The organism is Marinobacter sp. (assembly GCF_048269445.1).
In the GTDB taxonomy this organism is placed as follows: domain Bacteria; phylum Pseudomonadota; class Gammaproteobacteria; order Pseudomonadales; family Oleiphilaceae; genus Marinobacter.
Window position 1 is genome coordinate 56,317 of record NZ_JBLXIQ010000009.1, and the last position, 55,946, is coordinate 112,262.

55 protein-coding genes (2 of these 55 only partly in view) are annotated in these 55,946 nt (G+C 59.0%); 15 read left to right on the forward strand and 40 right to left on the reverse strand.

The features are described 5' to 3' along the window. Window positions 1–136, reverse strand: the start of a protein-coding gene (locus tag ACN0XM_RS17370; RefSeq protein WP_417568198.1) for an alpha/beta hydrolase. It extends 764 nt beyond the left edge of the window; 136 of the gene's 900 nt are visible here — the first part of the coding sequence; the start codon lies at window positions 134–136; its stop codon lies beyond the left edge, outside the window. 111 nt (window positions 137–247) lie between these two features. Between ACN0XM_RS17370 and ACN0XM_RS17375 the strand changes: the two genes are divergently transcribed. The 4 genes from ACN0XM_RS17375 (at window position 248) to ACN0XM_RS17390 (ending at window position 3,196) form a co-directional block, all read left to right on the forward strand. Further along, window positions 248–1,252, forward strand: coding sequence for a GlxA family transcriptional regulator (locus ACN0XM_RS17375; RefSeq protein ID WP_417568199.1), 1,005 nt, complete (start codon window positions 248–250; stop codon window positions 1,250–1,252). 93 nt (window positions 1,253–1,345) lie between these two features. Further along, window positions 1,346–1,969 (forward strand): MarC family protein, encoded by a 624-nt coding sequence (locus ACN0XM_RS17380; protein ID WP_417568200.1) that lies wholly within the window; start codon window positions 1,346–1,348, stop codon window positions 1,967–1,969. Between the two features lie 35 nt (window positions 1,970–2,004). After that, window positions 2,005–2,589, forward strand: coding sequence for a gamma-glutamylcyclotransferase (locus ACN0XM_RS17385; RefSeq protein ID WP_417568201.1), 585 nt, complete (start codon window positions 2,005–2,007; stop codon window positions 2,587–2,589). Between the two features lie 151 nt (window positions 2,590–2,740). Next, entirely contained in the window at window positions 2,741–3,196 is a 456-nt protein-coding gene (locus ACN0XM_RS17390) for a hypothetical protein (RefSeq protein ID WP_417568202.1), read from the forward strand. On the opposite strand, the gene ACN0XM_RS17395 is transcribed toward ACN0XM_RS17390, so the two are convergent. After that, window positions 3,153–4,103 (reverse strand): DMT family transporter, encoded by a 951-nt coding sequence (locus ACN0XM_RS17395; protein WP_417568203.1) that lies wholly within the window; start codon window positions 4,101–4,103, stop codon window positions 3,153–3,155. The genes ACN0XM_RS17390 and ACN0XM_RS17395 overlap by 44 nt on opposite strands. Window positions 4,104–4,412: 309 nt before the next feature. Between ACN0XM_RS17395 and ACN0XM_RS17400 the strand changes: the two genes are divergently transcribed. Further along, the gene (locus ACN0XM_RS17400; RefSeq protein WP_417568204.1) at window positions 4,413–5,360 is read left to right on the forward strand and encodes a LysR family transcriptional regulator; all 948 of its coding nucleotides are present in this window, start codon (window positions 4,413–4,415) and stop codon (window positions 5,358–5,360) included. Here the strand turns inward: ACN0XM_RS17400 and ACN0XM_RS17405 are convergent. The 9 genes from ACN0XM_RS17405 to ACN0XM_RS17445 all read right to left on the reverse strand — a co-directional run bounded on the left by ACN0XM_RS17405 (window position 5,357) and on the right by ACN0XM_RS17445 (window position 13,675). Continuing rightward, window positions 5,357–6,295, reverse strand: a complete 939-nt coding sequence (locus ACN0XM_RS17405; RefSeq protein WP_417568205.1) for an ornithine cyclodeaminase family protein — start codon at window positions 6,293–6,295, stop codon at window positions 5,357–5,359. The genes ACN0XM_RS17400 and ACN0XM_RS17405 overlap by 4 nt on opposite strands. A 5-nt stretch (window positions 6,296–6,300) precedes the next feature. Beyond that, window positions 6,301–7,221: a branched-chain amino acid ABC transporter permease gene (locus ACN0XM_RS17410; RefSeq protein WP_417568206.1), complete on the reverse strand. Its 921-nt coding sequence runs from the start codon at window positions 7,219–7,221 to the stop codon at window positions 6,301–6,303. 5 nt (window positions 7,222–7,226) lie between these two features. Further along, window positions 7,227–8,123 (reverse strand): branched-chain amino acid ABC transporter permease, encoded by an 897-nt coding sequence (locus ACN0XM_RS17415; RefSeq protein WP_099618397.1) that lies wholly within the window; start codon window positions 8,121–8,123, stop codon window positions 7,227–7,229. A gap of 38 nt (window positions 8,124–8,161) precedes the next feature. After that, a complete protein-coding gene (locus tag ACN0XM_RS17420; RefSeq protein WP_417568207.1) occupies window positions 8,162–9,379 on the reverse strand; it encodes an ABC transporter substrate-binding protein in 1,218 nt (405 codons plus the stop codon). Window positions 9,380–9,460: 81 nt separating this feature from the next. Then, window positions 9,461–10,180 (reverse strand): ABC transporter ATP-binding protein, encoded by a 720-nt coding sequence (locus tag ACN0XM_RS17425; protein ID WP_417568208.1) that lies wholly within the window; start codon window positions 10,178–10,180, stop codon window positions 9,461–9,463. Then, on the reverse strand, window positions 10,170–10,958 hold the full coding sequence (locus tag ACN0XM_RS17430; protein ID WP_417568209.1) for an ABC transporter ATP-binding protein: 789 nt from the start codon (window positions 10,956–10,958) through the stop codon (window positions 10,170–10,172). Before ACN0XM_RS17430 ends, ACN0XM_RS17425 begins: the two co-directional genes overlap by 11 nt. A 193-nt stretch (window positions 10,959–11,151) precedes the next feature. Next, the gene (locus ACN0XM_RS17435; RefSeq protein ID WP_417568210.1) at window positions 11,152–11,922 is read right to left on the reverse strand and encodes an ABC transporter permease; all 771 of its coding nucleotides are present in this window, start codon (window positions 11,920–11,922) and stop codon (window positions 11,152–11,154) included. Between the two features lie 2 nt (window positions 11,923–11,924). Further along, window positions 11,925–12,908: an ABC transporter substrate-binding protein gene (locus ACN0XM_RS17440; RefSeq protein ID WP_417568211.1), complete on the reverse strand. Its 984-nt coding sequence runs from the start codon at window positions 12,906–12,908 to the stop codon at window positions 11,925–11,927. Continuing rightward, entirely contained in the window at window positions 12,905–13,675 is a 771-nt protein-coding gene (locus ACN0XM_RS17445; protein WP_417568212.1) for an ABC transporter ATP-binding protein, read from the reverse strand. Before ACN0XM_RS17445 ends, ACN0XM_RS17440 begins: the two co-directional genes overlap by 4 nt. A gap of 193 nt (window positions 13,676–13,868) precedes the next feature. On the opposite strand from ACN0XM_RS17445, the gene ACN0XM_RS17450 reads away from it, so the two are divergent. After that, a complete protein-coding gene (locus ACN0XM_RS17450; protein ID WP_417568213.1) occupies window positions 13,869–14,174 on the forward strand; it encodes a hypothetical protein in 306 nt (101 codons plus the stop codon). A gap of 40 nt (window positions 14,175–14,214) precedes the next feature. Here the strand turns inward: ACN0XM_RS17450 and ACN0XM_RS17455 are convergent, their stop codons facing one another. Continuing rightward, window positions 14,215–16,716: an acyl-CoA dehydrogenase gene (locus ACN0XM_RS17455; RefSeq protein WP_417568214.1), complete on the reverse strand. Its 2,502-nt coding sequence runs from the start codon at window positions 16,714–16,716 to the stop codon at window positions 14,215–14,217. A gap of 222 nt (window positions 16,717–16,938) precedes the next feature. Here ACN0XM_RS17455 and ACN0XM_RS17460 point away from each other — a divergent pair, with 222 nt between their 5' ends. Then, window positions 16,939–18,582: a methyl-accepting chemotaxis protein gene (locus ACN0XM_RS17460; protein ID WP_417568215.1), complete on the forward strand. Its 1,644-nt coding sequence runs from the start codon at window positions 16,939–16,941 to the stop codon at window positions 18,580–18,582. Here the strand turns inward: ACN0XM_RS17460 and ACN0XM_RS17465 are convergent. Both ACN0XM_RS17465 and ACN0XM_RS17470 read right to left on the reverse strand, forming a co-directional pair. Continuing rightward, entirely contained in the window at window positions 18,572–19,462 is an 891-nt protein-coding gene (locus tag ACN0XM_RS17465; RefSeq protein WP_417568216.1) for a prenyltransferase, read from the reverse strand. The two genes, ACN0XM_RS17460 and ACN0XM_RS17465, sit on opposite strands and share 11 nt — an antisense overlap. Window positions 19,463–19,498: 36 nt before the next feature. Continuing rightward, complete coding sequence (locus tag ACN0XM_RS17470; protein WP_417568217.1) at window positions 19,499–20,386, reverse strand: AEC family transporter; 888 nt, start codon at window positions 20,384–20,386, stop codon at window positions 19,499–19,501. A 210-nt stretch (window positions 20,387–20,596) separates the two neighbouring features. Here ACN0XM_RS17470 and ACN0XM_RS17475 point away from each other — a divergent pair, with 210 nt between their 5' ends. Next, the gene (locus ACN0XM_RS17475; RefSeq protein WP_417568218.1) at window positions 20,597–21,796 is read left to right on the forward strand and encodes a MalY/PatB family protein; all 1,200 of its coding nucleotides are present in this window, start codon (window positions 20,597–20,599) and stop codon (window positions 21,794–21,796) included. A gap of 78 nt (window positions 21,797–21,874) precedes the next feature. Here the strand turns inward: ACN0XM_RS17475 and ACN0XM_RS17480 are convergent, their stop codons facing one another. Then, the gene (locus ACN0XM_RS17480) at window positions 21,875–22,819 is read right to left on the reverse strand and encodes a DMT family transporter (RefSeq protein ID WP_417568219.1); all 945 of its coding nucleotides are present in this window, start codon (window positions 22,817–22,819) and stop codon (window positions 21,875–21,877) included. A 48-nt stretch (window positions 22,820–22,867) separates the two neighbouring features. Further along, a complete protein-coding gene (locus ACN0XM_RS17485) occupies window positions 22,868–24,106 on the reverse strand; it encodes a succinylglutamate desuccinylase/aspartoacylase family protein (RefSeq protein WP_417568220.1) in 1,239 nt (412 codons plus the stop codon). A gap of 193 nt (window positions 24,107–24,299) precedes the next feature. On the opposite strand from ACN0XM_RS17485, the gene ACN0XM_RS17490 reads away from it, so the two are divergent. Beyond that, window positions 24,300–24,458 carry a YqaE/Pmp3 family membrane protein gene (locus tag ACN0XM_RS17490; RefSeq protein ID WP_144777495.1) on the forward strand — a complete coding sequence of 53 codons (159 nt, stop codon included), beginning with the start codon at window positions 24,300–24,302 and terminating at the stop codon, window positions 24,456–24,458. 4 nt (window positions 24,459–24,462) lie between these two features. On the opposite strand, the gene ACN0XM_RS17495 is transcribed toward ACN0XM_RS17490, so the two are convergent. Next, window positions 24,463–26,100 (reverse strand): MBL fold metallo-hydrolase, encoded by a 1,638-nt coding sequence (locus ACN0XM_RS17495; RefSeq protein WP_417568221.1) that lies wholly within the window; start codon window positions 26,098–26,100, stop codon window positions 24,463–24,465. 158 nt (window positions 26,101–26,258) lie between these two features. Between ACN0XM_RS17495 and ACN0XM_RS17500 the strand changes: the two genes are divergently transcribed. After that, the gene (locus ACN0XM_RS17500; protein ID WP_417568222.1) at window positions 26,259–26,684 is read left to right on the forward strand and encodes a thioesterase family protein; all 426 of its coding nucleotides are present in this window, start codon (window positions 26,259–26,261) and stop codon (window positions 26,682–26,684) included. On the opposite strand, the gene ACN0XM_RS17505 is transcribed toward ACN0XM_RS17500, so the two are convergent. The 4 genes from ACN0XM_RS17505 to ACN0XM_RS17520 form a co-directional block, all read right to left on the reverse strand. Next, window positions 26,670–28,007, reverse strand: a complete 1,338-nt coding sequence (locus ACN0XM_RS17505; protein WP_417568223.1) for an MATE family efflux transporter — start codon at window positions 28,005–28,007, stop codon at window positions 26,670–26,672. The two genes, ACN0XM_RS17500 and ACN0XM_RS17505, sit on opposite strands and share 15 nt — an antisense overlap. A gap of 150 nt (window positions 28,008–28,157) precedes the next feature. Continuing rightward, the gene (gene tpx, locus ACN0XM_RS17510) at window positions 28,158–28,655 is read right to left on the reverse strand and encodes a thiol peroxidase (protein ID WP_417568224.1); all 498 of its coding nucleotides are present in this window, start codon (window positions 28,653–28,655) and stop codon (window positions 28,158–28,160) included. Window positions 28,656–28,892: 237 nt separating this feature from the next. Next, the gene (locus ACN0XM_RS17515) at window positions 28,893–30,113 is read right to left on the reverse strand and encodes a Bcr/CflA family multidrug efflux MFS transporter (RefSeq protein WP_417568225.1); all 1,221 of its coding nucleotides are present in this window, start codon (window positions 30,111–30,113) and stop codon (window positions 28,893–28,895) included. Between the two features lie 235 nt (window positions 30,114–30,348). Continuing rightward, complete coding sequence (locus tag ACN0XM_RS17520) at window positions 30,349–31,260, reverse strand: LysR family transcriptional regulator (protein ID WP_417568226.1); 912 nt, start codon at window positions 31,258–31,260, stop codon at window positions 30,349–30,351. Between the two features lie 150 nt (window positions 31,261–31,410). On the opposite strand from ACN0XM_RS17520, the gene ACN0XM_RS17525 reads away from it, so the two are divergent. Further along, entirely contained in the window at window positions 31,411–32,082 is a 672-nt protein-coding gene (locus ACN0XM_RS17525) for a haloacid dehalogenase type II (protein WP_417568227.1), read from the forward strand. Between the two features lie 149 nt (window positions 32,083–32,231). Here ACN0XM_RS17525 and ACN0XM_RS17530 read toward each other — a convergent pair whose 3' ends face one another. Continuing rightward, window positions 32,232–33,383, reverse strand: a complete 1,152-nt coding sequence (locus ACN0XM_RS17530) for an alpha/beta fold hydrolase (RefSeq protein WP_417568296.1) — start codon at window positions 33,381–33,383, stop codon at window positions 32,232–32,234. Window positions 33,384–33,732: 349 nt separating this feature from the next. On the opposite strand from ACN0XM_RS17530, the gene ACN0XM_RS17535 reads away from it, so the two are divergent. After that, on the forward strand, window positions 33,733–34,626 hold the full coding sequence (locus ACN0XM_RS17535) for an acyltransferase (RefSeq protein WP_417568228.1): 894 nt from the start codon (window positions 33,733–33,735) through the stop codon (window positions 34,624–34,626). 156 nt (window positions 34,627–34,782) lie between these two features. Here the strand turns inward: ACN0XM_RS17535 and ACN0XM_RS17540 are convergent, their stop codons facing one another. Further along, a complete protein-coding gene (locus ACN0XM_RS17540) occupies window positions 34,783–36,768 on the reverse strand; it encodes a ribonuclease R family protein (RefSeq protein ID WP_417568229.1) in 1,986 nt (661 codons plus the stop codon). An 84-nt stretch (window positions 36,769–36,852) separates the two neighbouring features. Beyond that, window positions 36,853–37,527, reverse strand: coding sequence for a Fe2+-dependent dioxygenase (locus tag ACN0XM_RS17545; RefSeq protein WP_417568230.1), 675 nt, complete (start codon window positions 37,525–37,527; stop codon window positions 36,853–36,855). Between the two features lie 130 nt (window positions 37,528–37,657). Here ACN0XM_RS17545 and ACN0XM_RS17550 point away from each other — a divergent pair, with 130 nt between their 5' ends. Then, the gene (locus tag ACN0XM_RS17550; RefSeq protein WP_417568231.1) at window positions 37,658–38,683 is read left to right on the forward strand and encodes a hypothetical protein; all 1,026 of its coding nucleotides are present in this window, start codon (window positions 37,658–37,660) and stop codon (window positions 38,681–38,683) included. A gap of 43 nt (window positions 38,684–38,726) precedes the next feature. Here the strand turns inward: ACN0XM_RS17550 and ACN0XM_RS17555 are convergent, their stop codons facing one another. The 9 genes from ACN0XM_RS17555 to folE all read right to left on the reverse strand — a co-directional run bounded on the left by ACN0XM_RS17555 (window position 38,727) and on the right by folE (window position 48,177). After that, window positions 38,727–39,176 (reverse strand): DUF411 domain-containing protein, encoded by a 450-nt coding sequence (locus ACN0XM_RS17555; protein WP_417568232.1) that lies wholly within the window; start codon window positions 39,174–39,176, stop codon window positions 38,727–38,729. Window positions 39,177–39,302: 126 nt separating this feature from the next. Then, the gene (locus ACN0XM_RS17560; RefSeq protein ID WP_417568233.1) at window positions 39,303–41,933 is read right to left on the reverse strand and encodes a heavy metal translocating P-type ATPase; all 2,631 of its coding nucleotides are present in this window, start codon (window positions 41,931–41,933) and stop codon (window positions 39,303–39,305) included. Window positions 41,934–41,936: 3 nt separating this feature from the next. Next, entirely contained in the window at window positions 41,937–42,383 is a 447-nt protein-coding gene (locus ACN0XM_RS17565; protein ID WP_417568234.1) for a MerR family transcriptional regulator, read from the reverse strand. Window positions 42,384–42,646: 263 nt separating this feature from the next. Further along, window positions 42,647–42,961 carry a hypothetical protein gene (locus ACN0XM_RS17570; protein ID WP_417568235.1) on the reverse strand — a complete coding sequence of 105 codons (315 nt, stop codon included), beginning with the start codon at window positions 42,959–42,961 and terminating at the stop codon, window positions 42,647–42,649. A gap of 51 nt (window positions 42,962–43,012) precedes the next feature. Further along, window positions 43,013–45,280 (reverse strand): putative bifunctional diguanylate cyclase/phosphodiesterase, encoded by a 2,268-nt coding sequence (locus ACN0XM_RS17575; protein ID WP_417568236.1) that lies wholly within the window; start codon window positions 45,278–45,280, stop codon window positions 43,013–43,015. Between the two features lie 43 nt (window positions 45,281–45,323). Next, window positions 45,324–46,583 carry an HD-GYP domain-containing protein gene (locus tag ACN0XM_RS17580; protein ID WP_417568237.1) on the reverse strand — a complete coding sequence of 420 codons (1,260 nt, stop codon included), beginning with the start codon at window positions 46,581–46,583 and terminating at the stop codon, window positions 45,324–45,326. A gap of 163 nt (window positions 46,584–46,746) precedes the next feature. Further along, window positions 46,747–47,184 carry a CoA-binding protein gene (locus ACN0XM_RS17585; protein WP_417568238.1) on the reverse strand — a complete coding sequence of 146 codons (438 nt, stop codon included), beginning with the start codon at window positions 47,182–47,184 and terminating at the stop codon, window positions 46,747–46,749. A 23-nt stretch (window positions 47,185–47,207) separates the two neighbouring features. Further along, complete coding sequence (gene folX, locus ACN0XM_RS17590; RefSeq protein ID WP_417568239.1) at window positions 47,208–47,582, reverse strand: dihydroneopterin triphosphate 2'-epimerase; 375 nt, start codon at window positions 47,580–47,582, stop codon at window positions 47,208–47,210. A 25-nt stretch (window positions 47,583–47,607) separates the two neighbouring features. Beyond that, window positions 47,608–48,177, reverse strand: coding sequence for a GTP cyclohydrolase I FolE (gene folE, locus ACN0XM_RS17595; protein WP_417568240.1), 570 nt, complete (start codon window positions 48,175–48,177; stop codon window positions 47,608–47,610). A gap of 196 nt (window positions 48,178–48,373) precedes the next feature. Between folE and ACN0XM_RS17600 the strand changes: the two genes are divergently transcribed. Beyond that, window positions 48,374–49,291, forward strand: a complete 918-nt coding sequence (locus ACN0XM_RS17600) for an alpha/beta fold hydrolase (protein ID WP_417568241.1) — start codon at window positions 48,374–48,376, stop codon at window positions 49,289–49,291. A 22-nt stretch (window positions 49,292–49,313) separates the two neighbouring features. On the opposite strand, the gene ACN0XM_RS17605 is transcribed toward ACN0XM_RS17600, so the two are convergent. Further along, window positions 49,314–50,387 (reverse strand): GGDEF domain-containing protein, encoded by a 1,074-nt coding sequence (locus tag ACN0XM_RS17605; RefSeq protein ID WP_417568242.1) that lies wholly within the window; start codon window positions 50,385–50,387, stop codon window positions 49,314–49,316. A gap of 196 nt (window positions 50,388–50,583) precedes the next feature. Here ACN0XM_RS17605 and ACN0XM_RS17610 point away from each other — a divergent pair, with 196 nt between their 5' ends. Continuing rightward, a complete protein-coding gene (locus ACN0XM_RS17610) occupies window positions 50,584–51,666 on the forward strand; it encodes a patatin-like phospholipase family protein (protein WP_417568243.1) in 1,083 nt (360 codons plus the stop codon). A gap of 157 nt (window positions 51,667–51,823) precedes the next feature. On the opposite strand, the gene ACN0XM_RS17615 is transcribed toward ACN0XM_RS17610, so the two are convergent. The 6 genes from ACN0XM_RS17615 to ACN0XM_RS17640 form a co-directional block, all read right to left on the reverse strand. Further along, the gene (locus tag ACN0XM_RS17615; RefSeq protein WP_417568244.1) at window positions 51,824–52,843 is read right to left on the reverse strand and encodes a PAS domain-containing protein; all 1,020 of its coding nucleotides are present in this window, start codon (window positions 52,841–52,843) and stop codon (window positions 51,824–51,826) included. A 94-nt stretch (window positions 52,844–52,937) separates the two neighbouring features. Further along, on the reverse strand, window positions 52,938–53,750 hold the full coding sequence (locus ACN0XM_RS17620; protein WP_417568297.1) for a metal ABC transporter permease: 813 nt from the start codon (window positions 53,748–53,750) through the stop codon (window positions 52,938–52,940). After that, window positions 53,737–54,525: a zinc ABC transporter ATP-binding protein ZnuC gene (znuC, locus tag ACN0XM_RS17625; protein ID WP_417568245.1), complete on the reverse strand. Its 789-nt coding sequence runs from the start codon at window positions 54,523–54,525 to the stop codon at window positions 53,737–53,739. The genes ACN0XM_RS17620 and znuC overlap by 14 nt, the downstream gene beginning before the upstream one ends. After that, window positions 54,518–55,009: a Fur family transcriptional regulator gene (locus ACN0XM_RS17630; protein ID WP_417568246.1), complete on the reverse strand. Its 492-nt coding sequence runs from the start codon at window positions 55,007–55,009 to the stop codon at window positions 54,518–54,520. Before ACN0XM_RS17630 ends, znuC begins: the two co-directional genes overlap by 8 nt. Window positions 55,010–55,091: 82 nt before the next feature. Then, on the reverse strand, window positions 55,092–55,553 hold the full coding sequence (locus ACN0XM_RS17635) for a chemotaxis protein CheW (RefSeq protein WP_417568247.1): 462 nt from the start codon (window positions 55,551–55,553) through the stop codon (window positions 55,092–55,094). 11 nt (window positions 55,554–55,564) lie between these two features. Further along, window positions 55,565–55,946 carry the 3' portion of a chemotaxis protein CheB gene (locus tag ACN0XM_RS17640; RefSeq protein WP_417568248.1) on the reverse strand. 671 nt of this gene lie beyond the right edge of the window, so the window shows 382 of its 1,053 coding nt (coding positions 672–1,053); the start codon falls outside the window, past its right edge — the gene reads right to left on this strand; it ends in the stop codon at window positions 55,565–55,567.

The window sequence follows — 55,946 nt, forward strand, 5'->3', positions numbered from 1 at the left end:
GCCCGGCTTTTTTGGGCGCCAACCGCCCATACAGTTGCAGTGCCAGCCGGGTGGCGGAGAGGCCCAGGTTCGCGGGTGCCCTTGCCTGGCTGGTATGGCGGAAAGTCTCTGATTGAGTGTTCAGTTGTGAAGTCATGGGGAAAATCCTTCTTCGTACTGTGGTGGATGACAGCTTCAGGTTAGGGCTTGCGGGTTACCAGTAGGAGTGTCATATTTGACATATAAAGTGCGAAAAGGGCCATTCACCATGATCAATATTGCAATCGTTGCCTTGCCCAATTGCCACGCATCCGGCGTGCACGGTGTGATGGATTTTTTTACCGTGGCCAATTACTGCGCCCGTGTGCCAGGAGTCCGGACCGAGCCCTTATTCGACTGTCAGGTCGTGACAGTGGATAACGAATCAGTCCGTGGTTACAGCGGTGCCCTCGTCACACCGACGGTGCGCCGTGAAGACTTTCAGCCCGACCTGATTGTGGTGGGCTCCTCGGTAGAGGCTGCAGTGAGCGCTGAGCTGTTGGAGCGCACCCTGGCGCCCTCCATTCCGTTACACAGCTGGCTGCGAGAGGCATTCGGGGAGGGCGTTGTGCTGGCCAGTGTGTGCACGGGCAGCTTCGTGCTGGCGGAGGCCGGCTTGCTGGATGATCAGGTGGCCACCACGCACTGGCGTGCAGCGCCGCTGTTCCGGAGCCGCTACCCGGACATCCGTCTGGAGGAGGACCAGTTGCTGGTGGATAACGGCCAGATTATCTGTGCGGGTGGCGCGACGGCGTTTGTGGATTTGTGCCTCTACCTGGTGGAACGCTTCGCCTCACCGTCGGTCGCACTGGCCTGCAGCAAGATGCTGGTTCTGGATGGTCGCCGGGTGGAACAGACACCTTACATGGCGTTCTACAGCCGCAAGGCCCACCAGGACGACGCCATCCGCAAGGCGCAGACCTGGCTAGAGCAGCATTACCCCGAGCCGGTCAGCATTGATAATGTCGCCGACGTGGCCGGCCTGGGCACGCGAACGTTCAAGCGGCGGTTCAAGGAGGCGACCGGAGAGACGCCGATCGGCTATCTGCAGCATCTGAGGATTGAAGCCGCCAAACACAAACTGGAGTCAAGCCGCGATCAGACGGCGCGGATCATCTGGAGCGTGGGTTACGAGGATGCCAGTTCCTTCCGACGTTTGTTCAAGCGAACGGTGGGCTGCACCATGGAACAGTATCGCAAGCGCTTCAGCTATGTAACGCCCATGGCAGTGTGAACGGACAGCGTTTCATACGTTCACTCCCTTACGGCAATAAACGTTGTAGCAAGCTATGCTTACCGGCTTTCTTTGAACCCTGGAATGCCCCGAATGCTTGAGACGTTTTTCTCTACCTTTATCAGTAGCACTATTCGCTTTCTGTTCCTGCTGGCGCCCTTTTTCGTGGTGACCATGTTCCTGGCACTGACCCGGGGATTGCCAGCACCCGAAAAGTCGTCGATCATCCGCCGCGCCTGCGTCTCGGCCTTTGTTCTGGGCGTGATTCTGTTCTTTGCCGGTCCGCTGCTGTTCAGCGCCATTGGTATCACCCTCAACTCCTTCCGGATAGGTGCCGGCAGTTTGCTGTTCCTGACCGCCATCAGTCTGGTCACCAGTGGCACCCGCAATCACGCCACCGGCTTGCCGGACGAGGACCGTGATGACATTGCGGTGGTACCCCTGGCGATTCCGGTAATGATTGGCCCGGCGACCATAGGTGCGATTCTGGTGTACGGGGCGGAGCTGAAAACCGTGGCCGAAGTGACCGGCGGGCTTCTTGGGCTGGTGTCCGGGTTATTGATCCTGGCAGTGCTGCTGCACCTATCAGGCTACCTTGAAAAGGTGCTCGGCAAGACCGGACTCAACATTCTTTCAAAAATCAGTGGCCTGATTCTCTCCGCCATGGCCGCCGAAATTGTGCTGACGGGTATTGCGGGATTCATCGCCTCTACCTAGAGTATTGCGGGTTGTTTTTCCGCTGAGGGTCCGTTATGCCTGCCAACACCATTGAGCACAATCGCAACCGGTACAATTTCTCCGGTGTCGAGTCGATCTGGCTGTTTGGTTACGGCTCGCTGATCTACAAGGTGGATTTCCCGGTCATCGAGGAACGTCCAGCCTCGATTTGTGGCTGGGAGCGCCGGTTCTGGCAGGGTTCCCACGATCACCGCGGCACCCCGGACGCCCCTGGCCGGGTAGTGACTCTGGTGGAAAAGCCCGGCGCTGTCTGCAAGGGCATGGCGTTCCGGGTGTCGCCTAATGTGTTCGAGCACCTGGATGTGCGGGAAAAGAATGGCTACGTGCGCTTCAGCACTGCCCTCACGTTTGAGAATGGCAGCCATGCCGAGGGGCTGGTTTATATTGCCACCGAAGACAATGAAGCCTTCCTGGGTCACGCGCCGGATGCGGATATCGCCCGCCAGATTGCTTCAGCAACCGGTCCCAGCGGCCCCAATTCGGAATATCTTCTGAGGCTGGCGGAATCACTGCGCGCCCTTGGTGCCGATTGTCCCCACACCTTTGCTATTGAGTCTCACCTGCGCTCTGCCGGGGAAAACGACACTTCCAGCGGCTAAAACGTCAAGGAGACAGGGCTTTGCGTAAAGATCCTGCAAAGCCGGCTCCGCGGCGCTGACTTTCTCTCCCGGTTCGATAATCTGGGTTCAGAGGCATCCGGCAGTGGGTCCGGATGCGGGATCTGTCTCTGAAAGAGACGGGAGAATCATCATGAAGCGATTAGTGATTGGAAGCCTTGTAGCGGCGTTCCTGATGGTGTCCGCTCCGGCGATGGCGGATAACGACAACGGCCGCGGTTCGGGCTGGCAAAAGCACCATGAACGGGGCCAGGCCATGCCGCCGGGCCACCAGAAAAAATTCCTGCAGGCGCACTATCGCAGTGACCATTACGATCGCCACCACGACAAGCGCAAGCACCAGAAATGGGACCGTAAACATCACAGCCGCGAGGAGCGCCATCACTATTATGGCAAGAAGCACAAGCGTGATGTTTACCGTGACAGATATGACAGGTATGACAGGTACAACAGGTACAACAGGTATGACCGGCACGATTCCGGCCATTACCGCATCAAACTGGGCTACGGTGACGGACTGCCGCCAGAGGCCCGAATTGGCAGGATCATTCACGACACTCACGTGCTGGTCGAATCTTCCCGCCGCTGAGTGAGGCGCTGCGGCTTTGCAGGTGGCCGGTCTCGGGGGCCGGATTGAAACCCCGGGCCGGTGATCTGCGTCGCTGCTGCAAGCCGATCAGCAGCAGCGGCACCACAATCATCAGGCTGCCTGCCAGGAACCAGAGGTCTGGCACTTCTCCAAACCAGATCCAGCCAATGCCCACGGCCCAGATGAGCCCGGTGTATTCGGCGCTGGTGACCTGGTTGGCATCCACCTGGCGATAGGCGAGCAGTACGGTGATGTTGTAGCCCAGTATGAACAGGGCGGAACCCATGGCGCTGATGAGCATACCGGAATCCCATGGGGCGTTTTCCCACCAGGCCAGGGCGCCCGCCGCTGGCAAAATGAGCAGGTAGTTCAGGAACAGTTTGTGGACGGTGGTTTGCTGTGTCGGCAGCTGGCGGACCATCACGGCGTTGATGGCCAGGGCAAACGCGGCCGCCAGCGCGGCGACGGCGGCCCAGTTGAACTCGACCGGCCGGAGGATCAGTACGATGCCGGCAAAGCCGCTGAATACGGCAGTGACACTCAGAGGGGTCAGTTTCTCCCGGAACAGAAAAACGGAGAGCACCATGACGAGTATGGGGGCGGCGTAGAAGACGGCGTTGGCGGTTGCCAGGGGCAGGTTGCCCAGGGCAATGACCATGCAGAGGATGCCCGCCAGGTGGATGTGGGCCCGGAAGGCGTGTATTTTCAGGCCGGCGAAGAGGTGCTTCCGGTTCAGTTGTCCTGCCATGGGCAGGAGCAAGGCCAGCGTGATCAGGCAGCGCAGGAAGGCAAACTGGAACACGGGCGCGCCGGGCTCGAGGAGTTTGATGAATACGTCAGAGATCAAGGCCATGGCGTTGCCGATGATCAGCAGCAGAATGGCACTGTTTACGGTTTTTCCTGACATATCTTTCCCCTTTTAACCTTCAAGTTCTGGTGCAAGAGCAAATCGGGTGGCCCCCTCCGAAAACCGCTGCAAGTACGTCCATGTACGCTTGCTCTCCGCCCCTCAGCGCTAAATGCTCCTGCGTCGCGCTGAGGGTCCTGGGCAGGCCATCCTTGGCCAGCCCGTGAAGAGCTCTCGCTCTTCACCCTTGGCTCCGAGCATTTTCGGAGGGAGCCACCCGATCTGCTCCCGTAACGTGGAAGGAAGTCTAAGGGCTTGCTAATATCCGATAAAATGATCTTTATTTTATAGGTATTAGAAAATTAGATAATGAAACTGCCACCCCTGAAAGCCCTGCCCGTATTCGAAGCCGTTGCCCGTCTCAACAGCTTTTCACTCGCTGCCGATGAGCTGGCGGTGAGCCAGAGTGCGGTGAGTCACCAGATCAAGCAGTTGGAAACCTATCTGGGGGAGCAGCTGTTCTGGCGTAGCGGACGGACGCTTTCTTTGACCGGTGAGGGTCGGCAGTACCTGGATGCGGTGAGTTCGGCGCTGCTGCAGATTGAACGGGCCAGTGAGCAGTTGCTGGGGCATGAGGAATCGCGGTTGCGGTTGTCGGTGTTCAGTTCCTTTGCGGTGCGCTGGCTGGTGCCGAGGTTGCCGGATCTGCAGCGGTTGCATCCGCAGCTGGATCTGGCGCTGGAAATGAGTAGTGAGAATCCGGTGCTGTCGGATCGGGTGGCGGACTGTTTTATCACCATTCACCGGAATTCGCCGGCGTACAGCTATGAGTTGCTGTATGTGGAGCGGCTGTTTCCGGTCTGCAGTCAGGATTACTGGCAAAAAATCCGGCGCGAAGTTGGGCGTGAGGGGGCGGATGGCGATGATGCACCGCTGACGCCGGATGAAGTGGCGCGGTTTCCGTTGTTGTCGACTCATAGTATTTTCGAGAAACCGGCCGGCGATTGGGAGGTGTGGTACAAGGCGGTGGACCGGCCCATTCCCGAGGGCGCCCGGGTACAGCATTTCAGTCACATGCTGCTGGCTCTTGAGGCGGCGAGATTCCATCAGGGCATCGCACTCACCAACGACTACATGCTGAGCACCCGTAAGGATTCGGAGGATTTTGTGCGGTTGCCCTGCCATCCGGTGATGACCGGGGACCAGTTCTACTTTGCCTGGAAAACCAGTCGGCGTCAGGAGCGGGCTATTCAGTTGATGCGGCGCTGGCTGGTGAGTCAGGCCATTGAGGGCGGGCTTCGGGGTGAGGCGGACTAGCTGCCTTCAAGCGCTTCCCAGACTTCAATCGCGGCGGCCAGGTCTTCCAGTGAGGCACCGACGGATTTGAACAGGGTGATGGCCTGATCGTCTGTACGCCCGGATTTCTCGCCCCGCAGGAGTTCCGCCAGCTCGGCCCGCAGGTCGGCCTTGGCGAAGGCGCCTTCGTCGATGGCTTGCAGGATGTCACCGGCCTCGCCCATGGCACCGGCATAGGTATCGACAAAGACCTCGCTGCGGGTCAGGCACCGGCTGTCGGTTTCCCGCATGGATGGCCGGAATGCCCCCACCAGATCCAGATGGCTGCCAGGTCGCAGCCACTCACCCCGGATCAGCGGTTCGGTCGACAGGGTTGCGCAGCTGATGATGTCTGCTTGGGGCACTGCGGTTTCCAGATCCGTCACCGCCTCGCAGTCGAACCGGTCCCGGAATTTGTCGGCCAGGGCTTCGGCCTTGTCCGGATTTCGGCCCCAGACTCGTACCGTGCGGATCGGGCGAACGGCCGCGTGAGCCTCGATCAGCATCGGTGCCAGTTTGCCGGTGCCGACCACCAGTAACGAATCGGCGTCCTGCCGGGCCAGTTCCCGGGCTGCCAGGGCAGACGCCGCGGCGGTCCGCCGGCTGGTCAGGGCGCTGCCGTCGATACAGGCGAGCGGAGTGCCGTGCTGGCCCTCACAAAGAATATACAGGCCCGAGATGGCGGGCAGGCCGGCATTGGCGTTCTGGGGAAACACGTTGACCATTTTCATGCCAATGTACCCGACCTCTTCCCAGGCCGGCATCAGGAGCATGGTGGCCTCACCGTCCGGGCGGTGCATGGCGTGATGGTGCCGTGGCGGTGCTTCGACGCCCTCGCGAAACGTGGTGGCGAGACGTTCAATCAGTGCCGGCCAAGCCAATGCGCCGGCCACCTCCTGGGCAGAAATAACACGCATAAACCTTAACCCTGTTTGCGACTGGCCAGTCGCTGGATTTCACCGATGATGCCACGTCGGAAGACCATGACGCAGACCACGAAGATAGTGCCGAGGATGACCTGGACCCAGGAGCCAAAGGCGGACAGCTCATGGCTGAGGGCACCCACCGTGATGGCACCCACCACCGGGCCGAAGACGGTGCCCAGTCCGCCCACCAGGGTCATCAGGATGACCTCGCCGGACGTTTGCCAGTGGGCGTTGGTCAGTGCAGCAAACTGGAAAATGATGGCCTTGGTGGCGCCGGCCAGCCCGGCCAGGGTGGCGGATATCACGAAGGCCAGCAGTTTGAAGTGATCCACATCGTAGCCCAGGGACAGAGCACGGGATTCATTTTCCCGGATCGCCTGCAGCACCTCGCCGAACGGCGAATGGATGGTGCGGTAGATGATGCCGAAGCCGACCAGGAAGATGGCAAACACGAAGTAGTACATGGCGAGGGAGTTGTTCAGGTCAATCAGGCCGAACAGGTGCCCCCGGGGAATGCCTTGCAGGCCGTTCTCGCCGCCGGTGAAGGGCATCTGCAGGGCCAGGAAGTAGATGATCTGAGCCAGCGCCAGGGTCACCATGGCGAAGTAAATGCCCTGGCGGCGTATGGCCAGGAATCCGAAGGCCGCGCCGAGCAACATGGCAAACCCCGCGCCAGCGAGTATTCCGAGCAGCGGGGTAAATCCCCATTCCTTGGTGACGTAACCGGTAATGTAGGCGGCGCCGCCAAAGAACGCGGCATGGCCGAACGAGAGCAGGCCGGCATAGCCCAGCAACAGGTTGAAGGCACAGGCGAACAGTGCGAAACACAGCAGGTCCATGACGAACACCGGGTAGGCGAACAGGGGGGCGGTCAGGCCTGCCACCAGCATGATGATAAAGAGGATGCGGTTGGTCATGGCGCTTACTTCTCCTTACCAAACAGGCCGGCGGGGCGGAACAGAAGAACCAGCACCATAAGGAAGAAAATAACGGTACTGGCGGCGGGCGGGTAGAATACCTTGGTTAGTCCCTCAACCAGGCCCAGGGCGAGGCCAGACAGAATGGCGCCCATGATCGAGCCCATGCCGCCGATGACCACCACGGCAAACACTACGATGATAAGGTCGGCCCCCATCAGCGGGCTGACCGAGTAGATTGGAGCAGCCAGCACCCCGGCCAGGCCAGCCAGGCCAGCGCCGAAGGCAAAGGTCAGGGTGACCATGAGCGGGACATTCAGTCCAAATGCCTGGGTCAGGTCGGGGTTTTCCACGCCTGCGCGGAGCCTGGAGCCGAGCTTGGTGTGTTCAATGGCCCACCAGGTGGCAAAACAGACCACCAGGGAAAACACGATGGCAAACAGGCGGTAGGTGGGGAAGTACATGAACCCGAGGTTTACCACACCACTGAGCGCTTCCGGCTGGCCCGGGTAGGGCGTACCAGAAACGTTGAAGTAGTTGGCGAACAGGCCCTGAAGGATGAGCGTGATGCCAAAGGTGAGCAGCAGCCCGTAAATGTGGTCGAGCTCGTAGAGCCGCTTGAGCATCAGGCGTTCGATCAAAACACCGAGAATACCGACGATAACGGGCGCCACCAGCAGTGACGCCCAGAATCCGATCTGGAGGCTGATTCCGAACCATTGCTCCAGGAGAGAGTAGCCGATGAGGGCAATGAATGCCCCCAGCATGTACATGGCGCCATGGGCAAAGTTGATGATATTCAGCAAGCCGAATATCACCGCCAGCCCCAGACTCAACATGGCGTAGAACACACCCACATTCAGCCCAAGCAGCGCCTGGGCCAGTATGACCTGTATCGACACGTCGGCAATCTCCCCGGAAGCAGTGGTCGGTTCTACCGTTAGTTAACCAACGGACATTTGGATTTGGACAGCGGAATAAACGCCTGATCCGCCGGAATCTTCGATACCACTCTCAGCAGGTCCCATTCGCTTTCGGACTCCGAGGGCTTCTTCACTTCCACCAGGTACATGTCGTGCAGCATGGAGCCGTTCGGCAGGATGGAGCCGTCCTTGACGAACATGTCGTTCAGGGTCATCTCACCCAGCTTGGCGCGAACGGTGTCGCTGTCGTCGGTACCGGTCTCCTTGACCGCTTTCAGATAGTTGGTTACAGCGGAGTAAACGCCGGCGTGCACCATGGTGGGCATGGCGCCGTGGCGCTCAAAGAAGCGCTCTGACCAGGCCCGGGTTTCGTCGTTCTGGTTCCACACAAACGCGGTGGTGAACTGCAGCCCCTGGGCAATGTCCAGGCCCATGCTGTGTACGTCGGTGATGAACACCAGCATACCCGCGAGTTTCTGACCGCTTTGCACGATCCGGAACTGGTTGGCCTGCTTGATCGCGTTCACCGTGTCCTGCCCGGCATTAGCCAGGCCGATGACGTCGGCACCGGAGGACTGAGCCTGCAGCAGATAGGAGGAGAAGTCGTTGGTGGACAGCGGCGCGTTGACGTTGCCAACCACCTCGCCGCCCAGGCTCTCCACTACTGCGCCAGTGTTGTCTCGCAGGGAGTGACCAAAGGCATAGTCGGCGGTAATAAAGAACCAGCTCTTGCCGCCGTTCTTGACCATGGCCGTGGCTGTGCCCACGGGCAGTGCGTGGGTATCATAGACATAGTGGATGCCATAGGGTGTGCACTGATCCTCGGTGAGAGCCGTGGTGCCCGCCCCGGTATTCATGGTGATGATCTTTTTGTCGTTTGCCAGTCCCTGCACCGACAGGGCCACCGACGAGTTGTCCAGGGCGGTGATCATGTCCACTTCCTTGGCGTCGATCCACTCCCGCGCGGTGCTGGCGCCGATGTCCGGCTTGTTCTGGTGGTCGGCGGATATGACTTCAACCGGCTGGCCCAGGACCGAACCACCGAAGTCCTCGATGGCCATTTTGGCTGCGATCACGGCGCCTGGACCTTCCAGGGCCTTGTAAACCCCGGACATGTCACTGAGTACACCAATTTTGAGTTTACCGTCTGTCAGTTCAGCGGTTGCGGTGAGCGGCATCGCCAATGTGGCCACTGCAACGGCGCTTGCCAGTCCTTGTTTCCAGTGCTTCAACATAGTGGGATTCCTTTTCTTGTTAGATTCAGGGTCTTTTCAGATTCAGGGTAGGTGCGCTTGTGGCGCCCCTGGCCCACGGGATCAGACACTCAGGTGCCTGTTCAACTGCTCTTTTTTGGCCTCAAGGTCGGCGGCGTCAATCTGTTCCACCACCTGGCCATGCTCAATCACATAGTGGCGGTCTGCCAGGGGCGCAGCAAAGCGAAAGTTCTGTTCCACGAGGATTATAGTGAAACCCTTCTCCCGCAGTTTGCGAATCACCTGATCCAGGGATTTCAGGATGACCGGGGCCAGCCCTTCCGTGATTTCGTCCAGCAGCAGCAGGTTGGCACCGGTGCGCAGGATTCGGGCAATGGCCAGCATCTGCTGTTCGCCCCCGGACAGCTTGGAGCCCTGGCTTTTACGCCGTTCCTTGAGGTTCGGGAACATGGTGTAGATTTCGTCCGCCGACAGGCCGCCCTCGGCGACCACCGGGGGCAGCTCCAGGTTCTCGTCGACATTGAGGGAAGCAAAAATGCCACGCTCTTCCGGGCAATAGCCGAGCTTGCCGACATGGGCAATCCGGTGCGTGGGCATATTGATGATTTCGGTGCCGTGGATCCGGATCGAGCCGGTGCGCCGCCCCACCAGGCCGAGAATGGCCTTCAGTGTGGTCGTGCGCCCGGACCCGTTGCGACCCAGCAGGGTAATCACCTCGCCTTCGTGCAACGTCAGGTTCATACCGTGGAGAATGTGGGACTCGCCGTACCAGGCGTGCAGATTTTCGATTCGAAGCAACTCCGGGCGTTGATCAGGCGGCATCGGTGGTCCCCATGTAGGCTTCCATCACGGCAGGGTTTGTGGATACGGTGTCGTAATTGCCTTCCGCCAGTACCTCGCCCCGGTTAAGCACAGTGATGGTGTCGGCGAGGGTGGAAACCACATTCAGGTTGTGCTCCACCATCACGATGGTCCGGCCCTCGACCACCCGTCTGATCAGATCGGTCACTGTGCCCACATCCTCGGAGCTCATGCCCTGGGTGGGCTCGTCCAGCAGCATCAGCCGGGGCTTCAGGGCAATGGTGGTGGCAATTTCCAGGGCCCGCTTCTGGCCATAAGGCAGTTCGACGGCCTTGGTGTCGGCAAAGGGACCCAGCTCTACCAGTTCCAGGGTTGCCTGGGCTTCCTCGTTCAGTTGGTCCAGTATCCGCTTGGAGCGCCAGAACTGGTAAGACACCCCTAATGTGCGCTGCAGTGCAATGCGGACATTTTCCCGGGCGGACAGGTGTGGAAACACCGCCGAGATCTGGAATGAGCGGATCATGCCTCGTTGGGCAATGCCGGCGGGCCGGGAGTGGGTAATGTCTTCACCGTCGTAGATAATCTGGCCGGAACTGGGTTTGAGAAACTGGGTCAGCAGGTTGAAAAAAGTGGTTTTTCCGGCACCGTTGGGGCCAATCAGGGCATGGATGCTCCCCGTCTCCACTTTCACGTTGACGTTGTTGATGGCGGTAAAGCCCTTGAAATCCTTTTGCAGGTTCCGGGTTTCGAGGATGATCGGGGAGGGCGTTGTGTGTTCGCCCGCAGCCTGGTCGTTCACGGAAATACACCCCTTTCGTTTCAAGTCGGCGACTGGTACGCCATAGGTTCGTTATTATTTGTTATTCAAACGCTTTTTATGAAAAGGTTGCAGATACTGCCAACTGAACTGACATTCAGTAATAGTCGGAGGGTGTGGCGTCTGTCAAGAAAAGAAGGGAGGCAGGGCGCCTCCCGGAAAGCCGGAACAGGTTTTAAAGATACTGGTAACGCAGCAGCCGGTGTTTGATGCGTTCAAGGACAACCTGATCAATGACCGCAGCCAGCACCGCGATCACCAGAATGTTGGTCATCACGCCGGTCATGTCGGCGATTTCACCGGAATAGGCCAGGGATTTACCGAGTCCAGCACTGAATCCCACGATCATTTCGGCGGAAATCAAGGCCCGCCAGGCGTTGCCGAAAGCGAGCTGGGCGCCGGTAATCAGCTCCGGAGTGACGGCCGGGAAATACACCCGCTTGAGCATCTGGAACCTGGAGGCACCCATGACCCGGGCTGCCGAAATGTGCACTTTCTCGACACTTTCCGTGGCATTCATCACGCTCAGTGCAGTGGGGAAAAAGGCGCCAATGGCCACCACCACGATGATCGGAAGGTTGCCGAAGCCCATCAGGATCAGGAACAACGGCACCCAGGCGATGGAGGGAATCGACTGCAGGATAATGATCGCGGCTTTCAGCGTGTTGCGGACCGCGTTCAGGGTACCACCCACGAGGCCGACCAGGATGCCGAGCACGATGGCAGAGCCGTAGCCGGCACCCAGGCGGGTCATGCTGTTGCCCAGTCCTTCCCAGAAGGTCGGGCTGTTGAACTCTTCCCACAGGCGTACAAAGGCTGCGGGAACGTCCGGCATCAGGAAGTCCGGCAGGAACCAGGCCGCCACCTGCCAGAAGAACAGGATGACTGCGATGGCGAGCACATAGGCCCGTTTGCTGGCGACGCCGGTGGTTTGATTAGTGCTCATGCTTAAAGCTCACGGGCCTTCTGCCATGACAGATCAAGCAGGGAGTCAACATCGAAATCGCTGTCCGAAGGGAGAATGCCCTGAGCTTTCATGATAGTGGCGAGTTCTTTCATCCGGTTGATGTCGTCCCCAGTCAGCTTGGCGCTGAAGTCGTTGGTCTGGATGGCCTGAGTAATGACGTTCTCGGCGGGAATCTTGCCCTGATTGCGGGACTCGACGAACTCATCCTTGATGAAATAATTGGTAATCAGCGGAGCCGCCTGGGCGGGCTCGTTTTCCAGCATATCGATGGCTTCACGCTGGGCATCCAGAGCCGCCCAGACAAGGTCTTTCCGGTTTTTCAGGGTCTCGGCAGAGGTGATCACCACCATGCACGGGAATGGCCAGACTTCACCAATTTCATAGATCTGTTTCACTGGTGCCACCAGCCGGGCGATACGGTCGTAAGGTTCAAACAGGAATGCGGCATCAACACGGCCGCCGACCAGTGACTGAACCGCGACCGCCGGTGCCACACCCATAATGTTCAGGTCTCCTGGCTGAAGGCCGGCGTTGTCCAGCATCACGCCTTTGAGCACAATGTCGGCGGTACTGCCCTGCTTCTGGGAAGCCAGATTTCTGCCTTTCAGGTCTGCCACCGATTCGATGCCGGAATCTTCACGTACAAGCAGGGAGTGATAGCCGCGCTGGGCGCCGCCAACGATTTTCAGGTCTGCCCCGCGGGACACCCAGGTAAACGCGTTGGAGAAGCCAAGCACACCGATATCAAGCTGGCCGCCAACAATGCCCTTGATCAGGTCGGTACCAGAGCTGAACTCAATCAATTTCGCGTCCAGACCGTATTTTTCATAGAGCCCGGCCTCATAGGCCAGCATGGCCTGGGCGTCGTCCATCACCCTGACGTATCCGACCCGGAATTCTTCTGCCGCAGCAACGGGGCTGGCAATCACAAATGCCAGAACAGCGGAAAGTAACCAGCGAATCATACAGTTTCTCCTTGCTCATCAGGGGTTGAGGTAGTGTCGGTGTCGATACCGAGCAGGTTCAGAACGTTGCGACGAACATCGGCGAACGCGGAAAGATCGTGGGTTTTGGGGATATGTCCCAGGGTGATTTCCTTGAGCACAACCGCCGGGCGATGGCTGAACACCAGCACCCTGTCGGCCAGGTATAGAGCTTCGTCCACATCATGGGTCACCAAAACCACGGTCGGGCGCTCTTCCTCAATGAGGTCTTTCAGCACGCTTTGCAGGGTCATGCGCGTGAGCGCATCAAGAGCGCCAAAAGGCTCATCCAGCAACAGAACATGGGGCCGGGCAATGAAGGCCCGCGCCAGGGCACAACGCTGTCGCATGCCGCCGGATACCTGGTGCGGATAGTAATCCTCGAAGCCGGTGAGCTTGACCCGGCCCAGCCATTTACCGGCCTCATCACGGGCGACCTGTTTAGGTTGGTTCTGGAATTCCAGTGCCAGGGCCACGTTCTCCATCAGCGTCATCCAGGGATAGAGCGCGTGTTCCTGGAACACCAGGGTACGCTCGGGCGACGGATCCGAGACACTCTTGCCATCGGCCGTAAGCGTTCCGGAAGAGGCACTCTGCAAACCGGCGAGCATGTGCAGCAAGGTGGATTTTCCGCAACCGGAAGGGCCCACCAGCGCCACGATTTCCCCGGTTTCGATGACGGTGTCGAATTGTTTGATAACGTTCAGGTCGCCAAAGCTCTTGGTCACTTGGTCGAACAGGAGTTTCATATAGCCTGCCAGAATATGGTTATATTCTAAAATAGAATAGATAATGTTGATTTTATAACTACGAAGGGCAGGATAAAAGTGGATTATGCATTTATACCTATGGGGGAGCCTGGTAAGGAACCTGCGGCGAGGTATCTGCGTCAGTTGTGTACAGACATACTCAGGACATCAACCAGTTGAAAATGAGGTAGTTATGGAAAGGTATCTGGCGGCCGCCCTGTTGGGCGTTTTCATCATGAGCTCGGTACCGGCCGCAGCCCAACCACCGGGCAACCAGCTCCCTCCCGGGCTGCAGAAGAAGGTCGAGCGGGGCGAGCCGTTGCCCCCGGGCTGGCAGAAAAAAGTGAACTATCGGGAAGGGGATTTCCTGGATCGCGATCTTCTGCGGTATGGCACAATTGAAGATATTGACGGAAATCGTCAGAGGGTCCGCATTGAGGATCGGGTCTACACGGTTGTCCGGGACACCCGAGAGATTCTTGATATTCTCAGCCAGTGAACTGACCGGGCCGTCAACGCGGCCCGGTCAGTAATCGGATTCAGTCTCGGGCAGGTCGTTCGACGACTTTGCGTTTACCCTTGGCACAGCGAGACAGGGCCTTGAGGCCGTCGCCGTCGAAGGCATCCACCCGGATGACATCGTACAGCGCCGTCAAAGCCTCCAGCAGCTTGTCACATTCGTCTGCCTTCACAACGCCCTGGGCACAGGCCCAGTCCACCAGCTCCTTGCGCTCATGACCCATCAGCAGGGCGATGCCGTCGATCTCGTCTTCATCGCGGTTGCGGATCGCCTCATGCAGCCGGCTGCGCATGTCTGCGGTCTCGTTGGCGAGCTTGTAGGCGTTAAGCACCCGGCCCAGGGGATCTTCCGGGTCCATGGTGGTGTAGGCGCCGCGGCTGACCCGCTGGCGTACCGGGGTGTCTTTGACGATGGAATCGGCCACTTTGGCGCCAAGCTTGTCATCCGGCCCATTGAGTCCGGTGGCGCCTAGAGGGAAGACCAGCAGCCTGAGTGGCCAGCGCAGGGCAGGAACCGGGAAGTTGATGATCGCCTCGCGCATGGAGCCCTGCAGATCCCGAAGGCAGGTTTTCAGGCACCATTCCACCAACGGTCGCTGATCATCCGGGTAGCCCTCCTCGTGCCACTGCTTGATGACTGCGGTGGCGTAATACAGTTGCACCAGGCAGTCCGCCATCCGGCCGGAAAGCCGCTGCCGGGCCTTGAGACCGCCACCGACGGTCAGCAGGGTGACGTCGGTCATCAGCGCGAATGCCGCAGAGAACCGCGCCAATTGACGGTAGCTGGACTTGATACTGCCCTGGCGTGGCACCGATTCGATCCAGCCCCCGGTCAGCCCCAGAAGCAGGGCCCTGAGGGCGTTGCGGGTGGTATGAGCCAGGTGGCGGTAGAAGATGCCGTCGAATTTCTTCGCGGCCTTGTCTTCGTCCTCCATGCCGGCCGCTTCAATCTCCTCAACGATGAACGGATGGCAGCGGATGGAGCCCTGACCGAAGATCATCAGGCTTCGGGTAAGAATATTGGCGCCCTCAACGGTAATGCCGATAGGCACCGCCTGGTAGGCCCGGGCCAGGAAATTTCGGGGTCCGGTGATCACGCCCCGGCCAGCAACAACGTCCATGGCGTGGTTGATCACTTCCCGCATCAGGTCAGTGTTGCGGTACTTCAGTACCGCGGAGGGCACTGAGGGCCTGACTCCGCGGTCGAGCATGCCGGAAGTGAGTAGCCGGGCAGCGTCCATCATGTAAGTGTAGCCGGCAATGGGTTCCAGAGCTTCCTGTACGCCCTCAAACTGGCTGATGGATCGGCCGAACTGCTCCCGGGTGTAGGCGTAGGAGCCGGTAGCAAGGCTGGCGACCTTGCCGGCGCCGGTGCCCAAGGCGGGCAGGGAGATGGAGCGGCCGATGGACAGGCATTCCAGCAGCATGGTCCAGCCCTTGCCGAGCATGTCCTGGCCGCCGATGACCTGTTCCATGGGAATGAAGACGTCCTTGCCCCACGTGGGCCCGTTCATGAATACGGTATTCATGGGCAGGTGGCGGGCGCCAGCATTGACGCCCTCGGTTTCCCGTGGAACCAGCACACAGGTCACACCAACGTCATCGTTAGCGCCCAGCAGTTTGTCCGGGTCATAGACCTTGATGGCCAGACCGATCAGGGTGGCCACGGGTGCCAGCGTAATGTAGCGCTTGTTCCAGGTGACCTTCAGGCCCAGCACTTCCTTGCCGTTCCATTCACCCCTGCAGACAATGCCCTTGTCCGGAATGGCACCGGCGTCGGAGCCGGCGACCGGAGAGGTCAGGGCAAAACAGGGAATCTCTTCGCCACCGGCGAGTCTGGGCAAATAGTGCCGTTTCTGCTCATCAGTGCCGTAATGCATCAGCAGTTCGCCGGGGCCCAGTGAGTTGGGCACCATCACGGTGACGGCCGCGGACACACTGCGGGTGGAGATTTTCATCACAATCTCGGAATGGGCGGTATTGGAGAAACCCAGACCGCCATCCTCTTTGGGTATTACCAGGCCGAAAAAACCGTTTTCACGGATAAACTTCCAGACCTTGTCCGGCAGATCGTAGTCCTCGTGGGTGATTTTCCAATCGTCCAGCATGGCGCAGAGTTTTTCTACCGGGCCATCCAGAAAGGCCTGCTCTTCGCTGGAGAGGTGTGCCGGTTTTGCGTCCAGCAGCTTGTTCCATTTGGGTTTGCCGGAAAAGAGTTCGCCGTCCCAGTCCACCGAGCCGGATTTCAGGGCTTCGGCTTCGGTATCCGAGAGCTTGGGCAGCCGGCTCCGAACCCAGCCAAGCAGCGGCCGGCTGAGTTTGTCGAGGCGCAAATCACCGGGGATCACCAGAATCAGTGCCAGGGCCAGCAAAACGCCACCAAACAGGATGCTGAGAAGATGCCATTCGTCCTGGAACAGGCCCACAAGGGTGGCAATAGACATCACTGCAGCGGCCGTGGTGCCACCGATGCCCAGATAGATCAGTACCAGTGCACTGATCAGCAGGAAAAAAACACTCATGGGTAGACCTCCGTATCGCGAATGCAAGAAACCAGAATCTGCATTTAACCTTCCGTCAAAGTCCCTGCAGTTGCAAGGGGGCCGGCGGCGGGATGTAAAGATTCATTGCACCAATGAAAAGCATTGTCAAAAAACAAGAGTGAGTGGGCATGTGATTGATCCAGACTGGGACTTTTGGTGAATACATAGACCTACTTAAATAGATGCGTCTGGGGTAATTCAATGTTTGGTCAGCTCACTGTTGCGAAACGCCTTGCTCTTGGCTTTGGTTTGATTCTCTCCCTGATGATTGTGATCAGCCTGATCGGAAATAATCGTGTCGGGTTTATTGACCGTACCCTGACCGAAGTGGGTGATGGCGCCGCGGTCAAACAGCGCTACGCCATTAATTTCCGAGGCAGTGTTCACGACCGGGCCATCGCCATTCGTGATGCCGTGCTGGTGGAAAATGACAGTGCCCTGCGGCGACACCTACAGGATATTGAGCAGTTGAAGGTGTTTTACCGGGAAGCTGCCGGCCCCATGGACGCCATGTTTCGCGATCAGGGCGCAACCAATCGGGAGAAAGAGCTTCTGGACGCCATCAAGGAAATCGAGCGTCGTGCCCTGGTTTTGACCGACGCCCTTCTTGAGCGCCGGCTTGCTGGAAACATCGAAGGCGCCAGATCCTTTCTGTTGAGCGATGTGTCCGGAGCCTACAGCGAGTGGCTGAAGCGGATTAACGCGTTCATTGATCATCAGGAGGGCGTGATTGCCGCTAATGTTGACGAAGTCCGGACCACCGCCAGCAATTTCAACGCGCTGATTCTATCGGTTACGGGAGCGGCGGTTATCCTGAGTGTGTTGGTGGCGTGGGTCATTATCCGCAGGCTCAAGGGCATTCTGGGTGGTGAGCCTGAAGACGTGGCAAGGGCCATCCGTCAGCTGGCTGACGGAGAGCTGAGTCAGGATATCCGCACCCGCTACCCGGACAGTGTAATGGGCGCTCTGCAGGACACGGTGGAGCGACTGGCCGGGATTATCCGGGAAGTCCGTGCTGCCGCCGAGGAGCTTTCCAGTTCGTCTTCGGAACTCGAAAGCACCTCGGACAATAACAGCCGACAGATTCGCCTGCAGGCCAGCGAAGCCGAACAGATGGCGGCAGCGGTGAACCAGATGGCGGCAACGGTGAACGAAGTGGCGGGCTTTGCCGCCAGCGCTGCCACAGCGACCCGGAAAGCGGATGCGGAAGTGGAAAGCGGCAACCGGGTGGTGCAGGATACCGCCGCTTCCATCGGCAAACTCGCGTCAACCCTGGACCAGGCGACCCAGACCGTTCAGCGGGTATCTGAAGACAGCGCCAATATCGGAAAGATCATTGAAGTGATCAACGCCATTGCCGAGCAGACCAACCTGCTAGCGTTGAATGCGGCCATAGAGGCCGCCCGCGCTGGCACCCACGGCCGGGGTTTTGCGGTGGTCGCCGATGAGGTTCGCTCACTGGCATCGCGGACCCAGGACTCGACCCGGGAAATCCAGGACATGATCGGTAATCTGCAAACTGGCGCTGGCGATGCGGCTAACGTGATGGAAAGCAGCCGGGAGCTGGCTCGCACCACAGTGGACAAGACCACGGAGGCGGAGGCGGCGCTGGCACGGATTCGCCAGGAAGTGGGGGCTATCAACGACATGAATGCCCAGATTGCCAGTGCCTCGGAGGAACAGAGCTCTGTGGCGGAAGAGGTGAACCGCAATATCAGCCGGATTCACGACGTGACCGTCGAAACCTCAGCCGGTTCCGAGCAGGTCGCCGGTGCCAGCCGAGATCTGGCGGTGCTTGCCGGTCAATTACGTTCCCGGGTCAGTTTCTTTCAGCTTAAAGGCTGAGACCGCAGATCAGTAACGCCAGTGTAGCCAGCAGTACAGCGACATTGAGACCGAGAACGGTATTGAGCTGTCGGGGATTCGTCAGGGCTCCCGGCAGTCTGAGGCTTATCCACAGGGCCGCCGGTGCCGGTGCCAGGGCGATGGCGGTCCACACCGGCAACCAGCCTGCCAGGAGGCATACGCCCAGAACGCCGTAGCTACCCAGCAACAGGGCACCGACGAGTTTGGCAGCTGTTGGTTGGCCCAGCGTGATCACCAGGTGCCGGCGCCCCACTTTCGCGTCCGCTTCCGCATCTGGTATCTGATTGATAAGCAGAAGCTCACTGACCAGTAACAGGCCGATTACCGAGACTGTGATAGCCGCGGTGTCCAGTTGCGCGCCCAGGGCAACCAGGCTACCCAGAATCATCACCGGGCCGAAGCCAAGCCCCGGTGACAGCAGACAAATGATGGGTGAACGGGTGATCCAGCGGGTGTAAGTCAGCACTAATACAACGCCGGCGGCGCCGAGCACCAACATGGGAAGCCCGCGAAGCCAGAGAAAATACAGACCGATCGCAATGACCAGTCCCAGCGTACCGAGGGCCGCCAGCAGCACACGCTTTGCTGCGGATGGGGCCTCGGGGAGCGCCCCGCTGCCGCCAGAAAACGGCGTACGCCGGGTGATCAGGTCCAGCCCCGAGACAAAGTCTTCGTATTCATTGAGCAGATTGACAGCGGCGTGGGCAAGTAGGGCGCCGATCAATACCAGAAGCGTATCCAGTAGCGCGGGTGGCTCGCCCTGTTGCCAGGCAAGGGCGACTCCGAGACCCGCACACAAGGGGGCCAGCACCAGAAAATTGGGGCGGGCGGCACGAACGACCGCAACGGTCTCAGACATTGGGGCCTTCCTTGAAGGGACGGGGCTGGCAGATGATCAGACGTAACCGGCCGCAAACACCAGCCCGAGCACAACGGGCATAACCACCAGGCTGCCCAGATTGCTCAATAATACCAGCGAGGCGACCTTATGGGGCTCCTGTCGATACTGTTCCGCTACTATATAGTTCAGCACTGCTGGCGGCAGGGCGGCGAACACCCACAGTGCCGCTATTTGCATCCCTGGCAAGTCCAGAATGGCTATCATGGGCCAGGCCAGCACCAGGCCACTTGCCGGGCAGGCAACCGCTCCGAGCATTCCCAGTTTCCAGTCACTGAAGTCGACATCCAGCATGCGAACGCCGAGGGCAAACAGCATCAGGGGAATACAGACGCCGCCAAGCATGTTCAGTGTTTCCAATAGCCAGTCCGGTAGCGGTACGCCGCCCAGATTCACCGAGAGCCCGGCAATACTGGCAAATACAATCGGCAATTTCAGACGTTTTACGATGGAAGTATGCGGATCCAGCATGTACAGGCCCACGGAGAAATGTAGCAGCATCTCCACGATAAACAGCACAATGGCCGCCGGCAGGGCTTCATCCCCGAAGGCCAGGACCAGCAGAGGAATGCCCATGTTGCCGGAGTTGTTGAACATCATTGGCGGCAGGAAGGTTTTCAGATTCAGCTTGAGTGCCTTTGCCAGCGGATAAAGTACGATCCCCGAGCCCAGGACCACCACGGTGGCGGCCAACGCCAACTGGGCATAGTCCTGAAGGGGGGCCTTCTGATCAGCCAGAACTGCAAACACCAGCATGGGCACGAACAGTTCCATGTTGAGAACGTTCAGCCCCTGAATATCCGGCGTACGGTAACGGCCATAAAGAGCGCCGCAGCCGGCGATCAAAAACACCGGCAACATGGTGGAGAGAATCTGGCCGATCATTCAAGAGGCTCCGACAGGTGTAAAAATTTTATGGATGAATAATCCGTTAGGTTCGCAAGTATAGGTCCGCTTCGGCAAGTATTAATCGTCGGCGTTCGACCAAAGCCGAAAGCGCGGGAGAGAAACCGCCCGTTTGGCAACGGTTGCGATGGTCCGCCTGGCCCACCACAATAACCTCGCCAGTTTTTCAATCTGTTGCGGAGAGCCCTTGTGTCCAGCCCCTTTGATCAGCTTGTTGCCCGCGAAAACACTTGTTCGGTCAAATTTGATGCCCGCCTCGCCGTTTTCGGCCGCGATGACGTTATTCCGGTGTGGGTCGCCGATATGGACTTTGCCGCGCCCGAGGCGGTCACCCGGGCGCTGAGCGAGCGGGCCGCGCACCCGGTATACGGTTATACCCTGTTTCCGGACAGCCTTTACCAGTCAATAATCGACTGGTTCGCCGACCGGCATGGCTGGGAGATCCAGCGGGAATGGATCCTGATGGCACCCGGTGTTGTCCCTTCCCTGAATGCGGCCTGCATGGCCTATGCCGAACCGGGCGAGGGTGTGATCATCCAGCCGCCGGTGTATCCCCCGTTTTTCAGTTCGGTCCGGCACAGTGGCCGGAAGGTGATCGAGAACCCCCTGGTGCCGGAAGACCCGGACACGGGTGATCCCGGTCACTACCGGATGGATCTGAATCACCTTGAACAATGTGCCGCGCGATCGGATGCCCGCATCCTGTTGTTGTGTTCACCCCACAACCCGGTCGGGCGGGTATGGTCGGATGAAGAGCTCAGGGCCGTGCTTGCCATTGCCCGCCAGTACCAACTGGTGGTGGTCTCGGATGAGATTCATTGCGATCTTGGCTACCGGGACAAACCCCGACACACCATGTTGGCCAATCTGGCCGGGCCGGAGGATGCCCTGGTGATGGCCGTGGCACCGAGCAAGACTTTCAATATGCCCGGCCTGGGGCTGTCAGCGCTGGTGATCCCCGATGCGGACAGGCGCAGCGCCATAAAAGCCGTGTTCGAGTCCATGCATCTGCCCCAGTGTAACCCGTTCAGCGTCGCCGGCTTCGAAGCCGGTTATCGCCACGGCGGTCCCTGGCTCGACGATCTGATGGCGTACCTGCAGGCAAACCGGGATTATGTAGTGGAGGTCGTCAGCCGACGACTGCCGGGCATTCGGGTATCGGCGCCCGAAGGCACCTACCTGATGTGGCTCGACTGTCGCGGGTTGGACCTTGATGACGTGGGCCTGAAGCGGTTTTTTGTTCGGGATGCCGGTGTTGGCATGAATCCCGGGGTATCGTTCGGTCACCAGGGCAGCGGCTTCATGCGCCTGAACATCGGCTGTCCCAGAGCGGTACTTGAAGAGGTTCTTGACCGGATTGAAACCGCACTCAAGAGTCTTATCCCGTGATACTGGCGCTCCAGTGGTCCCGGTTGTTCACACTGTCCTGCCCACGGGTTATGACTTCGTGCCGTTGAGCGATCCCAGTTAATCCCCCTTGGTCTGATAACGCTTTCGCCGGCCGGTCTGAGTTGCCAACAACAGCCCGGCGAGAATTAACAGGCCGCCGAAGATGTGAAATACCCCCAGGGACTCCCCCAGAAAGACACCTGCCAGCACCGAGGCAAAGACCGGCGTCAGGTACATGAAAATTGCCGCCCGGGCCGGACCGATTTTATGCACGCCATGATTCCAGAATCCATACGCCAGAATGCCCGGGAAAATGGCGAAATACAGCAGAGGCAGGGCGGTGTCCCGTGACAGATCAAAGCCGCCCGCGAAGAAAAACAGATCGGTCAGGTAAAACGGCAGTATCACCAGCGTTCCCAGCAGTATCTGAGTGGTCAGAAAGGTCAGGGCCGGCAGTGGCACCGCCTGTCGCCTCAGCAGGACCGAGAACAGCCCCCAGCTGAACACCGCCGCCACCATGATCAGATCTCCCGGCTGCGCCTGCAGGCCAGTCAGCACCGAAAGATCGCCGCGGGCCACCACGGCGATGATGCCGGTGATGGCCAGGGCAATCCCGAAGGCCTGGAGTGGCCGGGTCCGGTCGCCGAGCAGAACCCAGGACAGTAGTGCCACGAAAATCGGAATGGTGGCATTGATCAGGGCGATGTTCGTTGCCGTAGTGGTGGTTGCGGCGAAGTACAGCAGTGAATTGAAGGCCGCCACGCTGAAGGTCGCCAGGGCCAGCATGGAGCCAAAACGTTCGCGGATAATCTGGCGGTGGCGCCAGACCCCCGGAAGCCCGAATGGCAGCAGAATGGCAAGTGCAATGATCCAGCGCCAGAAGGACATCGACAGGGGGGGAATGTGCTCAACCGTGCCTCGGGCAACAACGGCATTGCCGGCCCAGAACAGGGGTGTCAGAACCAGACCAACGTAGGCCAGCCCGGGAATTCGGGACAAGATTCCGGGGTTTTCCGCAGACACGCGCGCTCCTGTTTGTCTTTGGTGTTGTCAGATAAAACGCATAGGATACTACTCTCCCGGAACTTCTGCCTCCGTACCGATGTGGTAGGCCGCGAAACCGGCCATCACCACCTGATCAACCGCCATCCCGATGACCCGGCCGTCGCTCGTGGAACGGATGGGGTGCTGGGCATTGGTGATGGGATCAGAGACATAACCGAGAACCTCCCCCTTCGATACCCTGGCCCCGAGCTCGATCTCGCTGAACAGGATGCCGCCGTGATCGGCGCGGATCCAGTTGGAATCGTAGTACACCGGCTCCGGATCACCCCACACGAACATCCGGGAGATCATACCCTGGCGCTCCATCAGGCTGGTGAGGCTGTTAACGCCTGCACTGATCTGATGTTGCTGAATCCGGTGGGATTCGCCGGCCTCCAGAGTCACCGCGCGAATGCCTGCTGCAACCGCCGCCGTGCGGAGCATGCCGGGGGCGCCGGTGCTGTGAACCACGGCCATGCGGTCAAAGCCCCGGGTAAACTCGGCCACCTCGGGGTTGTTCATGTCGGCCCTCAACTGAGGCAGATTGGTGCGTTTGAGTGAACCGGTGTGAATGTCCACCAGCATGTCGCAGCGGCGGATAACGTTCTCAAACAGCGAGTGGGCAATGCGGTCGGCCAGACTGCCTTCGGGACTGCCGGGGAAGTGCCGGTTGAGATCCCGCCGGTCCGGCAGATAGCGGCTGCCCTGCTGAAATCCCGGGAGGTTGACGATGGGAATGCCGACTACCCGGCCCGAGAGCTTGTCCGGATTCAGGTCATACACGGTCTGACGGATAATTTCGATGCCATTGAGCTCGTCGCCATGGACCGCCCCGGTAAGGCACAGGGTCGGGCCGGCGTAGACGCCGTTGACCACCAGCACCGGCGTGGGCTGGGACAACCCGGCAATCTGGATGCCAGGCGCCCAGGCCAGGCGGGTTGAGGCGCCTGGCTCGACATCGCTGCTCAGCAGGGTAAAGATCTCTCCGGGCCGGACCTTGGGTTCGGGCTCGGATTCCGGCTCAGCGGTTGCCGACGTCAAAGCGGATTCAACCGCATCGTTGTCCGTCGGCACGGCCTGCAGCGGCGCTGACTGTTCGATGTCCTCGACGCTCTCGTCTTCCGCGAGCTCGGCCATTCGGATGTCGGATTCCCTGGCGGGCTTGGCCGACGCGGAATCGGCCAGCAAGGGCGATGGTAGCCAAAGCGCCAGCAGGCCTGTCAGCATTGCGAGGTGTGTCGGTTTTTGAAGCCGCTCAAACAGCATAATTCCTCACCGGTTGTCTGTGTGCGCTCAAGGATAGAGGCCCCTTGGCGGTCATGAATACGGCTGTGACAAAGGTTTAATGCCACTTTCATGAAGTTGTGGAAAAACTGGGCGAGAGTATCCGCTCAATGTATGTCAAAAGTGTTATTTTGCATGTACAGGACACTTATACGCGGGGAAGGAGGTTAACAATATGGACCTTTTGCGAATTCTGATAGCGATTCTGTTACCGCCACTGGGCGTGTTCCTGCAGGTGGGAATCGGCAAGCACTTCTGGATCAACATCCTGTTGACCCTCCTCGGGTACATTCCCGGGATCGTGCATGCGGTCTACATTATTGCGAAAAAATAGCGGGCTAGTGGTCTGGACTGACATGCCACAGGTCATGTTTCCGGAAAGCCCTGTTCTCAGCTTCCAGCTTTAGCAGGTGTGCCAGGGCTGACCGTGCGGCTAGTCCGTGAATCGCCGCCGGCACATCATCATAGGCCTTTGCCGTCAGCGCCTTGAGGTCCACCGGGCTCAAGGCTTCCAACGCACGGGTCACCTTATGCTCCCTCGACAGCCGGTGGGTAATCAGAAAATCGATGACCGCTTCCGGTTGTCCCATCACAAATCCGTGAGCCGGAGCTATGTAGCGGATGGATTCGGCCAGCAGCTCATACAGCGACTCAATGTAAGCCTTCATGTCCCCATCCGGCGGATTTATCACCACGGTTGAACCCTGCATGATGTGATCGCCGGAAAACAACAACTCCTGATCGGTCAGCAGATAACACAGATGATTCGAGGCGTGGCCCGGGGTGTGTAGCACCTTCAGAATCCCGGCTTCAGTTGCAATCAGCTCACCGTGCTCCGGTTCGTCGTCTGCCCGGAAGGTCTGATCCTGACTCGCCCCCTCGGGCGCCGGCCAGCCGAATACCCGGCATCCGGTCCGTTCTTTGAGCGCTGCCACGGCCGGCGAGTGATCCTTATGAGTGTGGGTAACCAGAACCTGATCAATCACTCCACCGGTCACTTCCAGAATCCGCCCAATATGCGACTCATTCGCTGGGCCAGGATCGAGGACCGTAAACCGCTCATGACCCAGTATATAGGTATTGGTTCCCGGCCCGGTCATCATCCCGGGGTTGGGCGCCGTTAGCCGGATCACCCCGGCCGCCACCTCAACCGGGTCGCCGGGAACAATCTCCGCTTGGGTCGACCCTTCCCCCTCCGGATCGAGTTTGGTCGCCTCATCATAGGCAGGTGAACCGGGTTCCAGCGTCACTGGTTTGCCTTTCTTCAGGGCTGGCCAGGGCTCGCTGGGATAAGGCTCCGGTGGATTGGCGTGGGCATAGCGCATCAACGCCTCGGTGGTCGAGAAATCGCTCAGCACCCGCAATGTCCGGATCGTCGGCAGCCCCAGCAACCGCTGGCTACTGCGGTGATCCTCCAGCGCCTCCTCCGGCCGGATCCAGACTTGGTCAATGGTTTCCACCCCATCATGACTGGCTAGCTGGCCTTCCGGCGCGGTGGTCACAAAGAACCGGGTATCAAACCGCCGCGGCGGCCCCGGCGGCGTAATCCAGTGTCCCAGATAGGCCAGCCTGTCCAGCGGAATGGACAACCCGTGTTTTTCGCACAGACGGGCCAAAGACAAATCACCATTAAACACCGATTGCCGGTCGGCATGGGCCGGATGGTCCCCGGAAACCGGATTTCCCTGCCCATCGACTGCCACCAGAATCCCGGCTTCCTCAAAGCACTCCCGAACCGCCGCCAACATGTAATCCGCGCCGCCCTCATCGACGCTCATGGTCTGACTGATCTCGGCATCTCCGGGCCCCAGAATATGCTCCCGTCCATGGGTCTCGTGGTCTTCTACCCGTCCACCGGGAAACACAAAATACCCGGGCATGAACACCGCGTCCCAAGTGCGTTGCAGCATCAGGACTTCAAGGCCTTCGGCAGTGTCGCGGACCAGAACCAGTGTGGCGGCAGGGCGAATATCCATACAACTCCATCTTCAACTATTGATCGTCGCTCCCCCAAGCCCAGGGCGCGGAGGCCTGATAGCAAGATAACCGATTTGAGGCTGGACGTCTTGAGATGAACACTAAAGTCGAACAGCGTATGATTCCCCTCCAAAGTTCAGCGAGAACAGGAACTCCCGTGGCCCGAATTAAACTTTCCTTCCCCGACGACGTCTTCCGTTTCGAAACCAGAATGCCCGTCAGAATCACCGACATCAACGGCGCCAACCACCTTGGCAACGACGCCCTGATTTCCATGCTCTCCGAAGCCCGGGCTCAGTTCCTCGTCAGTTACGGCATCCAGGAAGCGAGCAAGGATGGCTCCGGCATCATCGTTACCGACCTGGCCACCATGTACCAGTCCGAATCCTTCTTCCCGGAAATGCTACGCTTTGAAGTCGGCCTGATGGACTTTAACAAGTACGGTGGGGATTTTGTCTTCCGGGTCACTAAGGCCGAAAGCGGTCAGCCCGTGGCACTGGCCAAATACGGATTCGTGTTCTTCAACTACCAACGCAAGGAAGTGGTGCCCGTGCCAGAGAGCTTCCGCTCACGCTTTGGCTGATACCGCCCGACGCTGAAGCTGCTTCATGCCGGCCCGGTAAAAGGTGTAAGCCATGGTGCCGGCCAGCAGGTTGCCGACCAGGGCGCCAGACATCAGGCCCGTAAGACCGCCGAACTGCGAGCCCAGCCAAAGCAGCGGCAGGTAACAGGCAAACAGTCGCAGGGTGGATACCAGCAAGGCCCGCATTGGTAGCCCCAGAGCATTGCACACCGAAACCATCAGCATACAGACACCCAGAGCGCAGTAACTCAGCGGTACCCGCACCAGGTAATCGCCTAGAATTTCCTGCACCTGCTCGTCGCTGGTAAATAGCGTGGATACCAGCCCGGAGGCCGCCAGCCAGATCAGGCCAATGGCCAGTTGCCAGCCCACAATAAAGCGGACGGCAATCCGCACGAGGCGGCGAATCTTTTCAATCTCTCCGGCACCGAGCATGCGCCCGATCATCGGTGGCATCGACATGGTCAGCGCGAGCACCACCACAATCGAGAAGAACTCCAGCCGGGTGCCCAGCCCCCAGGCCGCCACCGCAGCAGACCCGAATCCGGCCACCAGAGCGGTGGCCAGCATGGCCGAGACCGGCGGCATCAACTGACTGACCATGGCTGGCGCCGTAATGCTGCCCAGCTGCCGGAGTGCGCCCCTCAGTTGAAGCCGCTCCAGGTCAAAGCGCAACCACTGCCGCCGTATCAGGGTTGGATACACGATGGCGGCCCCGATGCCGAACGACGTGATGGTAGCCCAGGCGGCACCGGGCAGGCCCCAGTCGAAGACAAATATGTACAGGGGGTCCAGGCCAATATTGAGCAGGCTGGTGATGATCATCATGTAGCCAGGGACTTTGGTGTCGCCGTTGGAGCGACAGACAGCGTAGCTGAAGTAGAGCATGGCACCGGTCCAGGCGGAGGCGAGCCAGGGCGCCCAGTACTCACGGATCAGCGGCCTGAGAGCCGCTTCTGCACCCAGAAAGTCGAGAATCAGGGGCTGTAGCAGCCAGACTGAGATACACAGAATCAGAGCGAGGGAGGCGCCCACGGTAATCACCAGTCCACCGAGTCGTTGGGCGCGGAGTTCGTCCCCCTGGCCGAGGGTGCGGGAAATAATGGCGGTGGTGGCGATGCCGAGGCCCACATACATGCCGCTGACCAGCTGTTGCATGGGCACGGTGAAGCCCAGTGCCGCCAGCGGATCGCGGCCAAGCTGTCCCACGAAGGCACTGTCGGCCAGTTGGAAGGTCATCAGGGAGAGTACGCCGAACAGCATGGGCCAGGTCATGGTGAAGAGCTGACGGGCCAGACTGGGGTTTTGGGCAGTTTCTTGCACGAGGTGTTTGGGGCCTTCAGTTGGGGTTCAGGCGTTAGGCGGGAGTCTATCAGTTTCGGCTTTGGGAGTTAGCAAAGTTGCCGGAATGGTGCCGGCAACTTTGCCCCGAGCTTTGGTGTTAATGCCAACTGCTCCGGACTGAACGATTTTTTAAAGCACGCTCAGTGCCGCGTCGTAGTCCGGCTCGTTCTTGATTTCATCAACCAGTTGGCTGTGCAGAACCTTGTTGTCTTCGTCCAGTACAACCACGGCCCGGGCGCATAGGCCGGCGAGTGGGCCGTCCTGCATGGCAACGCCGTAATCCTGCTGGAAGCTGTAGTTCCGGAAGGTGGAGAGGGTTTCGACGTTTTTCAGGCCTTCGGCACCGCAGAATCGGGCGGCGGCGAAGGGCAGGTCCGCGGAGATAACGAGTACGACGGTGTTGTCGAGGTTGCCGGCCTTTTCGTTGAATTTCCGGGTGGAGGCGGCGCACACGCCGGTGTCGATGCTGGGGATGATGTTCAGGATTTTGCGCTTGCCGGCCCATTTGTCGAGTTTTACTTCTTCCAGACCGCTGTTGGTCAGGGTGAAGGGCGGCGCGTTGTCGCCTGTTTCGAGGAATTTGCCGCTCAGTTCAATGGGGTTGCCGTCGAGGTTTACGCTGCTCATGGGGTGCTCCTTGGTGTCTGGTTTAGAATCTTAAGTACTCTGTGTAGACCACTTTGGATGATTTTGCATGTGAAGCTTTGGTGGCTGTACTGCTGCGGGGCGGTTATCCAAAACACGCTCCTTGCGGCACATCCATGTGGCGCTTGGGCTCCGCCATCCATGGCTCCGCACAGTTTTGGATAACCGCCCCGCAGCAGTCCGTTCAGCCTCGGAGTGGCCTACCTTACTTTTGGGGGCTTAGCTGCTTGTCGCAGTTTGTGCTTCGAAACCCTTTGCAGGATAACGCTGAACCAGCAACAGATAACAGCCCATGGCAATGGCGGCGCAGGCGGCGATGATAGTGGCCATGACCAGGGAGGTTCCGTCGTGCAGGTGGCCGACGAGCATGCCGGCGACGGCGGCGACGGCCATCTGGGTGAAACCGAACAGAGCGGAGGCGGATCCGGCCATGGTGGGGAAGTTGGCCATGGCGCCGGCCATGGTTTGGGGTAGCACCATGCCGGTGCCGATCATGAACAGGGCCTGGGGCAGGATGACGGCCCAGACGTTGTAAACCTCAATGAGTGCCAGGCCGGCCATCAGCCCACCGCCGGCTACTGCAATGACCAGTCCGCGCACCAGGATCTGATCCGGGAGCAGATTGCTGCCCAGGCGGACGGCAGACAGGTTGCCAACAATATAGCCGGCGACCATGCAGGCGAAGTAGAGGCCGAACTGTTCTGTTGGTACGCCGAGAAAGTCGATGAGTACAAACGACGAGCCGGACAGGAAGGCGAAAAGTCCCGAGAAGATCAGGGCGTTGGTCAGGGTGTAGCCGAGGAAGCTGATGTCCCGCGCGATGGTGCTGTAGTTCTTGAGCAGGCTGCGGACTTTCAGGGATTGGCGATGTTCCGGGCGCATAGGCTCGGGAATGCCGACCGCAACCACAACGGCCATCACTAATGCATAGCCACCCAAAGCAAGGAAGATCGATGACCAGCCGAGACCGGCGGTCAGAAGCCCGCCAATGGTCGGCGCAATTGCAGGTGCGAGGGCCATGATGCTGGCCAGGATGGCGAGGATCTTGGCGGCTTCGCGGGGCGTGTAAATATCCCGGATCGCCGCCCGGCCCAGAACCGGTCCGGCTGAGCCACCCAGGGCCTGCAGGAAGCGGAGAAGAATCAGGGTTTCGATGTTGGTGGCCAGCGCGCAGCCAATACTGGCGATGGCAAAAAGCACGAATCCGCCGACCATGACGGGTTTGCGGCCAAACCGATCCGCCAGTGGGCCGCAGATCAGCTGCGCTATCGCAAATCCGACCATGTACAGGCTAAGGGTTAACTGAACCTGATCGGTTCCGGTGCCGAAGTCTCTGCCAATCTGTGGCAGTGCCGGCAAATACATATCCGTTGCCAGTGGCCCGAGGGCCACGGCGGCAGCGAGAAGTATGGTTGTCCAGACACTGGTTAAAGTAAGCATTCGTTTCCTGATGCGTGATCGCAGAATTACGATAGGCCAGATTGGGAAAGGCTTTCCAAAACTATACAGAGCCATGGATGGCGGAGCCCAAGCGTCACAGGGACGTGCCGCAAGGAGCGTGTTTTGGAAAGCCTTTCCCAACCTGGCCGACCGGCAAGTGCTAGCAGTCTAGGTGAGGCAAGGTAAAAAGATAACGGCGGAGACGCTCATACAACCTATGAGCAAAAGTAATTGATTAACCTTCCAGCCTGTTGAGAGTTGCCGCAACAGCGTTGATTTGGTTGCGCAACCACTTATGGGCCGGATCGTTCTGGTTGCGGCGATGCCAAAGCATCAGAAGGGTAAACGGCTTGAAGTCAAAGGGCAGGGGCACCCAGGCGAAATCGCGGAGTAAGTGTTTGCTCATGCACTCCGGAGCTGTGGCCAGCATGTCGGTGCCCCGAAGAAACTCCGGCAGACCGGAGAAATTCGACACCGTTACCACATTGCGGCGGATCAGGCCCCGGGTATCGAGTGAGGTCTCCACGGTGGGTTTCTCACCGGTCGCGAACAGCAGGGCGATGTGGTCAGCCTTCAGGTAATCCGCCAGATCCGCAGGAGGTTCCCGAAAGGCCGGGTCATAAAAGACCACCATGCGATCCGCCATCAGGCCCCGCTGCATGATATCCGTGGCTTCCGGTGCGTGGGGGGAGATGATCAGATCGCAGACGTCTTTCCGGAGAATGTCCGCCCGGGGGATACCTGAGGGGATCACTTGCAAGCTGATACCCGGTGCCTCCCGGCGCAGGATTCGCACCAGGCCTGGCAGCAGCAGGTCCCGTTGATAATCATTGGCCGCTACGGTGAAGGTGAACTCGGCCGTGGCCGGGCTGAAGGGCGGGCCGGAGGACAGGGACTGGAGGTCGTCCAGAATCTGGCGTACATGAGGGCCTGCCTGCAGTGCATAACGGGTCGGGGCGATGCCCCGCCCGGATTTGACGAACAGAGGATCGCCGAGGGCCTGGCGCAGGCGTTCAAGAGTGTGACTCACAGCGGACTGGGTCACGCCCAGCCGCACCGCCGCCCGGGAGACGCTGCCCTCGTCCAGTACCGCCAGGAAGGTGCTCAGGGAGCGGAAGTCCAGGTTCAATGTATCAATCGGGTTCATGAATAGCAGTGTAACCGGATGTTATTCCCGGTGCTACGGCGACCGGATTTGTGCAGCAGACAGTGGCCTGTGTTGAGTGATCATTCAATTCCGGATACTGTGATCCGTGTACACGACCCCAAGACCCTTTCCGGATGAGGAGCTACCTTAATGACCCTGACTCTCGCTTTCGACGTCTACGGAACTCTGGTCGACCCCATGGGTATGTCCCGTCTGCTGGCGGAGGATGCCGGAGACGGGGCAGAAGCCGTGGCCGCTCTCTGGCGCGAGAAGCAACTGGAGTTCTCCTTCCGCAAGGGCCTGATGAAAGTCTACGAAGACTTTGGCGTCTGCACCCGACAGGCTCTTCGTTACGCCATGGCCTTTCATAAATTGTCGTTGTCCGAGGAACGTGAGAACGAACTGATGGCGGCCTATCTGTCACTGCCCGCGTTTGACGATTCGTTGCCTACCCTGAAAAGCCTGAAAGGGCAATATCCGTTGTTCGCGTTTTCCAACGGCAGTTATCCGGCGTTGGAAAAAGTGCTCGGGTACAACAATCTGTTGGAGCAGTTTCAAGGCCTGGTGTCGGTGGATGACGTCAAAAGCTTCAAACCGGACCCGGCCGTCTATACCTTCGCGAGGCGTGCCACGGGTTCTTGGGAAAAGCCCTTGTGCCTCGTTTCCAGTAACGCCTGGGATGTCATTGGTGCAAGGGCGGCCGGGCTGCTGGCAGTCTGGGTCAAAAGAGACCCGGATAAAGTGTTCGAAGACTGGGGCATAGAGCCATCGGCCGTTATCAACAGCCTTTCGGAGTTGCCGTCAATATTGAAGAACCTCTGAAGCCTGCGGAGGCGGGTGTTGGGTTGGGCCTTCCAAAACTGTGCGGAGCCATGGATGGCGGAGCCCAAGCGTCACATGGATTTGCCGCAAGGAGCGTGTTTTGGAAGGCTCAATCCAACACCCGCCGGCAAACGCCCAGGTTGAAAAAATCAGTCCGACCGATCGGCCAGCCACTCAGCCAGTTCCAACCAGCTTTGCTTTGGCGCCTTGCTACCGGCCAGGATGCCCATATGACCACCGGGAACCACCCGAAAAGTCTTGTCGGTAGAACTGACATGGTCCATGACACGCTGGGCGGCGCCTGGCGTTACCATGGTGTCTTCACTGCCGGCAATAGCCAGTAAGTTGGTACTTACATTATCCAGGCGTGCTATATCGTCGCCGATCTGGATCTCACCCTTCGAAAGCTGGTTATCGATCCAGACTCTCACGACCGTGTCCTGAATGATTCCGCCGGGGTAAGCCACCATACGATCGAGAAATGCAGACGTCGTAGCGTGATTGGTGACAAATTCCCGGTCCCCCAGGCGGATGATCAACTCCCAATAGCTCATCACGCTTCCTATAGGATTGGTCAGCTTAAAGCCAATAGTGTTGGCCCAGCCCGGGGTGTGAAACCAGTGGGGCTTCATGTCGTGGAGTCGGAACGCGGTGCGCTTGCGGATGAACCCCGCCACATCGGCCACGCGCTGGTTCAGCAACCCAAGGATTCCCGAGGCGTGACTGTCGATGGGCGAGCCAAGCACAATGGCATTGCGCACGTGCTGATCATTGCTTAGAGCCGAGTAAAACAGCGTAAACATCCCGCCCATGCTCCAGCCATGCAGGGACAACTCCTGCTCACCACTATGTTCCCGAACCCGATTCAGATAGGCCGGCAGCAACTCGGCCACATAGGTGTGCAGGTTGTAGTGACTGTGCGCCCGGGTCGGAATGCCCCAGTCAATCAGGTAGACCTCAAACCCTTTCGCCCGCAAAAACCGCACCAGACTGCGCTGGGGAAGCAGATCGTAGATCAGCATATTCACCGCCAGGGGCGGCACGATCACGATCGGCGTCCTGTGGGCCGTGCGTTCAACCGGAATGGTCTCGCCATCCAGCTCGACAAAGTCCTCGGCCAGCGGCGGGTAGTAGCGCAGGCTCACCAGCCCATCCGTGAAAAGAGTCTCGAACGGCGTCTGCCCCGCCTGCACCAGACTGGCGGCGCGGAATATCCGATCGAACGCGTTGCCCGCGTAAAGGGCGGTTTGCCGGGTTAGGCCGGCTGCCCGGTCGGCGGCCGATTTGACGAGGTTGGGCAAAGAAATGTCCATAAAGGCAATGATCCGGAACTATGGCGAACACAGGGCGGGCAACACATAAGTCTGGCGAGCAGGTATGAGGGGGCTTTCCCAGACCGTGCATTGCCATGGATGGCAATGCCGAGCCCCCAGGGATGGGTTCACGGCGTGTCTGGGAAAGCCCCCTCATGCCTGCGACAACACCATTGCCCGCAGGCTGGGACAAGAATAGATCAGTCGCACCGGAGACGGCCATGGCACAACTGCCACACCCGGTGGGCAAACCGGTCACTTCAGGCCACTGCCCAATCCTTCCTGTGGTTGATATGATTGCACCCTACTGGATACAAAAACCAAAAACAGGACCGCCATGCTCAGTTTCCTCCCCGCTCCCGTTATCGGCGTACTCAACTCCATCCTGCTGGGAATCAACACCCTGTTCTGGTGCATCCTTCTTTACATCCCGGCGATACTGAAACTCATCATTCCCCACAAGGGCTTCCGGGTCCTGTGCACCCGAGTCATTATCTGGATCGCCGAAGCCTGGGTGGCCTGCAACACCGGCTGGATGAAGCTCACTCACAAGACGAAGTGGGATGTGAACGGTGCCGAAAACCTGAAGCGTGAAAGCTGGTACCTGGTGCTGGCCAATCACCAGAGCTGGGTTGATATCTTTGCCATGCAGCGGGTCTTCAACCACCGGGCACCGTTCCTCAAATTCTTCCTGAAGCAGCAGCTGATCTGGGTGCCGGTTATCGGCCTGGCCTGGTGGGGACTGGATTTTCCGTTCATGAAGCGGTACACCAAGGAATACCTGATCAAACACCCGGAAAAGCGCGGGGAGGACCTCAAGGCGACTCGCCGGGCCTGCGAACAGTTTCGCCATACGCCCGTCAGTGTCATGAACTTTGTGGAAGGCACCCGGTTTACCCAGGCCAAGCACGACAAGCAGAAATCTTCCTATACCCACCTGCTTACGCCCAAAGCCGGTGGTGCGGCCTTCGTGCTGGACGCCATGGGCGACTCGATCCAGACTTTGGTGGATGTGACCATCGCCTACCCGGGTGGCGCCCCCACGTTCTGGGAGTTTATCTGCGGCCGGGTGAAGGAGGTCAAGATGGAAATCCACACGGTCGAAATCCCAGAGCACCTGAAAGGCCGGGATTATTCAACCGATGCTGAGCATCGCCGGAATGTGAAAAACTGGCTGGGGGATCAGTGGCGGGCGAAAGATGAGCGGCTGGAGCGAATGCTGGCCCAATAACATCGGCAGCGGTGTCAGCGGTTGCTGTCGTCCCGCTCGTCTCGGTCCGTGTCAAAGCCGTATTTCTTCAGAAATTCGTCAGGGCTCATGGGCATTGCGCACCTCTATCAAAAGATTATGTTCTGATAGATACGGTGCGCCTGCCACTGCGGTTTTTCAACCGGTGGTGGAACTGTCTCCTGCCGGCTCGTTTCCGGCTTCCACCAGCTTGAAATTGATTTGCCGGCGTTCCTCGTCCACCCCCGAAAAGCTCACGGATACCCGCTGTTCCAGCTGGAAGATGCGGCCGTTCTTGTTGTGGATCAGGCGCAGAGTCACCGGATCAAAGCTGTATTTGCCGTCCAGATCCTTGCAGCTGACAAAACCTTCCAGCCCATTCGCATCCAGGCGTACAAAGAACCCTGCCGGAACGGTTCGGCTGATGACGCCGGTCATCGGCTCCTCGCTCAACGTTTTGGCAAAGTCGCTCTTAAGCCAGGCCTCGAGACTGCTCGCTGCCTGGCGGGCGCGGAGCTGGGCAGCCTGCAGGGCCTCCAGCTGATCCTGGGTCAGTGCTCTCATGGGGGTATCCCAAAGAGCGGACTTGATCAGCCGATGCACGTAGAAGTCCGAGAATTTGCGCAGCGGTGAGGTGAACGTGGTGTACGCATCCAGCCCCATGCCATGGTGCGGCGCGGGCTTGAAGCCCAGTTCGGCTCTCGCCAGCTGTCTTGAAAGTATGGCCTTGACCGGCACCTCCGCTTCCAGTGCGTCGGTTTCCTTCATCAGGGTCTTGAAGCCGTCAGCATGATGGGCATCCACTCCGGACAGATGCGGGGCATGGCTCTCGATCAGAGCCCGGATGTTGTCGGCGCGATCATCCCGCAGGCCAGGATGCCGAATGAACAGGCCGGCCGCCTGGCGGCTGAGGAAATCCGCGGCGCAGCGGTTAGCGGCAACCATGCATTCCTCGACCAGGCGATGGGCCTCGTTCTGCACGGAGGGCTCAATCAGGCGGATGCGCTTGTTTTCATCCAGGCGCAACCGGAATTCCGGACGGTCACCGCTGAGCAGAGCATGCTCACTGCGCCATTTTCTGAGAGCCGTGGCCGCCTGATGCAGCTGATCCAGGCTGTTGCCAACGGCATCGGGCAGGGCCTTGATGTCGTCGTCAATCCGGCCTTCGATCAGGTTGGAGACCAACTCATAACTGAGTTTGCCTTTGGACTGGATCACCGCCTGGTGAAAACTGTAGTCGCCCAGGGTGCCATCATTATTCACCTGCAGATCGCAGACCAGCGCCAGGCGTTTGGTCTCTGGCATCAGGGAGCACAAGCGGGTACTGATGCTGTCTGGCAGCATCGGCAATGGCTCGCCGGGGAAGTAGATGGCCGTGGCCCGGTTGAACGCCTCCTGTTCGACCGGGCTGTCCGGTTCAATCACCGCGGTCGGGTCAGCAATGGCGATGGATAGAGCCCAGCCGGTCGCATTGGGTTCGGCCAGAAGGGCGTCGTCCATGTCCTGAGTGCCCGGGCTGTCGATGGTGACATAGGGGCGGTCCGTGCGGTCTTCCCGCCCGGCTTCCCGGGATTCGATGTCATTGTCACTCAGGCTTTCGGCTTGCGTCGTCACAGCTTCCGGCCAGGTGTCGGCCAGGTCAAACGTGGCCAGGGTGAAGGAGCGTTCGATGCCTGGCTCCCCGGCCTTGCCGATCACCCGCAGTACTTTGGCCTGGCCCTTGCCGTCCTTGATTGGGTGTTTGTGAATCTGGCAATAGATGTAGTCATCCGGCTGGGCATTCATCCGTTCTTTGGGCGGAATGAAGATCCAGCGATTGATACCCGGGGTTTCGGGCACGACAAAGTGACCCTTGCCTTTAACCAGATAACGGCCAACAAAGGTGTTCAGGCGGGTTTCCAGCAGTTCGTCCACCACGCCCTGGATTTTGCCTTTCTCCACTTCCTGCTCGGTGACATTCACCCGGTCTCCCGGGAGGACTTTCTGCATCTCTTCCGGCGGCAGAAAAACGTCCCGGCCCTCGTCAAGCGCAACGAACCCGAAGCGGCCATTGGTGGCTTTGACGGTACCGGGCAAGACCACCTTGTTTTCCTCGATATCGGATTTCAGCTGGCGCAACTGGCTGAGAGCGTCGGCATTAAGCATGAAGTAACCTGGCTGGTAAATAATGAATGATGGGGCGGAGTATAACGGTTATGGCCTCATGCGTCAGATAGCAGAATACCCGAATCAGATTTCGGCCCAGAATCGCTGGAGATTGGCCAGGGACTTGGTGAGCAGGTCGAACTCGGCCGTCTTGCCCTCACGTTCAAAAAGCTGCCGCCGGGCCGTGTCGAGGTCAAACAGCACTTCTCTCTGGGCAGGGTCCCGGATCGTGCTCTGAATCCAGCCAATGGCAACACGGCGCTGGCCACGGGTCACCGGTTCCACCCGGTGCAGGGTCGAGGACGGGTAGATCACGGCAGCGCCGGCGGGCAGCTTGTAGGACTGCTCCCCGGCTGTGGTGTCGGTTACCAGTTCACCGCCCTCATAGCTATCCGGATCGTCCAGGAAAAGGGTAAAGGAAATATCGGTCCGCAAACGTCCCGGACCACGGCCCATCACTGGATCATCGACATGGTTACCGTAGGTCATGCCATCCCGGTAGCGACTGAACAGAATCGGTGTCATTTTTGCGGGCCGCACCGCCATCTGGAACAACGGGTGCCCGGTGAGGGCCTGTTCCACCTCTGCCCGAAGCATGTCCGCGGCGCTATCGGCCATATTCATCTGCTCATTGTTCTTGACCAGGCGGGCGTGCCAGCCGGCGGTTTTGCGGCCGTCCTCAAAGCGGCCACTGTCCAGGGCGGCGCGGATACGCCCCAGTTGCTCACTGTTCAGAATTTCGCTGACGCACAGAATCATCACATCTCCAATTCGTAATAGGAATAATTTGCAATCAGTATTCGTATTAACGCATCATGCACCACCATTACACAACCATCAATCCTGCCGCCATCGCGCACATGCTGGCGGCCTGTTTGGAGAGAACACGATGATCAATCAGAAACTGAAACTCTGGACCGGAATCGGTGTGGCGACACTGCTGGCAAGCTCCGTTGCCATCGCTGACCAGCACGGCGACCAGCACCATGACGAAATGATGACTTCCGGCTCCCACGGTGGCGAAGGTGGTGAACACCACGGAGGGGAAGGCGGTGAACATCACGAGAGTAAAAAGGGAGCCACTCACGGTGGTGAAAAAGGTGAGCATCACGGCGGTGAGGGTGGAGAATCCCATGGTGGCGAGGGCGGTGAAGCCCATGGAGGCGAAGGTGGTGAGCAGCACGGCGCCGGAGCCGGTGAGGCATTTAGCTACTTCTCGGCAGGCGGAGAAGGTGGCGAAGGTGGCGAAGGGGGAGAAGGCGGAGGCACCGTGTCTGCCGTTGGGTCCGATGGTGCCTATGTCGCTATGCTGCAGATGATGCAAGGGCACCTGATGGCTGCCCGAGAGCTGATCAAGTCGGGAGACGTGGCTGAGGGTCGTCCACACCTTACTCATCCCTGGGTGGAAGTCTATCCGATGGCGGACGAAGGCCTTGAAAGCCGTGGCCAGGAAACACTCGGCAATTACCTGAAGGTTCTGGCTGAAAGGGCCGGAGAAGTGCAGAAGTGGGGCGATATCAGCCAGGACTTCCAGGCCGCCTGGGTGGGCATCGAGAAGGCCGTGAAAGGGGTCGAAGGCCAGAGTGCGTCCAGCGTCTCCAAAGTTGTTTTGTCCCTGACCAAGCAGGCCGTTCTGGAGTATGACGAGGCCCTTGATGAAGGGCGATTCGTAGCAGAACACGAATATCAGGATGGACGTGGCTTTGTTCTGGCCGCGCGGGATTACCTGGAAAGCCAGCAGACTACACTCAAGAAAAAGAACAAGGAAGCTTGGCGCGATGCCGTCAAGGCGCTGGAGAAGATGCAGAAGGCCTGGCCGACGGCGGTGCCGCCGGAACAGCCGGTTATCCCGGTATCCAACTTATATGCTGCCCAGGCCCGTCTGGAACTGGCGCTGGCACCTTACCTCTATTGATCCGGGAGACCCGGGGCCCTGGTGGCCCCTGGTGCTGACCGAATCAATTATACTGCGCAAAGACCCGGGTCTGGCCGGCCTCATTGAACAGGATGACCTTGTAGTGGTCTTTCCGGCCGCCGATGTCCATGCCCGGGGATCCCATGGGCATGCCGGGTACGCTCAGACCGGCGGCTTTCGGCGCGTCGGCGATCAGCCGCTGGATGTCGCTGGCCGGAACATGGCCTTCGATCACATAGTCACCGATAAACGCTGTGTGGCAGCTGGCTAAGGCGGGCGTAAGGCCGGCATCGGCCTTGATCGGATTGAGGTTGTCGGTTTCGGTAACCTCGACCTCAAAGCCGTTTTCTTCCAGGTGTTTGACCCAGTCGGTACAGCAGCCGCAGGTTGGCGACTTGTACACGTGGATGCTCTGGGCGGCACCGGCCGCCAGTGCAGTGGTGCTGAAACTCAGGGCAGCCATTAGGCCGAGAGCCAGGGAGTGCTTTTTCATGGCGTTTTCCTCAGTGGTGATGTTGGTGTTCGTTTGAGCCTGTGTCGCCGGAGCCGGAAAGCCAGAACCACCAGACGATGGCCGCCATCAGGGCAAGCCCTCCGGCATTGACCAGAAGTGTTTCCATCAGTTCCGCTCCTCTTGCTGTTTCGGATCACTGTTCGTAACCTCCCGTGCCGGCCGCCGGCTGGTTTTGAACAGACGCAGACGGTTGGCGTTGGAGACGACGGTCACGGATGACAGGGACATGGCGGCGCCGGCCAGGATGGGGCTCATTAGAACTCCCCAGACAGGATAGAGCAGGCCTGCGGCCACCGGAATACCCATTGTGTTGTATACGAACGCACCAAACAGGTTCTGGTGAATGTTTTTCACCGTGGCCCGTGAGATTTCAATGGCATCGGGTACGCCGTGAAGAGACCCTCGCATCAGTGTTATGCCGGCGCTTTCAATAGCCACATCGGTGCCGGTGCCGATGGCAAAACCAACATCGGCCGCCGCCAGGGCCGGGGCATCGTTGATGCCATCGCCTACCATGGCCACCGTGTAGCCCTTGCCGCGCATTTCACTGACCACCTCGGCCTTGTCTTCCGGCAACACTTCGGCCCTGTAGTCATCAATTCCCGCCTTGGCGGCAATGGCTTTGGCGGTGGCGTCGACATCGCCGGTGACCATCATGACCCTGATGCCGGCATTATGGAGCCGGGCTATGGCGGCTTTGGAGTCCGATTTGATTGCGTCGGCGACACCAATAACCCCGAGAGCCTTGTTACCCAGTGCCAGAAACAGTGGTGTGCCGGCCTCTTCCGCGATCGTACCGGCGGCATCGGTCAGGTCGGCCAGAGCAATACCTTCGCCTTCCAGCCAGCGCCGGTTGCCCAGGAGCAGGGGCTGGCCGTCGAACTGGCCTCTGACGCCCTTGCCATTCAGGGCTTCAAAACCGCTGACCTTTTCGGCCTTGGCGCCTTTCTCCTTGGCCTTTGCCAGAATGGCTTCGGCCAGTGGGTGTTCGGAGTGCTGTTCCAGCCCGGCCGCCAGTGCCAGCAGGCGCTGCTCATCCCCGTCGCTGGCGTGTACGCGGGTCACCGCCGGGTGGCCTTCGGTGATGGTGCCGGTCTTGTCCAGAATCACCAGATCCAGCTTGCCGGCCGTCTGCAGGGCATCTCCCTGGCGAATCAGCGCACCGTACTCCGCTGCCTTGCCCACGCCGACCATCACCGACATGGGCGTGGCCAGGCCCAGGGCGCAGGGACAGGCGATGATCAGGACCGTGGTGGCCGCCACCATCATATGCACCACCGCAGGCTCCGGCCCGACGTTGTACCAGACCAGCGCCGCCACCACTGCAATCAGCATGACAGTCGGAACGAACACCGAGGAGATCTTGTCGGCAAGCCGGCCAATGGCAGGCTTTGAACCCTGAGCCTTCTTCACCAGCTTGATGATTTGCGCCAGTGCGGTTTCGCTGCCTACCCGGGTGGCCTCATAAACAATAGAGCCATGGGTATTCAGGGTGCCGGCGGACACCTCATCGCCCTCCGATTTGCTCACTGGCATTGGCTCACCCGTGAGCATGCTCTCATCAATGCGGGTGGAGCCTTCGGCAATCACGCCATCGACCGGCAGTTTCTCCCCGGGCCGGACGCGGATATGGTCGCCCTTGCGGACCTCTTCCACAGGAATGTCCTGCTCTTCACCGTCACGGATCACCCGGGCGGTTTTGGCCCGCAAATCCAGCAACCGGCGCACCGCTTCCGACGTCTTGCCCTTGGCCCTCAGCTCCAGCGCCTGACCCAGGTTGATCAGGCCGATAATCATCGCTGAGGCCTCAAAGTACACATGCCGTGCCATCTCCGGCAGTGCTCCGGGAATGCTGACCACTGCGATGGAATAGAGCCAGGCGGTCCCCGTGCCGAGGGCAATCAGGGTATCCATGTTGGCGTTATGATGCCGAAATGCCTTCCACGCCCCGGTGTAGAAATGCCCGCCTGTGGCGGCCATCACAATCAGCGTCAGTACACCCAGCCCAAGCCAGGTGCCCTGGTTGGCATCGGTCACTATCATGGTGCCAAAGCCCATTCCCCAGACCATCAGCCCAAGACCCAGGCCCAGACTGACCGTCATTTTTATCAGCAGGGACTTATACTGCTTTTTGTCCTGTTCCTGCTTGCGGTCGTCCGCTTCGTCCTCGTTCTCGATCACGCTGGCGCCATAACCGACACTTTCCACGGCTTTTACCAACGCCTGTGGATCCGCGTCACCGGTGGCCGTCGCGGTGTTGTCCGCCAGATTCATATGGGCATGGCTGACACCGCCCACCGACATCAGCGCCTTCTCGATGGTGTTGACACAGGAAGCGCAGGTCGCGCCGGTCACCGACAGATGAACCTGTCCGTTTTCAGTATCCGAAACTTCAGCCTGACTGCTTTCCGAGAGCGACTCGCTGCCATTCGGAGATGGATGATCCCCATGGCCATGGTCACTCTTGACCTCCTTGCCGCTGGAGGCGCAGCAACTGGCAGGTTCGGGTGCATCTTCAAACGGCTCGGCCGGGTAACCGGTCGCGGTCACAATCCGCGCAGCTTCTGCGGCGTCCACCCCTTCCGGCAGCGCCACGGTTTGCTGGTCCAGATCGACTTCCACCAATTCAGCGTCCCCGGTCAGCGGTTCCAGAGCGTTGCGGATTTTCTTCGCACAGCCCTGGCACGAGGCCCCGGAAATACTGAGCGTGGTCTGTAGCACGGGTGCATCACTCATTCGTTATCGCTCCTCACTCTGATCGCCTGCCCCATCAGAGGGTGCAGGGTCTTCCCAGTGTTCAATCAGCCGACAGATGGTGTGGCCATCCGGCGTGCCATCGGGCATTTCTTGCCAGGCAGCCAGCGCCGTGGTCATCCGCTTGCGCAGTTGCTGCAATTCACGAATCTCACGCTCAACATCCGCCAGCCGCTGCTGAAACACATCCCGCACCATCGGACACGGCGAGTGGTGATCGTCCGCCTGATCCAGAATCTGCCGGATCTCCGGCAACGAAAACCCCAATTGCCGGGCCTTGCGGGCAAACCGAAGCCTGCGAAGGTCTTCAGCATCAAACTGCTGGTAGTTGTTGTCCGGATTGCGGGTCGGCTTCAGCAGGTTCTCGCGGGTATAGAACCGAACGGTATCCGGGTTCACGCCTGCGGCTTCTGCAATGTCTTTAACTTTCATGGCTGGATCTTCCAACACAGGTATTGATCATTCATCGGGGACGGAAGCACTTAGCTTGCTGAGCGTCGGCGTGGGAGCTTCTTCCGAAAATGCTCGGAGCCATGGATGGCGGAGAGCAAGCGTACAGGGACGTATTTACAGCGGTTTTCGGAAGAAGCTTCCGCGCCGATGCGGCAATCACCGAATCCGACATTTAAAAATAGCATAAAACCTGTGAGCAACTCACAGGTCAAAGGTTTTTTGAGAGGGAGGGTTGAGAAGGGTTACTGACCCCTGGAGCGAAGAAACGTACCGCAGGCCTTGCACTGGTCCGGTGCCATCAACTTCGCCTGCCAGCCAATCTTGTGGCCACAGGCCGGGCACGCCAGCCGTAGCTGCAGCACAATAATCGGCGTAATAAGAGCTGCAATCAGAGCACCCAGAGGGCCCCAGCTCTCGTCACTGGACAACCCAAGCTGACTGCTGAACACCAGGATGATGGTCAGCGCCACAAAGGCAAAAATGAAATAGTTCCGGTTCCAGCGCTCCCATTGGCGGATTTTCTCATCTTGTTCCGGAGTCAGGTATTGCGTAGCCATAGAATCTCACCTGAAGTATCTGACTGATATCTTGGGGATGGCCCGGGGCAATTACAATCCGGACTCGGCGGCAAGGCCCGCCACCAGAATACCCGAGGCCAGAGCCTTCTCAAGATCGGACACGGGAAGCGGCCGGCTGATCAGATACCCCTGGGCAAAGTTGCACCGGTGATTCTTCAGGAAATTCAGTTGTTCCTCGGTTTCCACACCTTCCGCGACTACCTGAATGCCCAGATTGTGAGCCAGATTGATAACAGCCCGTGTGATCACCGCATCGTCATGGCGCTCTGTGACGTCTGTAATAAAGGACCGGTCGATTTTCAGCAGATCCACCGGAAAGTCGCGCAGATAACCCAGAGACGAATAGCCAACTCCGAAATCATCAATGGCCAGGTGCACCCCGAGCTGATGCAGGCGAGAGAGCTGGTTCAGGTTGTGCTCAATATTCTGGATGAAAATCTCCTCGGTGAGCTCCACCTCAAGACGATCAGCCGGCACATTTTCCGCCGCCAGAGCTTCCCGGATATGATCCACCAGATCTTCATCATCCAGCTCCCTGCCGGATAGATTTACTGCAATGCGAAGCCCTTCCTGCGGGGTCCCCTTCCATTTTGCCAGCTGGCGACAGGCCGCCATCACCACCCAGCGACCAATATCGGTTATCCGGCCGCTTTCCTCGGCCAGAGGGATGAATTCGACTGGCGGCAACAGGCCCCGTCGCGGGTGCTGCCAGCGAATCAGTGCCTCCACACTCTGAATTTCACCGTTGTCCAGGTTCAGCTGGGGCTGGTAATAGAGCACGAATTCATTGTTGGCCAGGGCCTGGCTCAGATCTTTGTCCAGCTCAAGACGCCTGACCTCCCGGTCCTGCATGCCTTCAGTGTAGAACTGATAGGTGTTCCGACCCTGTTCTTTGGCCCGGTAAAGGGCAACATCGGCGTTGCGCAGCAGGGTGTCGGCGTCCAGGCCACTTTGGGGATAGACCGCCACGCCCATTGTGGCGGTAATGCTGTGGGATTGTCCCTGCACACCGAAAGGCAGGTCGAAACACTGTTTGATCTGGCCCAGCAGGTGAATGATGTCGTCGATGTCATCCACCTGCTGTTGGCAGAGCATGAACTCGTCACCTCCTGAATAGGCCACCAGAATCCGCTCGTTACTGAGCCGGTTCAGGCGTTCGGAGACCTTGATCAACAGCTCGTCTCCAAACTGGTGCCCAAGCGAATCATTGAGAGTCTGGAAGCGGTCCAGGTCGAGCATGATCAGGGCGACCTGGCGCATCTGGCGATCTGCGATATTCAGAGTATGAGACAAATCTTCCATGAAGAAGCGACGGTTCGCGAGGCCGGTCAGGGTATCCGTGGACTCCAGCCGGGCCAGGTCATTCTGAATGGCGGTTCGTTGCTCGATTTCCCGATCGAGGTCCCTGCGGGTTTTCAGAAGGGCCCGGTTCCGTTTCAGGATCAGCTGCACCAACAGTGCGGTCAGGCTTGTAAGAAGGCCCATCAGCAGCAAGGTTGTGAAAGTCATTCCCGGCCAGTAGCTGTATTGGTTTTCCACCCACTCTTCGGAGGGATAGAGGGTCAGTGTCCAGTCCAGGGTTGGCAGATCAACCGGTTGGGTATGGGAGAAGTCCGGGTTCGCGGATTGCGAGTCGTTCAGGGCATAGCCCACGGTGCCAGCCTGGCGGATCTCGATCCGGAAAAATTCGAGCACCCGGCTGGTCAGCAGCTGGCGGGCAAGCACCTCGATCCGGAAGACGCCGGCAATGAAGCCGTTGTTGTCAGCGCCGGCGCCCACCGGAGCATAGATCACCATGCCCTTGCCGCCCTGGCGCAGATCTATAATGCCTGAAAGGTCCCAGTTACCGGTTTGCTGGGCCAGCTCCAGGGCTCGGCGGCGTTCATCGTTAAAAGCCACGTTGAAGCCGATGACATCTTCGTTTTCGGCTATCGGCTCCAGCCAGCGAATCACAAAGCTCTGGTCGATCCACTCGATGGCCTGGTAAACACCGAAGTCATCCAGGTAATTGCGGGCATCCTTCCGCCATTCACGCTCGGTCGCGGAGGTGTCGGCGTGCAGGCGTTTCGCCATGCGCCGGATGGCTTCGGAATGGACCAGAAACTCCCGTTCCAGATGGTTGGCCAGGGCCCGGGCTTCATTGGCCAGGTTGGCCTCTATCTGGTTTCTGTTCTGTTGTACCAGTCCGTAACGCAGGCCTGCGGCCAGGCCGAGAAAAACCAGAAAGATCACCGCCGGAAACAACGGGCTTAAAAGACCCGTTATAACTGTTTTGGAGGGTGATGCAGGTTTTTCCACAGGTTACTCCGTGACTTTGAACGGGTTGGCAGCGCGACGTCGATTATGAGCCATTTTGATCGGGTATCGCCATCAGTTGCTGAACCCTCTCGTGCAATGAGACCCCGAAGGCACCGTCGGACAGGGGGCGTACGATTTCCGGTGAGGCCTGATTCTGGACAGCGGTGGTGGCTGCAAGATCAATCACCCTGGGCGCAACCCGCTTCTTGTTGGCATCCAGAATGATTTCCACCCTTGGCCTCAGCTTTTGCCCCGGGTGTGTTGCCACCACGATGGCAACCTCTCCGGTAGACAGTTCTACCAGACTGCCGGGCGGATACACACCAATCATTCGGATAAATGCCTCCACCATACTGGCATCGAACTGCTGGCCCCGGTTTTGGTAGAGAATGCGAATAGCGTCAGACGTGGGAAGCCCGTCCCGGTAGCAGCGGTCGCTGGTGATGGCATCAAAGGCATCGACGATAGAAACCAGCCGGGCAAACCGGCTGATCTGCCATTCCGCCAGTTGTTGCGGGTATCCCTGACCGTCCATCCTTTCATGATGGTGGCGGGTCACATCGCTGATGATGGGGTCAAGGCTTGAGTCCGCCCGGAGCAGTTCGTACCCCAGCGTGGTGTGCTGGCGCATGATGCGGTGCTCGTCTGGTGTCAGCGCTCCGGGCTTGTTGAGGATCTCGTCTGGTACCTTGAGTTTGCCGAGATCGTGCAGAAGCCCACACATGCCCACTATTTCGAGATCGTCGTCTGGCAACCCCAGAAAGCGGGCAAAGGCCACACAGAAAATGGCGACCCGAAGACAGTGCTCAGCGGTGTAGGCGTCCCGGGATTTGATCCGGCTCATCCAGAACATGGCGCTGGCATTGGCCTTCACGCTTTCGACGCATTCCCGGATCATTGGGCGGGCACTCTGGAGGTTGAGGTCGTTGCCAGCCTCAATCTGTCGGGTCACCTCCTCCACAAACGCCTGAGTCCGGTTCCAGGCCTCTTGCGCCCGGGGTATTTCCTGGGCGAGGGTGTGGGTTTCCGGTAAGGGCTCAGTAGTGCGCCGCTTGAACTGTGATACCTGGTCCAGCACCGGGTTTAGTCGAGCTTCTTCGTCTTCCACGAGCACCCATTCGCAGTACTGCCGGAGAATCCGCGCCTCAATATCATCGGTGAGGGTAAAGCCCTGGAACAGAACCGGAACCTGGGTCCACGGCCGGTCCAGGCTGACAATCCGCATACCTGGTTTCAGCAGATCGACAGGCAACCTTACCCGCTGAAGGGTCGAGACGCAGGAACGGGCATTATCGGGAAGCATGCCCTTTGAACTCGTTGATTTCACGGTCGGTTTGCTGGATTTACATCGGAACCACATGGCTCTTCCAGACTTCTGGTTGTTTGTGCCGATTATGTCAGACCTGACAGGGCTGTTACAGCGGAGTGCCAGAAGTGTGACGCAGTTCCGTGATTCGGATCAGGTTTCAGGCACGTTCGGCGACTGGGGGTATGCCTTGGCGGGGAATTTCCTGTTTCGGGCAGCGATTCATCACCACCGTCAGGCCGGCAGCTTCGGCCCGGGTTGCGCCTTCCTCGTTGATTACCCCGATCTGCATCCAGATCACTGGAATATTCAGTTCGATGGCCTGGTCGATGACTGCATCGGTGCGCTCCGGCGCCAGGAAGAGCTCAACCATGTCAACCGGTTCCGGCAGGGCATAGAGGTCGGCATAGACTGTTTCACCGAGTACCTGCTGCCCCGCCAGCCGGGGATTCACCGGAATGATCCGGTAGCCGCGGGCCTGCAGGAATTCCATGACCTCGTGGGAGGGCCGGTTGGTCTTTTCGCTGGCGCCGACGAGGGCGATGGTCTTTACGGATTCCAGTATGTGGCGTAACTGGTCAGGGTTATTGCTAGGCATGACGTCGGGGCGCTCTTGCTGATTTAACGGCGTGCCTCAAGACAGACAGACACGGATTCGGCATAGCGTAGCGCGTGAGGCTTGTCGATTTCCACCTGGCCCCACTGCACGGCTTCGTGTTCCATCACAATGGTCAGAACTTCGTGGGTCAGCCGCTCCAGCAGAGCAAAGCGGTTGCCATCCACATGAGAGACGATCTGTTTGGTGATGGTGCGGTAGTTCAGGGCCGCTGAAATCTCGTTGCGGTTGACCGCCTCCGTGGCATCGTAAGTCAGGCAAACGTTGATCAGGACGTCCTGCTGATTGTTGATCTCTTCTTCCTTGATGCCAATGTAGGCTCTCAGTAGCAGATCCTTGATACGGACTTTTGCCTGGTGATTTCCGATAATCTCTGTCATGCCGTCGCCCTCCGGGTCACTGCGCTCAGCGGTTCGTGCCGATCAGATTGAGAAACTCGGTACGTGTCGCCTGGGATTTGCGGAACTGCCCAAGCATCATCGAGGTTTTCATGCGGGAGTTCTGTTTCTCCACGCCCCGCATCATCATGCACATATGCTGTGCTTCGATGACCACGGCCACGCCCTTGGCGTTGGTAACGCTTTCGATGGCCTCGGCAATCTGCCGGGTCAGGTTTTCCTGGATCTGCAGACGGCGTGCGTACATATCGACGATGCGGGCAAACTTTGACAGGCCGAGCACCTTGCCCTGGGGCAGATAGGCAATGTGGCATTTGCCAATGAACGGGAGAATATGGTGCTCACACATGCTGTACAGTTCAATGTCCTGAACTACTACCATCTCGTCCATGGCAGACTCGAACACGGCATTGTTGACCAGGTCAGCTAGGTCCTGCTGATAGCCGCGGGTCAGGAATTGCATGGCCTTGGCGGCACGCATGGGGGTGTCCTGCAGACCTTCACGGTTGGTGTCTTCGCCCAGCCCATCAATAATGGCACGGTAGTGACCCGAGAGGTCGTCAAGGAGTTTGGTCATAGTCTCTTCCGGTTAGCTGTGTCTTACGAGAGCAAAAGCTTAAGTTAAATTGCCCGTTATCTCTACGGTTTACGGATTCACTCCCGGAAAAGACCACAATTGCGGTCAGCTCCCTGATCCAGTCAGTAATGGCTATGGCGGCTTGGGCAGGTTTGTTCTACAGTTTCAGGCTGTAAATGTTCGCCGGGGACAATGCATGGAACAGGTGATACCCACTGTCGGTGAGGCAGGCGGGGCAGGGCGAGATGCTGCCACTCTGGAAGGCTGGCAACAGGGCGGAAAATGGTTCAGCTATGAGGGGCAGGCGATTTTCAGCCGCATGGCCGGTAAGGGCGAACCGCTGGTGCTGATCCACGGATTTCCCACGGCCAGCTGGGATTGGAACCGGCTCTGGCCCATGCTGGTGCAACGTCACAATGTCCTGACCCTGGACATGTTGGGATTCGGTTTTTCCGATAAACCTCTGAACTACGATTACAGCATTGAGGACCAGGCTGACCTGTTCCAGGGCTGGATCGAAGGGCTGGGTTTGGCGTCGGTGCATCTGTTTGTCCATGATTACGGATGCAGTGTTGCGCAGGAGCTGCTGGCCCGCGAGCAGGAAGGTGAGCTGCCGTTCCGGATTGCCAGTGTGTGCTTTCTGAACGGTGCCCTTTTCCCGGAAGTGCACAATCCATTGCTGATCCAGAAGCTGTTGCGAAGTCCTTTCGGCGGGCTGATCAGCCGGGGTCTGACCCGGGGTAGTTTCGAGCGCAACTTCCGCCGGCTGTTCGGGAGCCAGAACCCGCCGGACCGGCAGGATATGGAGGACTTCTGGCACCTGCTGACCTACAACAACGGTAGGGGCATACTGCACCGCCTTATCCAGTTCATGGAGGAGCGTCGGTGTCATCGAAACCGTTGGGTCGGCGCTTTGCAGAAGGCAAGGCAGCCCATGCGACTGATTTCCGGCACCGCTGATCCGGTATCGGGTTCCGGGATGGTAAGACGTTACCGGGAACTGATTCCCGCCGCCGATGTGGTCTGCCTGAGGAACATTGGCCATTACCCCCATTTCGAATGTCCGTGGGACGTCTTTACCGCTTACCGTAATTTTCGGAAACCGAGCGGTTAGTGAGTGGGGGTGGTCCCTGGCCTCAACCGGAAGCAGGGTCGGGCATGTCTTCGATCCCGCGACCGACCACTGGCAGCGGCCTTGCTGCATTGACGGCCTGGTTGCGGCCCCGGGACTTCGCCTCGTAGAGCGCCTGGTCTGCCCGGTTTAGCCATACCGACCAGGTTTCACCCTTGCTCACTTCCGCCACGCTGGCGCTGGCCGTTACCTTGATATCGTTCAGGAAAGGCCGCGCGCTGATACTGCTGAGCAGCTGCTGGGCAAGGGCATCAGCATCTTTTTGGCGAGTTTCCGGCAACACGATCATGAATTCCTCGCCGCCAATCCGGAACAGCTGATCGCTTTCCCTGAGCCGTTTGCGCAGCCGCAGTGCCAACTCCGTGAGCACCTTATCGCCCGCCAGGTGGCCCCACTGGTCGTTGATGGTTTTGAAATAGTCCAGATCCAGAAGAATCAGGCTGGACACCCGTTCATACCGTTCCCGCATCTGGATCTGTCCGTTGAGAATATCAGCCAGCTGGGAGCGGTTCAGGCACCCGGTCAGAGGATCCGTGGTGGCAAGTCGGGTCAACTCCTGTTGGAGCTTGCCCACCAGCCAGGAGAAGATCATCGCAAAAAGGCAGGTGAGTCCCAGAGAAAAGGTAATCCGCCAGAAATCCGCTTCGGGAAATTTCATGAAGGACACGACCGCCATGACCACAAGGAAAATAATGTTGCTGCCAATAGCCTCACGCAAGGGTAGAAGGAAAAACAGCGCTGAAGCGGCAGGGTAAGCCCAGTAGAGGCCGGCATGGCCATTGATGTGGGTGGAGTACGCAGCACTCACCACCGCAAGCAGGGGAAACAGGCGGCCTTTCAGGAAGTAGCTGCCGCGGAGCCTGAGAAAAGCAATGACCAGGAGGGCATTGGTACAGAATAGAATCAGGATGGCGGAAAGCAGGTAATGGGACTGTTGCCACTGCACCATGACCAGCGGCGCCACCGCGATGAAAGCCCAGAAATACAAGTGGTACACCAGTTGCCGCTTGAAGCCCAGCACCGCCAGAGTCGGGTTGGTCGCAAGGGCATTGGCATTGCGTGGTGCAGAAAAAATCACAGCATACTCCTGCTGTTTGAGTGCAATCTGCCCGTTTCCGGTGCCGGGGTAATTCCGAACTTCAGTATCGCCGTTGACCTAATTAAGCAGATAGCGCCACTTATGGCCACTATTAGTTTTGTTCAGTTGGCTCGGCAATACCCACTTCGCTAAACTTCGCAGGGTTTATTCAGGGAGCACGTTCAGGGAACTTCATATGACCGCTATTCACATTCGCGAGCCTGCACTGACGATTCGGGCAGGCCGACGCGCCATGCAGCGTCTCAAGGAAAATCCGCTATCGCCGGCGGATGTGCATGTCATTCCCGGCGCAGCCGGTGGCCCGAAGGCATTGGGGATCAGTGGCCTGGACAAGGCCATTTTCGGCGACTGGCTGCCCCGTGTTCAGCAGGTGCGGTCCCTGATTGGCTCGTCCATTGGCAGCTGGCGTTTTGCCGCCGTGACCTCCTCCGATGATCCGAAAACCCAGCTTGCCAGGCTTGCGGACCTATACACTTCCCAGCGGTTTGCCAAGGGTGTGAGTGCCGCCGAGGTCAGTCGCAAGAGCGTGCTGTTCCTGGAAGAGCTGCTCGGTGGCCGGGAAGAGGCCATTCTGACTCATCCCTGGTATCGGCTGAATGTGGTGGTCGTCCGCAGCCTCGGAAGGCTGGCGGAGGATGCCCGGGGGCGGCTTGGTCTTGGCCTGATGAGTGCCATCAGTGCCAACATGGTCAGCCGTCGGCACCTCGGTCGGTTTATGGAGCGGGGAATCATCCACGATGCCCGCCTCAGAACACCGGTGTCCAAACTGGTGGACTTCCCCAGCCACGCAGTGGCGCTGACCCGGGAAAACCTGATGCCAGCGCTGCTGGCCTCGGCGTCTATTCCGATGGTGATGTCCGGTGTGCGCAATATTCCAGGTGCTCCGGAAGGTGTCTACCGTGACGGTGGTCTACTGGATTACCACCTGGATTTGCCCTATCAACAGCCGGGCGTGGTGCTCTACCCCCATTTTATCGACAAGGTGGTCCCCGGCTGGTTTGACAAATCCCTGCCCTGGCGGCGTGGTGACGCCACCCGGTTGCAGGATGTGCTGCTGGTTGCCCCTTCGAAACCCTATCTGGAATCCCTGCCTGACCGTAAGCTTCCGGACCGAAAGGATTTCGAGCGCTATGTCGGAGACGATGTGGGCCGGGAGCGGGCCTGGCGGTCGGCGATCGCCGAGAGTGACCGGTTGGGTGACGAGTTCCTCGAGCTGGCCGAAACCGGGCGTTTGTCCGAGGTGGTCAGGCCTCTCTGAGCCCAGAGTGGCTATACTCGTACACACTGAAAAATCCGGGAGAACAGTATGTCAGATGAGCAACCGGTGGTAGCCAGCAAAACACCGTTTTCCTTACTTGCGGCTGCAAGCAGACCGGTAACGCCCCAATGTGCGATGGTACCCACAAGAATCTCGGTTAAGCCTGGCCTGTATTTACGTGGCGGAGGGCACTGATCCGGAAACCTGAAAGGCCGTGTATAGGGTCTTTCAGTGCCCGGACTCTGAGCATGACCGGAACCTGATGTTCCCGGTCCCGATGTATCAGGGGCAGGTCAACCCGTTCAATGGAGCCGTCACTGCGCGCGGCTGCCAGGGTTCGCCTGAGTTTTTCCTGAAAGGGCAGCGGCACCAGGTCCGCGAGAACCAGGCCAGTGAGATCGGTTGGTGCACGATCCAGCAGTCCGGCGATCTGCGGTGATACAAAACCGATCCTGCCGTGTTCATCCAGCTCCCAGATAACCGCACCAGACAAAGCCACCAGATCACGGCTCCGCTGCTCGCTGTCATTCAGGGCCTGGCGCAGTATTGATTTTTCCACCTGTAGGTTGGTGATCTGATTATCCGCCCCTGCTCCCTGCTGCTCCAGCTCGCCGATACGCAACGCTTGGCGGTGCAGTCGCCAGTTGAGCAGCAGAGTCAGCGAACCGGCAAGCGAGAATAACGCGACACCGGAAATCCAGACGGTTTGCCTGGATGCCCGGGCGGCTTGTTCCAGAAGTGCCGGAGAGGGCAGGGTCGTCAGCATCCAGTTCTCGTTCATGGGGGAGACTTCGGTGCGAAGGGCCCGGGTGGGATCCAGCGAACCGGTTGCCCCGATTTCCAGCAACGGCATCTTGGTGTGACGCTCCAGTGTGTCGATCCGAAGGCCCAGGGAATCTGGCAGGGTGTTTTCAAACAGGGTCTGCAGCCAGGTCTCAACGGGCGTGGCGGGCTCATCCGGTGTGGAGGTGGGGTCCGGGGCATGGGCCAACAGATGATTGACCAGTGCCTGGTGCTGGGCATAGTAACGCGTCTCGGCGAGTTCCATGGCCCGGTTTGCTTCAATGTTCGCGGTTATCCCGGTTGCCAGCAATCCGGTGGTGACCAGCAAGAGGGGAATCCAGAGCCCTGGCCACAACACGGGCTTCCGGAACCTGGCGGAGTCTGAGCTTTCCATGCCTGGGGTCCTTTGCAGCAGGGCCTGAACCCTGATGTGAGCAGCTTGCCTGTACCATTTCACTCTAGTCCAACTGCATGACAGAGGGAAATGCTCAAGCTGGGGTCTTGCCGGCCGCTCCGTACACCAGGAGAAAAGTAGCAAAGGCGGTTACTACAACCGAGGGCCCCGCAGGCGTGTCCAGGTGCCAGGACAGGCTAAGACCTCCGGTTACCGCAACAAATCCGAACGCCACCGCCATGGCAACCATCATTTCTGGATTATGGGCGAGCCGCCGGGCTGTGGCCGCAGGGATAATCAGCAAGGCGGTGATCAGTAGCACACCGACAATCTTCATGGCCACCGCGATCACCAGGGAGAACATCAACATCAGCACCAGCCGGAGGCGCTCCACGGCAAAGCCTTCCACCCGCGCCAGTTCCTCGTGGATGGTGCTCATCAACAGCCCGCGCCATAGCATGGCAAGAAGCACGAGGATCAACGTGGCGCCTCCATAGATCCAAAGAAGGTCGTACCGGGTCATGGCGAGCAGGTCGCCGAACAGCAGGCCGGTAAGGTCCACCCGGACATTTGGCATGAAACTCAGGGTAACCAGGCCGATAGCCAGGGCACTGTGGGCGAGAATGCCCAGCACGGTATCGGTGGCCAGGGCCTGGGTACGGGAAAACAGCATCAGTGCCATGGCCAAAACTACGCAAGTGATGATGACACCGACGTTCAGTGGCACGCTGATCAGAAAACTCAAGGCAATGCCGAGCAGGGCAGAGTGCGCCAGGGTGTCGCCAAAATAGGCCATACGGCGCCAGACCACGAAACAGCCGAGGGGGCCCGCAACAAGTGCTACACCGAGCCCGCCGATCAGGGCACGCCAGAAGAAATCGTCCAGAACCATGTCAATGGTGGGCATGGTCACACCCTTCATGGTCGGGATGGGCGCCATGCTGTCCGGCGGCCACCACATTGCCATGCAGGTCATGGCGATGATTGTGGTGGTGATGGTAGACCGCGAGGGATTCAGCCACTGGCTGGCCAAAGGTTTCGATAAATGCTGGGTCGAGGGAAATATCCGCCGGAGAGCCGCTGCAGCACACATGCTGGTTCAGACAGATGACCTTGTCGGTTGCCGCCATTACCAGGTGTAGATCGTGGGAGATCATGATCACGCCGCAGTTCAGGCCGTCCCGTAGCTGGCGAATCAGGTCATACAGCGCTGCCTGACCGTTGATGTCAACTCCTTGAGCGGGTTCATCCAGTACCAGAAGATCCGGCGTCCGGGCCAGGGCTCGTGCCAGCAGGAGCCGCTGCTTCTCGCCGCCGGACAGGTGGTGGACGGAAGCGTCCAGCAGATGCCCGACTCCGGTGCGGGCCAGGGCTGACTCACATTTCGCCAGTGGCTTGCCGCTAAGCAACATGAACCGCTTGACGCTCAGAGGTAGTGTTGCTTCGAGTGTAAGGTGTTGTGGCACATAGCCGATTACCAGGTTTTTCTGGAGCGATACCTGGCCGCTCGACACCTTTTGAATACCAAGAATGGCTTTGATCAGGGTGGTCTTGCCTGCACCGTTGGGACCGATAACCGTGATGATATCCCCGCGGTGTACTTTCAGATTGACCTGGTCCACCACCGGCCGTTCGTCAAACCGGACGGTGAGATTGTCGAGGGTTACCAATGGGTCAGTCATGGTCGGCCTCCGCCTGACAACGGGGACAGAGCCCGGCGATCTCGAGGGTGGCGTTTTCGGCCCGGAAGCCCTCACCAGCCGCCGCTTTGCAAATCTCGGAACTGACCGCCGGTGCGGCCAGTTCCAGCACGTTGCTGCAGACCCGGCAGATCAGAAACATCCCGGTGTGTCTTTCCCCGGCGTGGGCACAGCCAATAAAGGCATTGAGAGAGGCAATGCGGTGCACCAGGCCATTTTGCTGCAGGAAATCGAGGGCCCGGTAGACCGTGGGTGGCGCCGCGTTATGCCCATCAGCGGACAGTTCTGCCAGCACATCATAGGCTCCCAGGGGTTTGTGTGACTGCCAGATAAGTTCAAGCACCCGTTCCCGGATGGGGGTCAGTCGGGCATTGTGCTGCTGGCAGACCGCCCTGGCGTCAGCGAGGGCCTCGCTGACACAGGCATCGTGATTGTGGGGCCGATAGGGAATGGCTCGGGCGGACATGACGGAGATCCTGCAAAGTTTGCAACATTATAACATTTGCACGAATCCCTGCCATGCTGGTGCGACAGCCCGGGCGAGCAGCTCAGTGCCGGGTCTGTCGGGCGAGAGACTCAAGGAAATCAAGGTTGGGGATCCAGGCGTTTTCCCCGTCCACGTCTACCTGCATCAGGTCAGCGGGGCCGGGTTCGCCATCCAGCTTCCTGACCTGGTCCTCGGTCAAGCGGGCCTGGCTGGGAATACCCTGGGTAACCAGAGCCATGAACGGAACCTCTTTGTGATGATCCCCGATGCTGTTGAGCACCACAATCCGGCCACGGTTGTCGCCAGGTATTGTAAGAGCGCCGCCGTTGGCCGCATCGTACGAAATCACCGGAAGCTGCAGGCCCCGCCAGTCCAGGTAGCCGACAAGCCATTCCGGTGTGTTGGCTCCCGCATCGGTGCTGGCGTAATCCACCACTTCCGCAATCGAGACGTTGGGCAGCAACAGTTGCCGACCGCTCATGGGAATCATGACGCAGGAGAGGGTTTGGCTGTTGTCTTTCATTGCTTGTTTCCTCAGGCGGAGTCCCGTTTCTGCCGGCCCTTGAGCAGGCAGGATTCTTCAATGGCTTTTACCAGTTCCCGGGCCAGTTGTTCCGGGGTACCGCAATATCCAGCGCAACCAGTTGCTGCTACGGAGTCCGGCATTGAGCTGTTGCCGCAGCTGGTGCTTTCCTGAACCCAGATCCGGCTGCCGTAGGCTTTTAGCAGAGGCGCCGCGATAGCACCGTCATTGCCCATGCCTGAAAATAGAATCGCATGGCAACGCTGGCCATAATGATCAGCAACATTCAGCAGTACCTGATCAATGGACGGACCGTAGGGCCCCGGCCAGGTGTTGCTGGTTTCCGTCAGCGCACCCTGCTCGTTCAGCTTCCATTCGTGTTCAACCGGCATC

Excerpts from the sequence above, each read along its gene's own strand:
- ACN0XM_RS17380 (WP_417568200.1), top strand. The coding sequence starts at position 1,346 with ATGCTTGAGACGTTTTTCTCTACCTTTATCAGTAGCACTATTCGCTTT.
- ACN0XM_RS17570 (WP_417568235.1), bottom strand. The coding sequence starts at position 42,961 with ATGGCTACGCAATACCTGACTCCGGAACAAGATGAGAAAATCCGCCAA.
- ACN0XM_RS17385 (WP_417568201.1), top strand. The coding sequence starts at position 2,005 with ATGCCTGCCAACACCATTGAGCACAATCGCAACCGGTACAATTTCTCC.
- ACN0XM_RS17445 (WP_417568212.1), bottom strand. The coding sequence starts at position 13,675 with ATGAAACTCCTGTTCGACCAAGTGACCAAGAGCTTTGGCGACCTGAAC.
- ACN0XM_RS17450 (WP_417568213.1), top strand. The coding sequence starts at position 13,869 with ATGGAAAGGTATCTGGCGGCCGCCCTGTTGGGCGTTTTCATCATGAGC.
- ACN0XM_RS17535 (WP_417568228.1), top strand. The coding sequence starts at position 33,733 with ATGCTCAGTTTCCTCCCCGCTCCCGTTATCGGCGTACTCAACTCCATC.
- ACN0XM_RS17635 (WP_417568247.1), bottom strand. The coding sequence starts at position 55,553 with ATGAAAGACAACAGCCAAACCCTCTCCTGCGTCATGATTCCCATGAGC.
- ACN0XM_RS17520 (WP_417568226.1), bottom strand. The coding sequence starts at position 31,260 with ATGAACCCGATTGATACATTGAACCTGGACTTCCGCTCCCTGAGCACC.
- ACN0XM_RS17560 (WP_417568233.1), bottom strand. The coding sequence starts at position 41,933 with ATGAGTGATGCACCCGTGCTACAGACCACGCTCAGTATTTCCGGGGCC.
- ACN0XM_RS17525 (WP_417568227.1), top strand. The coding sequence starts at position 31,411 with ATGACCCTGACTCTCGCTTTCGACGTCTACGGAACTCTGGTCGACCCC.
- tpx (WP_417568224.1), bottom strand. The coding sequence starts at position 28,655 with ATGAGCAGCGTAAACCTCGACGGCAACCCCATTGAACTGAGCGGCAAA.
- znuC (WP_417568245.1), bottom strand. The coding sequence starts at position 54,525 with ATGACTGACCCATTGGTAACCCTCGACAATCTCACCGTCCGGTTTGAC.
- ACN0XM_RS17545 (WP_417568230.1), bottom strand. The coding sequence starts at position 37,527 with ATGATTCTGTGCGTCAGCGAAATTCTGAACAGTGAGCAACTGGGGCGT.
- ACN0XM_RS17565 (WP_417568234.1), bottom strand. The coding sequence starts at position 42,383 with ATGAAAGTTAAAGACATTGCAGAAGCCGCAGGCGTGAACCCGGATACC.
- ACN0XM_RS17495 (WP_417568221.1), bottom strand. The coding sequence starts at position 26,100 with ATGGATATTCGCCCTGCCGCCACACTGGTTCTGGTCCGCGACACTGCC.
- ACN0XM_RS17610 (WP_417568243.1), top strand. The coding sequence starts at position 50,584 with ATGACCGCTATTCACATTCGCGAGCCTGCACTGACGATTCGGGCAGGC.
- ACN0XM_RS17410 (WP_417568206.1), bottom strand. The coding sequence starts at position 7,221 with ATGACCAACCGCATCCTCTTTATCATCATGCTGGTGGCAGGCCTGACC.
- ACN0XM_RS17455 (WP_417568214.1), bottom strand. The coding sequence starts at position 16,716 with ATGAGTGTTTTTTTCCTGCTGATCAGTGCACTGGTACTGATCTATCTG.
- folX (WP_417568239.1), bottom strand. The coding sequence starts at position 47,582 with ATGACAGAGATTATCGGAAATCACCAGGCAAAAGTCCGTATCAAGGAT.
- ACN0XM_RS17550 (WP_417568231.1), top strand. The coding sequence starts at position 37,658 with ATGATCAATCAGAAACTGAAACTCTGGACCGGAATCGGTGTGGCGACA.
- ACN0XM_RS17540 (WP_417568229.1), bottom strand. The coding sequence starts at position 36,768 with ATGCTTAATGCCGACGCTCTCAGCCAGTTGCGCCAGCTGAAATCCGAT.
- ACN0XM_RS17375 (WP_417568199.1), top strand. The coding sequence starts at position 248 with ATGATCAATATTGCAATCGTTGCCTTGCCCAATTGCCACGCATCCGGC.
- ACN0XM_RS17390 (WP_417568202.1), top strand. The coding sequence starts at position 2,741 with ATGAAGCGATTAGTGATTGGAAGCCTTGTAGCGGCGTTCCTGATGGTG.
- ACN0XM_RS17620 (WP_417568297.1), bottom strand. The coding sequence starts at position 53,750 with ATGCCCACCATTGACATGGTTCTGGACGATTTCTTCTGGCGTGCCCTG.
- ACN0XM_RS17440 (WP_417568211.1), bottom strand. The coding sequence starts at position 12,908 with ATGATTCGCTGGTTACTTTCCGCTGTTCTGGCATTTGTGATTGCCAGC.
- ACN0XM_RS17435 (WP_417568210.1), bottom strand. The coding sequence starts at position 11,922 with ATGAGCACTAATCAAACCACCGGCGTCGCCAGCAAACGGGCCTATGTG.
- ACN0XM_RS17395 (WP_417568203.1), bottom strand. The coding sequence starts at position 4,103 with ATGTCAGGAAAAACCGTAAACAGTGCCATTCTGCTGCTGATCATCGGC.
- ACN0XM_RS17470 (WP_417568217.1), bottom strand. The coding sequence starts at position 20,386 with ATGATCGGCCAGATTCTCTCCACCATGTTGCCGGTGTTTTTGATCGCC.
- ACN0XM_RS17400 (WP_417568204.1), top strand. The coding sequence starts at position 4,413 with ATGAAACTGCCACCCCTGAAAGCCCTGCCCGTATTCGAAGCCGTTGCC.
- ACN0XM_RS17460 (WP_417568215.1), top strand. The coding sequence starts at position 16,939 with ATGTTTGGTCAGCTCACTGTTGCGAAACGCCTTGCTCTTGGCTTTGGT.
- ACN0XM_RS17465 (WP_417568216.1), bottom strand. The coding sequence starts at position 19,462 with ATGTCTGAGACCGTTGCGGTCGTTCGTGCCGCCCGCCCCAATTTTCTG.
- ACN0XM_RS17405 (WP_417568205.1), bottom strand. The coding sequence starts at position 6,295 with ATGCGTGTTATTTCTGCCCAGGAGGTGGCCGGCGCATTGGCTTGGCCG.
- ACN0XM_RS17600 (WP_417568241.1), top strand. The coding sequence starts at position 48,374 with ATGGAACAGGTGATACCCACTGTCGGTGAGGCAGGCGGGGCAGGGCGA.
- ACN0XM_RS17515 (WP_417568225.1), bottom strand. The coding sequence starts at position 30,113 with ATGCTTACTTTAACCAGTGTCTGGACAACCATACTTCTCGCTGCCGCC.
- ACN0XM_RS17485 (WP_417568220.1), bottom strand. The coding sequence starts at position 24,106 with ATGCTGTTTGAGCGGCTTCAAAAACCGACACACCTCGCAATGCTGACA.
- ACN0XM_RS17555 (WP_417568232.1), bottom strand. The coding sequence starts at position 39,176 with ATGAAAAAGCACTCCCTGGCTCTCGGCCTAATGGCTGCCCTGAGTTTC.
- ACN0XM_RS17420 (WP_417568207.1), bottom strand. The coding sequence starts at position 9,379 with ATGTTGAAGCACTGGAAACAAGGACTGGCAAGCGCCGTTGCAGTGGCC.
- ACN0XM_RS17580 (WP_417568237.1), bottom strand. The coding sequence starts at position 46,583 with ATGCTTCCCGATAATGCCCGTTCCTGCGTCTCGACCCTTCAGCGGGTA.
- ACN0XM_RS17490 (WP_144777495.1), top strand. The coding sequence starts at position 24,300 with ATGGACCTTTTGCGAATTCTGATAGCGATTCTGTTACCGCCACTGGGC.
- ACN0XM_RS17585 (WP_417568238.1), bottom strand. The coding sequence starts at position 47,184 with ATGCCTAGCAATAACCCTGACCAGTTACGCCACATACTGGAATCCGTA.
- ACN0XM_RS17630 (WP_417568246.1), bottom strand. The coding sequence starts at position 55,009 with ATGTCCGCCCGAGCCATTCCCTATCGGCCCCACAATCACGATGCCTGT.
- ACN0XM_RS17615 (WP_417568244.1), bottom strand. The coding sequence starts at position 52,843 with ATGGAAAGCTCAGACTCCGCCAGGTTCCGGAAGCCCGTGTTGTGGCCA.
- ACN0XM_RS17425 (WP_417568208.1), bottom strand. The coding sequence starts at position 10,180 with ATGCCGCCTGATCAACGCCCGGAGTTGCTTCGAATCGAAAATCTGCAC.
- folE (WP_417568240.1), bottom strand. The coding sequence starts at position 48,177 with ATGACCAAACTCCTTGACGACCTCTCGGGTCACTACCGTGCCATTATT.